At 34.1% G+C, this 57,671-nt stretch carries 59 protein-coding genes and 1 tRNA gene (1 of these 60 running past the window's edge); 31 read left to right on the forward strand and 29 right to left on the reverse strand.

The window, feature by feature from the left end:
* Together tnpA and MVE07_RS03830 are read left to right on the forward strand one after the other, a co-directional pair.
* A partial coding sequence (gene tnpA / locus MVE07_RS03825) for an IS200/IS605 family transposase (protein WP_297454213.1) occupies positions 1-304 on the forward strand: 304 nt, incomplete at its 5' end.
* Positions 305-331: 27 nt separating this feature from the next.
* The gene (locus tag MVE07_RS03830; RefSeq protein WP_297454218.1) at positions 332-1,738 is read left to right on the forward strand and encodes a transposase; all 1,407 of its coding nucleotides are present in this window, start codon (positions 332-334) and stop codon (positions 1,736-1,738) included.
* On the opposite strand, the gene MVE07_RS03835 is transcribed toward MVE07_RS03830, so the two are convergent.
* Positions 1,690-1,986: a hypothetical protein gene (locus MVE07_RS03835; protein ID WP_297454221.1), complete on the reverse strand. Its 297-nt coding sequence runs from the start codon at positions 1,984-1,986 to the stop codon at positions 1,690-1,692. The two genes, MVE07_RS03830 and MVE07_RS03835, sit on opposite strands and share 49 nt — an antisense overlap.
* Before the next feature lie 242 nt (positions 1,987-2,228).
* Here MVE07_RS03835 and MVE07_RS03840 point away from each other — a divergent pair, with 242 nt between their 5' ends.
* The 3 genes from MVE07_RS03840 to MVE07_RS03850 are packed head-to-tail and all read left to right on the forward strand — an operon-like array spanning position 2,229 to position 3,829.
* Complete coding sequence (locus MVE07_RS03840; protein ID WP_297454224.1) at positions 2,229-2,993, forward strand: TIGR01458 family HAD-type hydrolase; 765 nt, start codon at positions 2,229-2,231, stop codon at positions 2,991-2,993.
* A complete protein-coding gene (locus tag MVE07_RS03845) occupies positions 2,994-3,530 on the forward strand; it encodes a DUF6036 family nucleotidyltransferase (protein WP_297454227.1) in 537 nt (178 codons plus the stop codon). It abuts the gene before it with no gap.
* Positions 3,527-3,829: a hypothetical protein gene (locus tag MVE07_RS03850; protein WP_297454230.1), complete on the forward strand. Its 303-nt coding sequence runs from the start codon at positions 3,527-3,529 to the stop codon at positions 3,827-3,829. Before MVE07_RS03845 ends, MVE07_RS03850 begins: the two co-directional genes overlap by 4 nt.
* A gap of 61 nt (positions 3,830-3,890) precedes the next feature.
* Here MVE07_RS03850 and MVE07_RS03855 read toward each other — a convergent pair whose 3' ends face one another.
* The gene (locus MVE07_RS03855) at positions 3,891-4,325 is read right to left on the reverse strand and encodes a putative metalloprotease CJM1_0395 family protein (protein WP_297454233.1); all 435 of its coding nucleotides are present in this window, start codon (positions 4,323-4,325) and stop codon (positions 3,891-3,893) included.
* Positions 4,326-4,338: 13 nt separating this feature from the next.
* Positions 4,339-5,343, reverse strand: coding sequence for a hypothetical protein (locus tag MVE07_RS03860; RefSeq protein WP_297454236.1), 1,005 nt, complete (start codon positions 5,341-5,343; stop codon positions 4,339-4,341).
* A 24-nt stretch (positions 5,344-5,367) separates the two neighbouring features.
* On the opposite strand from MVE07_RS03860, the gene MVE07_RS03865 reads away from it, so the two are divergent.
* The 10 genes from MVE07_RS03865 (at position 5,368) to MVE07_RS03910 (ending at position 19,004) form a co-directional block, all read left to right on the forward strand.
* On the forward strand, positions 5,368-7,410 hold the full coding sequence (locus MVE07_RS03865) for a hypothetical protein (RefSeq protein ID WP_297454239.1): 2,043 nt from the start codon (positions 5,368-5,370) through the stop codon (positions 7,408-7,410).
* 69 nt (positions 7,411-7,479) lie between these two features.
* Positions 7,480-11,154, forward strand: coding sequence for a nitrate reductase subunit alpha (locus tag MVE07_RS03870; RefSeq protein ID WP_297454242.1), 3,675 nt, complete (start codon positions 7,480-7,482; stop codon positions 11,152-11,154).
* A gap of 18 nt (positions 11,155-11,172) precedes the next feature.
* Positions 11,173-12,630: a nitrate reductase subunit beta gene (narH, locus tag MVE07_RS03875; protein ID WP_297454245.1), complete on the forward strand. Its 1,458-nt coding sequence runs from the start codon at positions 11,173-11,175 to the stop codon at positions 12,628-12,630.
* Positions 12,631-12,640: 10 nt separating this feature from the next.
* Entirely contained in the window at positions 12,641-13,150 is a 510-nt protein-coding gene (gene narJ / locus MVE07_RS03880) for a nitrate reductase molybdenum cofactor assembly chaperone (protein WP_297454248.1), read from the forward strand.
* Positions 13,143-13,835, forward strand: a complete 693-nt coding sequence (gene narI / locus MVE07_RS03885; RefSeq protein WP_297454251.1) for a respiratory nitrate reductase subunit gamma — start codon at positions 13,143-13,145, stop codon at positions 13,833-13,835. Before narJ ends, narI begins: the two co-directional genes overlap by 8 nt.
* A gap of 26 nt (positions 13,836-13,861) precedes the next feature.
* Positions 13,862-15,196: an MFS transporter gene (locus tag MVE07_RS03890; protein WP_297454254.1), complete on the forward strand. Its 1,335-nt coding sequence runs from the start codon at positions 13,862-13,864 to the stop codon at positions 15,194-15,196.
* A gap of 10 nt (positions 15,197-15,206) precedes the next feature.
* Positions 15,207-17,444, forward strand: coding sequence for a molybdopterin-dependent oxidoreductase (locus MVE07_RS03895; protein ID WP_297454258.1), 2,238 nt, complete (start codon positions 15,207-15,209; stop codon positions 17,442-17,444).
* A gap of 75 nt (positions 17,445-17,519) precedes the next feature.
* Positions 17,520-17,690 (forward strand): hypothetical protein, encoded by a 171-nt coding sequence (locus tag MVE07_RS03900; RefSeq protein WP_297454260.1) that lies wholly within the window; start codon positions 17,520-17,522, stop codon positions 17,688-17,690.
* A 37-nt stretch (positions 17,691-17,727) separates the two neighbouring features.
* Positions 17,728-18,666, forward strand: coding sequence for a biotin--[acetyl-CoA-carboxylase] ligase (locus MVE07_RS03905; RefSeq protein ID WP_297454263.1), 939 nt, complete (start codon positions 17,728-17,730; stop codon positions 18,664-18,666).
* The gene (locus MVE07_RS03910; RefSeq protein WP_297454265.1) at positions 18,663-19,004 is read left to right on the forward strand and encodes an iron-sulfur cluster assembly scaffold protein; all 342 of its coding nucleotides are present in this window, start codon (positions 18,663-18,665) and stop codon (positions 19,002-19,004) included. The genes MVE07_RS03905 and MVE07_RS03910 overlap by 4 nt, the downstream gene beginning before the upstream one ends.
* Here MVE07_RS03910 and MVE07_RS03915 read toward each other — a convergent pair.
* On the reverse strand, positions 18,995-19,186 hold the full coding sequence (locus MVE07_RS03915; protein WP_008289384.1) for a hypothetical protein: 192 nt from the start codon (positions 19,184-19,186) through the stop codon (positions 18,995-18,997). The two genes, MVE07_RS03910 and MVE07_RS03915, sit on opposite strands and share 10 nt — an antisense overlap.
* 57 nt (positions 19,187-19,243) lie before the next feature.
* Between MVE07_RS03915 and MVE07_RS03920 the strand changes: the two genes are divergently transcribed.
* Both MVE07_RS03920 and MVE07_RS03925 read left to right on the forward strand, forming a co-directional pair.
* Positions 19,244-20,080 (forward strand): endo alpha-1,4 polygalactosaminidase, encoded by an 837-nt coding sequence (locus tag MVE07_RS03920; protein WP_008289386.1) that lies wholly within the window; start codon positions 19,244-19,246, stop codon positions 20,078-20,080.
* A complete protein-coding gene (locus MVE07_RS03925) occupies positions 20,080-20,826 on the forward strand; it encodes a PP2C family serine/threonine-protein phosphatase (protein ID WP_297454270.1) in 747 nt (248 codons plus the stop codon). The genes MVE07_RS03920 and MVE07_RS03925 overlap by 1 nt, the downstream gene beginning before the upstream one ends.
* On the opposite strand, the gene MVE07_RS03930 is transcribed toward MVE07_RS03925, so the two are convergent.
* The 11 genes from MVE07_RS03930 to MVE07_RS03980 are packed head-to-tail and all read right to left on the reverse strand — an operon-like array spanning position 20,827 to position 32,209.
* Complete coding sequence (locus MVE07_RS03930) at positions 20,827-21,792, reverse strand: D-2-hydroxyacid dehydrogenase (protein WP_297454273.1); 966 nt, start codon at positions 21,790-21,792, stop codon at positions 20,827-20,829. It abuts the gene before it with no gap.
* Positions 21,793-21,804: 12 nt separating this feature from the next.
* Positions 21,805-23,700 (reverse strand): bifunctional diguanylate cyclase/phosphodiesterase, encoded by a 1,896-nt coding sequence (locus MVE07_RS03935; RefSeq protein WP_297454276.1) that lies wholly within the window; start codon positions 23,698-23,700, stop codon positions 21,805-21,807.
* Positions 23,694-24,131: a hypothetical protein gene (locus tag MVE07_RS03940; RefSeq protein ID WP_297454279.1), complete on the reverse strand. Its 438-nt coding sequence runs from the start codon at positions 24,129-24,131 to the stop codon at positions 23,694-23,696. The genes MVE07_RS03935 and MVE07_RS03940 overlap by 7 nt, the downstream gene beginning before the upstream one ends.
* 3 nt (positions 24,132-24,134) lie before the next feature.
* On the reverse strand, positions 24,135-25,988 hold the full coding sequence (locus MVE07_RS03945) for a TonB-dependent receptor plug domain-containing protein (protein ID WP_297454281.1): 1,854 nt from the start codon (positions 25,986-25,988) through the stop codon (positions 24,135-24,137).
* Positions 25,967-26,602: a molybdenum cofactor guanylyltransferase gene (locus MVE07_RS03950; RefSeq protein WP_297454284.1), complete on the reverse strand. Its 636-nt coding sequence runs from the start codon at positions 26,600-26,602 to the stop codon at positions 25,967-25,969. Before MVE07_RS03950 ends, MVE07_RS03945 begins: the two co-directional genes overlap by 22 nt.
* Positions 26,581-27,021 carry a Fur family transcriptional regulator gene (locus MVE07_RS03955; RefSeq protein ID WP_297454287.1) on the reverse strand — a complete coding sequence of 147 codons (441 nt, stop codon included), beginning with the start codon at positions 27,019-27,021 and terminating at the stop codon, positions 26,581-26,583. Before MVE07_RS03955 ends, MVE07_RS03950 begins: the two co-directional genes overlap by 22 nt.
* 3 nt (positions 27,022-27,024) lie before the next feature.
* On the reverse strand, positions 27,025-27,633 hold the full coding sequence (locus tag MVE07_RS03960) for a flavin reductase family protein (protein ID WP_297454290.1): 609 nt from the start codon (positions 27,631-27,633) through the stop codon (positions 27,025-27,027).
* A 14-nt stretch (positions 27,634-27,647) separates the two neighbouring features.
* Positions 27,648-28,508: a sensor domain-containing diguanylate cyclase gene (locus MVE07_RS03965; RefSeq protein WP_297454293.1), complete on the reverse strand. Its 861-nt coding sequence runs from the start codon at positions 28,506-28,508 to the stop codon at positions 27,648-27,650.
* Positions 28,509-28,555: 47 nt separating this feature from the next.
* Positions 28,556-29,323, reverse strand: coding sequence for a twin-arginine translocase subunit TatC (gene tatC, locus MVE07_RS03970; protein ID WP_008289504.1), 768 nt, complete (start codon positions 29,321-29,323; stop codon positions 28,556-28,558).
* Positions 29,298-29,633, reverse strand: a complete 336-nt coding sequence (gene tatB / locus MVE07_RS03975; protein ID WP_008289503.1) for a Sec-independent protein translocase protein TatB — start codon at positions 29,631-29,633, stop codon at positions 29,298-29,300. The genes tatC and tatB overlap by 26 nt, the downstream gene beginning before the upstream one ends.
* A gap of 38 nt (positions 29,634-29,671) precedes the next feature.
* Positions 29,672-32,209, reverse strand: coding sequence for a POTRA domain-containing protein (locus MVE07_RS03980; protein WP_297454302.1), 2,538 nt, complete (start codon positions 32,207-32,209; stop codon positions 29,672-29,674).
* Positions 32,210-32,268: 59 nt separating this feature from the next.
* On the opposite strand from MVE07_RS03980, the gene thiD reads away from it, so the two are divergent.
* On the forward strand, positions 32,269-33,054 hold the full coding sequence (gene thiD / locus MVE07_RS03985; RefSeq protein WP_297454305.1) for a bifunctional hydroxymethylpyrimidine kinase/phosphomethylpyrimidine kinase: 786 nt from the start codon (positions 32,269-32,271) through the stop codon (positions 33,052-33,054).
* On the forward strand, positions 33,051-33,716 hold the full coding sequence (locus tag MVE07_RS03990) for a phosphoribosyltransferase family protein (protein ID WP_297454308.1): 666 nt from the start codon (positions 33,051-33,053) through the stop codon (positions 33,714-33,716). The genes thiD and MVE07_RS03990 overlap by 4 nt, the downstream gene beginning before the upstream one ends.
* On the opposite strand, the gene MVE07_RS03995 is transcribed toward MVE07_RS03990, so the two are convergent.
* The 6 genes from MVE07_RS03995 to MVE07_RS04020 all read right to left on the reverse strand — a co-directional run bounded on the left by MVE07_RS03995 (position 33,717) and on the right by MVE07_RS04020 (position 39,004).
* A complete protein-coding gene (locus MVE07_RS03995) occupies positions 33,717-34,739 on the reverse strand; it encodes an AI-2E family transporter (protein WP_297454311.1) in 1,023 nt (340 codons plus the stop codon).
* A gap of 56 nt (positions 34,740-34,795) precedes the next feature.
* A complete protein-coding gene (locus tag MVE07_RS04000; protein WP_297454313.1) occupies positions 34,796-35,491 on the reverse strand; it encodes a zinc-ribbon domain-containing protein in 696 nt (231 codons plus the stop codon).
* A gap of 43 nt (positions 35,492-35,534) precedes the next feature.
* Positions 35,535-36,452 (reverse strand): PrsW family glutamic-type intramembrane protease, encoded by a 918-nt coding sequence (locus MVE07_RS04005; RefSeq protein ID WP_297454315.1) that lies wholly within the window; start codon positions 36,450-36,452, stop codon positions 35,535-35,537.
* Positions 36,453-36,548: 96 nt separating this feature from the next.
* Positions 36,549-36,641, reverse strand: a tRNA-Ser gene (locus tag MVE07_RS04010).
* 47 nt (positions 36,642-36,688) lie between these two features.
* Positions 36,689-37,456: an undecaprenyl-diphosphate phosphatase gene (locus tag MVE07_RS04015; protein ID WP_297454317.1), complete on the reverse strand. Its 768-nt coding sequence runs from the start codon at positions 37,454-37,456 to the stop codon at positions 36,689-36,691.
* A 27-nt stretch (positions 37,457-37,483) separates the two neighbouring features.
* A complete protein-coding gene (locus MVE07_RS04020; RefSeq protein ID WP_297454319.1) occupies positions 37,484-39,004 on the reverse strand; it encodes a YifB family Mg chelatase-like AAA ATPase in 1,521 nt (506 codons plus the stop codon).
* A gap of 112 nt (positions 39,005-39,116) precedes the next feature.
* Between MVE07_RS04020 and MVE07_RS04025 the strand changes: the two genes are divergently transcribed.
* The gene (locus MVE07_RS04025; protein WP_297454322.1) at positions 39,117-41,156 is read left to right on the forward strand and encodes a thioredoxin domain-containing protein; all 2,040 of its coding nucleotides are present in this window, start codon (positions 39,117-39,119) and stop codon (positions 41,154-41,156) included.
* Between the two features lie 59 nt (positions 41,157-41,215).
* Complete coding sequence (ccsA, locus tag MVE07_RS04030) at positions 41,216-42,016, forward strand: cytochrome c biogenesis protein CcsA (RefSeq protein ID WP_297454325.1); 801 nt, start codon at positions 41,216-41,218, stop codon at positions 42,014-42,016.
* Here ccsA and pyrE read toward each other — a convergent pair.
* The 3 genes from pyrE to MVE07_RS04045 are packed head-to-tail and all read right to left on the reverse strand — an operon-like array spanning position 42,006 to position 43,716.
* Positions 42,006-42,563, reverse strand: a complete 558-nt coding sequence (gene pyrE / locus MVE07_RS04035; protein WP_297454328.1) for an orotate phosphoribosyltransferase — start codon at positions 42,561-42,563, stop codon at positions 42,006-42,008. The genes ccsA and pyrE overlap by 11 nt on opposite strands.
* Positions 42,564-42,580: 17 nt before the next feature.
* Positions 42,581-42,973 (reverse strand): DUF202 domain-containing protein, encoded by a 393-nt coding sequence (locus MVE07_RS04040; protein ID WP_297454331.1) that lies wholly within the window; start codon positions 42,971-42,973, stop codon positions 42,581-42,583.
* 2 nt (positions 42,974-42,975) lie between these two features.
* Positions 42,976-43,716, reverse strand: a complete 741-nt coding sequence (locus MVE07_RS04045; protein WP_297454333.1) for a nitrilase-related carbon-nitrogen hydrolase — start codon at positions 43,714-43,716, stop codon at positions 42,976-42,978.
* 464 nt (positions 43,717-44,180) lie between these two features.
* On the opposite strand from MVE07_RS04045, the gene MVE07_RS04050 reads away from it, so the two are divergent.
* The 4 genes from MVE07_RS04050 (at position 44,181) to MVE07_RS04065 (ending at position 45,513) form a co-directional block, all read left to right on the forward strand.
* Positions 44,181-44,423: a hypothetical protein gene (locus tag MVE07_RS04050; protein ID WP_297454335.1), complete on the forward strand. Its 243-nt coding sequence runs from the start codon at positions 44,181-44,183 to the stop codon at positions 44,421-44,423.
* Complete coding sequence (locus MVE07_RS04055) at positions 44,377-44,847, forward strand: hypothetical protein (protein ID WP_297454338.1); 471 nt, start codon at positions 44,377-44,379, stop codon at positions 44,845-44,847. Before MVE07_RS04050 ends, MVE07_RS04055 begins: the two co-directional genes overlap by 47 nt.
* A gap of 65 nt (positions 44,848-44,912) precedes the next feature.
* Positions 44,913-45,155, forward strand: a complete 243-nt coding sequence (locus tag MVE07_RS04060) for a ribbon-helix-helix protein, CopG family (protein ID WP_297454341.1) — start codon at positions 44,913-44,915, stop codon at positions 45,153-45,155.
* The gene (locus MVE07_RS04065) at positions 45,142-45,513 is read left to right on the forward strand and encodes a type II toxin-antitoxin system VapC family toxin (protein ID WP_297454344.1); all 372 of its coding nucleotides are present in this window, start codon (positions 45,142-45,144) and stop codon (positions 45,511-45,513) included. Before MVE07_RS04060 ends, MVE07_RS04065 begins: the two co-directional genes overlap by 14 nt.
* 8 nt (positions 45,514-45,521) lie before the next feature.
* Here the strand turns inward: MVE07_RS04065 and MVE07_RS04070 are convergent, their stop codons facing one another.
* Together MVE07_RS04070 and MVE07_RS04075 are read right to left on the reverse strand one after the other, a co-directional pair.
* The gene (locus tag MVE07_RS04070) at positions 45,522-45,818 is read right to left on the reverse strand and encodes a nucleotidyltransferase domain-containing protein (protein WP_297454347.1); all 297 of its coding nucleotides are present in this window, start codon (positions 45,816-45,818) and stop codon (positions 45,522-45,524) included.
* A gap of 84 nt (positions 45,819-45,902) precedes the next feature.
* Positions 45,903-47,855 (reverse strand): DUF505 domain-containing protein, encoded by a 1,953-nt coding sequence (locus MVE07_RS04075; RefSeq protein WP_297454351.1) that lies wholly within the window; start codon positions 47,853-47,855, stop codon positions 45,903-45,905.
* A gap of 174 nt (positions 47,856-48,029) precedes the next feature.
* Here MVE07_RS04075 and purL point away from each other — a divergent pair, with 174 nt between their 5' ends.
* The gene (gene purL / locus MVE07_RS04080) at positions 48,030-50,282 is read left to right on the forward strand and encodes a phosphoribosylformylglycinamidine synthase subunit PurL (RefSeq protein WP_297454354.1); all 2,253 of its coding nucleotides are present in this window, start codon (positions 48,030-48,032) and stop codon (positions 50,280-50,282) included.
* A 24-nt stretch (positions 50,283-50,306) separates the two neighbouring features.
* Here the strand turns inward: purL and MVE07_RS04085 are convergent, their stop codons facing one another.
* Entirely contained in the window at positions 50,307-51,371 is a 1,065-nt protein-coding gene (locus MVE07_RS04085; RefSeq protein WP_297454356.1) for a hypothetical protein, read from the reverse strand.
* Positions 51,372-51,544: 173 nt separating this feature from the next.
* On the opposite strand from MVE07_RS04085, the gene MVE07_RS04090 reads away from it, so the two are divergent.
* The 5 genes from MVE07_RS04090 (at position 51,545) to MVE07_RS04110 (ending at position 54,988) form a co-directional block, all read left to right on the forward strand.
* Complete coding sequence (locus MVE07_RS04090; protein WP_297454361.1) at positions 51,545-52,174, forward strand: class I SAM-dependent methyltransferase; 630 nt, start codon at positions 51,545-51,547, stop codon at positions 52,172-52,174.
* Positions 52,152-53,012: a M28 family peptidase gene (locus tag MVE07_RS04095; RefSeq protein ID WP_297454365.1), complete on the forward strand. Its 861-nt coding sequence runs from the start codon at positions 52,152-52,154 to the stop codon at positions 53,010-53,012. The genes MVE07_RS04090 and MVE07_RS04095 overlap by 23 nt, the downstream gene beginning before the upstream one ends.
* Before the next feature lie 10 nt (positions 53,013-53,022).
* Positions 53,023-54,006, forward strand: coding sequence for a ribonuclease Z (locus tag MVE07_RS04100; RefSeq protein ID WP_297454366.1), 984 nt, complete (start codon positions 53,023-53,025; stop codon positions 54,004-54,006).
* A 186-nt stretch (positions 54,007-54,192) separates the two neighbouring features.
* Entirely contained in the window at positions 54,193-54,543 is a 351-nt protein-coding gene (locus MVE07_RS04105; RefSeq protein ID WP_297454368.1) for a hypothetical protein, read from the forward strand.
* Positions 54,533-54,988, forward strand: coding sequence for a PIN domain-containing protein (locus MVE07_RS04110; protein WP_297454371.1), 456 nt, complete (start codon positions 54,533-54,535; stop codon positions 54,986-54,988). The genes MVE07_RS04105 and MVE07_RS04110 overlap by 11 nt, the downstream gene beginning before the upstream one ends.
* A 41-nt stretch (positions 54,989-55,029) precedes the next feature.
* On the opposite strand, the gene ligA is transcribed toward MVE07_RS04110, so the two are convergent.
* Together ligA and deoC are read right to left on the reverse strand one after the other, a co-directional pair.
* Positions 55,030-57,174 (reverse strand): NAD-dependent DNA ligase LigA, encoded by a 2,145-nt coding sequence (gene ligA, locus MVE07_RS04115; RefSeq protein WP_297454374.1) that lies wholly within the window; start codon positions 57,172-57,174, stop codon positions 55,030-55,032.
* A protein-coding gene (gene deoC / locus MVE07_RS04120) for a deoxyribose-phosphate aldolase (RefSeq protein ID WP_297454377.1) crosses the window boundary here: on the reverse strand, positions 57,174-57,671 show its 3' portion. It continues 162 nt past the right edge of the window; 498 of the gene's 660 nt are visible here — the last part of the coding sequence; its start codon lies off the right edge, out of view; its stop codon occupies positions 57,174-57,176. Before deoC ends, ligA begins: the two co-directional genes overlap by 1 nt.

Genomic DNA, 57,671 nt, shown 5'->3' on the forward strand with positions numbered 1-57,671 from the left:
AGGTAAGATTGAGGAAAGATTGAAAGAACTGATTTTTGAAATAGCTGATGAATATGGATTTGACATATTAGCTTTAGAAATAATGCAAGACCATATACATTTGTTTGTATCAGCTCCACCTAAATATGCACCTGCAACTTTAGTTAAGTTGTTTAAAGGAATAACTGCAAAGAAACTGTTTAAAGAGTTCCCAGAACTCAAAAAGCAGTTTAGGAAAGGTCATCTATGGACACCATCTTACTATTTAGGGACTGCTGGTAATGTATCAGCAGATACGATTAAAAGGTATATAGACAATTTTTAAATTGAGTGAGCCGAAAGGCGAACAGGAATGTCAAGGAAAGTAAAAAGAAGCTTAAAAATAGAGTTAAATAATACAGACCCAACCACAAACATAGTATTAGGATATTTAACCTACCACGCAGGAAAACTCTGGAATGAAGCAAACTACCTTGTAAAAAACAAACTGGCAAAACCAAACAAGTTTGACCTATACAACAAACTCAAAGATACTTCCATACATAAAAAATCCCTACAAAGCAGAACAGCACAAATCATATTAGATGAGCTGTCAAGAGGCTGGCATAATTTCTTTAAATACTTACAGAAACCAGAAAAATACCCATCACCAGTAAAACCACCAAAATACAACAAGAAAAAATCACCACACAGACCAGTAATTTACGATAAAACAGGGTTTACAGTTGAAGGAAACACAATAAGACTGTCATTGTCTAAAGAATTAAAGCAACATCTAAAAGAAAAACACGGAATAGACATAGACTACCTAAGAATAGAAACAGGATTAGACTTAAGCCAGTTAAATATACTAAACATACAAATCACACCATACAAAGCATATGGAAACATTACTTACAGGTTAAACATAGTATACGAAAAAGAAATAGAAGAACTTAAACCAAAAACAAATAAAGCACTTGCAATAGACTACGGAGTATCAAACTTTGCAACGATTGTGATAGAGAACCAGCCAATAAGCTATATAGTAGATGGGAAAGGAATACAGTCAATATTAAGAAAATACCTAAAGAAATTAGCCAAATGGCAAAAGAAAAGAGATAATCTGTTAAATAAAGGACTTTCAACAAATAGAGTAGATAAGATACTCCACAGAATACAAAGAAGGATAAATAACCTGATACGAGACTTTAGTCATAAAGTTTCAAATCTAATAGTAGAGATAGCAAAGAAATACAATGTTTCAACAATTGTGATAGGCAAACTACAAGAAAGTAAAAACAAGGAAAGCAAGCTAACAAGTATAGTAGACCAGATGTTAAGTTTACTACCACACGGTAGAGTGTCAAAGCAAATAGAATACAAAGCAAGTGAATATGGAATAAAGACAATACTTGTAGATGAAAGCTATACTTCAGGTGTGGACAGCTTAAAAAATGTAGCTGTCAGCAAAGAAAATTACACACCTGAAGCAAGGAAACACAGGGGACTATTTAAAAGCATATTAGGATTAGTAAACGCAGATGTAAACGGAGCAAGAAACATACTTAAAAAGTTTAAAAAGAGATTTCACGATTACATTACAGGCTTAAAGAAAGTAATAAGAATTAGAGTATTTGGAAAGTTAGCAAGTAGCCCCAAGTCTGTCCAAGTATATAGGCAGATAGGGGTAGCAAGGTGTGGTGACCACCTGTCAGGGATAAGGCTATCCTACGATAGCAAACTTCCTGAGAAGCCACCGACTTTAGTCGGTGTGTAGTTCACTTCTACTTGTTTTAGCTTTTCTGTTTTGGAGTTTAACCTGTTTTGTATATCTGCGATAGTGTAGTTGTATAACCATTTTGCTTCTAAGAACACTCTTTCAAGCCAGTGTTTTTGCCCTTTGTTTAGATTAGAGTATGAGATTTTAAGCTGATAGACTTTAGGGATTTGGTTTTTGCGTTTTTCTTTTGTCCTTTTCAGACTTTCTTTTATTTTTTGTTTTTTATCTAAAACTGTTGTAGTCATTTTGAAAACTTCTATAATATTATAGCAAATTAACGATTAAAGGGTTTTGAGAGTTTCTGACGAAACTCTCTGCCATTCATCCCAGTTTTAAAAAACTGGGCTTTCTGGCAATTTTTCTGTAAAAGAGGTTATAGCTTTCAGCCTGAGAAATAATATCCCTTTTGAAAATTTAAAAAATTATTATTTTAAATATATAAAGAACATAGGATTTAAAAACCCAGAATTAGAAAGGATGTTTAAAAATGATTGATTTTAAGAAAATTAAGGGCTTTTTACTTGATTTAGATGGTGTTTTATACATCATTGATAAACCGATAGAAGGTGCACAGGAAACCCTAAAAAAGCTAAAAGAAAAATATCCAGTCAGGTTTATCACAAATACAACCACAAAACCCCGTAAAGTCGTTTATGAAAAGCTAATCAAAATGGGCTTTGATGTTAAAGAAGAAGAAATTTTTTCCGCCCTTGAGGCCACAAAACAGTTTTTAAAGGAAAGAGATGCCGGTGCATTCCTAATCCTTACAGACCTTGCCCTTGAAGACATGAAAGATATAAAAAGGGAACCTGTTGAGTATGTAGTTATTGGGGATGCACGGGATAATTTTACTTATGAGAATATGAATAAAGCCTTTAGATATCTAATGGATGGGGCTGAGCTACTGGCAGCTGCTAAAAACAAATATTTCAGGGATAAAGATGGCAAATTATCTTTAGATTGCGGAGCATATATAACAGGACTGGAATTTGCAACAGGTAAAAAAGCAAAGCTTATAGGTAAACCTAATAAAGACTTTTTCCTACTTGCTGTTAAATCAATGGGATTAAAGCCGGAAGAAGTGGCAGTTATAGGTGATGATATAGAGGCAGATGTTAAAGGAGCAATGGACGCCGGATTAAAAGGAATACTGGTAAAAACAGGCAAATTTACCCCTCAAGATTTAGAAAAAGGTATAAAACCAGACCTGATAATAGAGAATATAAATCAGATTTTGGAGTATATAGATTAAATGAAAAATTTAGAAATAGAAACTATTAAAAAGATTTTAGAAGAATTTGTTAAAGATACTGGTGAACAACTTGAATTAATTTTAATCGGTGGTCTTGCTTTGCAGCTTTACGGATTAGAAGATAGAGCCACCATAGACATAGACGCTGAAGTAGAAAAAGGAGATTTATTTAAGCTTTTCCATTTTCTAAAAGAAAAAGGAATTCCAGCAGATTTAAGTGAAAATATTGCTGGATGGTCTGTTGTTTCGATGCCTGAAGGATATAGAGAAAGGGCAAAGATTATATTACAGGATACAAATTTAGTCATAAAAATATTAGACCCCTATGATTTTGTGATTGCAAAATTAAGAAGAGGAACCCAAGAAGATTTTGAAGATGCATTATTTGTGGCAAAAAGGTTCAACCTTAATCCTGAGAAGATTTTAGAGTATGGAGAACTTGCAATAAAAAACTCTATAAAAGATACAGCTTTGCTTAATTTTAAAAATAGATTGGATATATTTGTTAAAAAACTAAAAGAGGAAAAGAAAAGTTGAAATTAAAAATAATTCCTGCTTTTACAGGAAGGGAATATAAATCTATAGATGAAATTTTAAAGGATACAAAAGCAAAAAAACTCCTCTGGGCTGAGATTTTGTTTAATGATGAGATAGACTGGGAAAAATTTAAAGACAAAATAAAAGAAGATTACAAAAAAGCAGCTGTTTTTTATACAAATTTTAGATATTTGTTTAAAAGCAGAAAACCACTACCAGAAATGAAAGAAAAAGTAGATGAAAAAGAAATTAGAAGATTTGAAGAGGTTTATAGATTTTTGAATATAGAACAAAGCTAAAGTCTATATTTCTTTCTTCCAACTTAAAAAGATTTGCTGACTTTGTATATAAAGTGTAGTGTTAAACAAATATATCTATTTTCTCGTGTTGATTATTGTTTTCCTGTTGTTGTTTTTGCAGTTCTATTCTTGCTTTCATTTCAAGCATAGCTGCTCTGGCAGCTACGGCTCTATCTTGTGGAGAAGGGTCTGCAGGTGCAAGGGCTGCTCTTTTTATTTTCTGGGCTATCTCTATAGTTTCCTGTGGAGTTCTACCTTCTTTTATTTTTATTGGAACTTCTCCACCAACTATGTATAACTTTCCATCGGGGCCCTTTTTATACTCATAATGAACAGATCCTGCCAGTTCCCCACCGGCAACTTTATGCGCCATTTCGTGCGCTTTTACTTTTTGTTCAATCATCCGAAGTTGCTGAATAATCTGCTGTTGCTTTATGTCATCAATGGTTTTATACTCCTGATAATAAGCCCCTGAATTCCCAACTCCCTCAATCATTTCAATTTAAAAATTAATGATACTCATTTGTAATTTCAACATACCTTTTAAACCTTTCATAAGCCTTGCCGAATTTTAGGGATTCTTTGGCCATTTGTTTTGCAATTTCTAAATCATCGGTCAAGCCATAAGCCATAATTAGAATGGCAGCTGTTAGTATGGCAAAAGGTGTGTTATTTTGGTCTTCATTTTTCAGTATATCAAGGCAGATTTTTGCATTTTCTTCAGGAGATATTTTTCTGAGGATAAACTCTTTATTAATACCTTCAGGGTAAATTTTAATTTCTTTGCCATTCAAATGTAAGATAGTTTCATGGTTAGGAAATGGTTCTACGCCACCTTCAAGGGCTTTGAATACGGTTATTTTTTCAAATCTTACATATTTTGCCAGTTCTGTATATTTTTGAATATACGGAGGATGGGATACTCCTGTAATTACTTTGTCTGTTCCAAATGGGTTCAGCATACGCTCCATTGTGTTGTGGTATGTTCTCAGTCCAAATTCTTTTCTTTTTGGTAATAAATTGAACAATTTTTGTGCAAACAATCTCTGATGTGCAAATCCAAATCCTATTTCTTCAAGTGTTCTAATAACAGTATTTAGATTATCAGGAGTTTTGGCTCCCATATATTCAAGTATCTGATGATAGATAATTCCATATTTAGAAGGTATACCTTCAGCTCCATGTCCTGCCAGATAAATTCCTGAAGCTACTGCAATAAATATCGCCGCCGGAAGAACATGAACAGACCTATTTTTCCCATCATAATTTATAGCTATATCCAGAGGTTTTGTATCAGTTTTTATTCTTGTCATATATTCTCTATGTGCATCTATGAAGCCTTTGAGTTCCTCTATTGATGCATACTTTATTCTTTCAGCTGCCCAGAAGGCTCCAATCTGCAAGTCTGTAGCTTTTCCATCTTTGATTAATTTCTCAGCATTATAAGCTTCTTCTTGCGTAAGGTCTTTTAATCTTTTTTTACCGGTGCCTACTACTTTTAGGTATTCAATCATTATGCCTTCTCCTGCACAAATTTTGTGAAAATAGTTCCTTTGATTTTACTACAAAAAATCTGGAAAAGCTTTATTTTCAAGCCCTATCTGGCAAATCTGATTTTTGGCACACTTCTTGAAAAATATCTGATTAAAAAGATTCCAAAAGGGCTAAAAATGGAAAAACTTATAAAAGTTTCTCAGGAAAGAAACAAAAGAATAAATAAGATAGAAAAGTTGAAACAGGAGCATACTCCTCAGGAAGCATGGGAAAAACTTGAATATTATGCACAGCATGGATTTTCTTCTATCCCTGAGCACGATTTGACCTATTTCTTTAAATGCTTTGGGATTTTTTACAGACCTGCAACTCCAGAAAGATTTATGCTAAGGGTAAGAATCCCCGGTGGAAAGCTAAATTACCAGCAGGCGAAAAAATTAGGAGAAATAGCAAAACAATACGGAAATGATTATATAGACCTCACAACCAGAATGCAGGTTGAACTCCGTTATCTAAGGATTGAGGATATTCCCACAGTTTTAAAAGAGCTGGAAAGCGTTGGAATAACAACTTTCCAAACAGGAGTAGATAACTTCAGGAATATAGTTCAAGACCCATTAGACGGTGTTGCTTTTGATAATGTTATAGAAACATGGGATATTCTTCTTAATATCCAAAAGATTTTCCTTAAAAATCCAGAATGGATATGCCAGCTTCCAAGGAAGTTTAATATAGGAATATCAGGTTCTTACTCAAACAGATGTAATATCTACGGGCATGACGCCTGTTTTATCCTGGCAGAAAAAGATGGAATATACGGCTTCAATGTGTATCTGGGAGGGAAAGTTGGGGCTGTTGCTAGGCCTGCAGGGGTGTTTTTGACTGGGGGGGAAGTCCCCCTCTTTTTTGAAGCATTAGCCAAAGTTTTCAAAAAATACGGTTTTAAAGACAGCAGAAACAAAAACAGACTCAAATATATGATTGATGCAGTAGGAATGGAAGAAATTATAGACGCTGTCAAACATGAAGCCGGTAGAGATTTTGAAGAAGCAGGAAGAACCCTTACAGAAATGGAGGGAGGAGAAAAAACAGGAAAAGTTCAGCTAAAAGACGGGACATTTGCAATGCATATGGTTGTCCCTTCTGGAATCTTTTCAGGAACAGCAATGATTGAAGCTGCAGAAGCTTCAAAAGAGTTTGGAAATGGAGAAATAAGACTCACTGTTACACAAAATCTTTATATACTTGATGTTCCAAAGGAAAACATTTCTAAACTTTTATCCCTTCCTATTTACCAAAAATATAAAAATATAAACTCTCCTTACTTTAACGACGTTATAGCCTGTGCAGGAACAGAGCATTGTCCATTTGGAGTTATTCCTAATAAACCTGACGCAATAGAGGTAGCAGAATATCTAACCCAAAACTATCCTGTTGATCCTTCAGATGCAAAAGTCAGGATGTATTGGTCTGCCTGTCAAAAAGGCTGTGGTATCCATGGAAATGGAGATATTGGTTTCGTTGGGGTAAAGTTCAAAAAAGATGGAGAAACTACCGTTGGTGTTGATATGTATTATGGGGGAACAATGACCGGGGAGCAGGAGGAGGGGAAACTTCTTATTAAATCTATTCCTTTACCAGAAGTTAAGTATTATGTGGAAGAGCTTATAAAAGAATATCTTCGTCTTAAAAAACCAAAAGAAAGCTTTGAAAGGTTCTACAAAAGAGTTTTATCAAAAATATCAAAAGAAGCCCTTAGATTTCTCATTGTCTTTAACAATCTCATGAAAAATCAGAATATCAGACTGGAGATAAACGAGCTTCTCTTAAATAAGTCCAGTGAGGAGGAAGAAATTTTTGCCTTTGGATACCAGCTTTATAGAAAACTAACAGGAAAATCCCCATATACAAGGCCGGATTTACTCCAGATTTATGACGAGCCTGAACCGGAAAAACCATCAAAACTCAATCCTGAAATCCCCAAAGGCCTCAGTGAAATCATTTCAAAAATGATTACAAAAAAACCTGAAAAACGATACAAGGTTTTCACAGAAATTGAAGAAGACTTGAAAAAAATCTTTACTTAGATCAATGAAAAAAAAAACTTATAAATCTAAAATTAGCCAAAAACTCATTTAAAAGCGGAGGAATATAAAATGAAACGACGGGTTTCCTATTTGCTCAAAAAATTTACATCCTTTGCTCCTAAAGAAACATATTCAAATGGACATTCTGCTCTCACAGAGCAGGACAGGACGTGGGAAGACTTTTATAGAAAGAGATGGCAATATGACAAAAAAGTTAGAACAACACATGGAGTGAACTGCACAGGTTCCTGTAGTTGGTGGGTTCATGTAAAAAATGGACTTGTGACATGGGAAACCCAGGCTCTTGATTATCCAACTACCGGCCCAGATTTTCCAGAATATGAACCAAGAGGATGCCAGAGAGGAGCTTCATTTTCGTGGTATGTCTACAGTCCTTTAAGAGTTAAATATCCTTATGTAAGAAGCGTTCTATTAGAAGCCTGGAGAAAAGCCAAAGAAAGAAATAATGGAAATCCTGTCAAAGCCTGGGAAGAAATATTAAACGATCCTAAGAAAACAAAAGAATACAAAACTGCAAGAGGCAGAGGAGGTTTTGTAAGAGCAAATTGGGAAGAAGTAAAGGAATTAATTGCTTCTCAACTTATATATACAATCAAGAAATATGGTCCTGACAGAATCGCTGGATTTACTCCAATTCCGGCTATGTCAATGTTAAGTTATGCAGCCGGAGCCAGATTTATATCTCTCTTAGGTGGAACTATGCTTAGCTTTTATGATTGGTATGCAGACTTACCTCCTGCTTCCCCACAAGTATGGGGAGAACAAACAGATGTTCCAGAAAGTGGAGATTGGTATAACTCAACTTACATTATTGTTTGGGGTTCAAACATCCCAATGACAAGGACTCCTGATGCCCACTTCTTTTCAGAGGTTAGATATAGAGGAGCAAAAGTTGTTTCTGTTAGTCCAGATTATGCCGAATATGTAAAATTTGCAGATGAATGGATGCAACTAAATCCTGGAACAGATGCTGCTATAGCCCAAGCAATGACCCATGTAATACTAAAGGAGTTTTATGTAGAAAATCCTGAAGAATACTTTATTAGCTATGCCAAGCAGTTTACAGATTTACCATTTTTAGTAATACTGAACAAAGAAGAAGATGGATTTATAGTTAATAGATTTTTAAGAGCTTCCGATATTGGTAAAAATGTATCAAATGCAGAATGGAAACTCATTGTTTTAGATGAAGATACAAATCAGTTAGTAATTCCTAATGGAAGTATAGGCTACAGGTGGGAAGATACAGGAAAATGGAATTTAAAAGTTGAAGATGAAAACGGAAATAAAATAAACCCTACATTAACAATTCTTGGAAGAGAAGATGAAAAAGGATTTGTTAAACTTCCATATTTTGAAGATGATAAAAAAGGGATTTTAAAAAGAGAAATTCCTGTTAAGAAGATTGAAATAGATGGAAAGGAATATTATCTAACCACAGTTTTTGATCTATTTCTTGCAAATTATGGGGTCAAAAGGGAAGGATTAGAAGGATATCCATTCTCTTACAATGAAGATGCTCCATATACACCAAAATGGCAGGAAAAAATAACAGGAACTCCTGCTCATCAAGTAGAAAGAATTGCAAGAGAATTTGCCCAAAATGCTGCAGAATCAAAAGGTCGTTCTATGATAATAATGGGTGCCGGTATTAATCACTGGTATAATGCCGATTTAATATACCGTGCTATTCTTAATCTTGTTATTTTAACTGGTTCTCAAGGTAAAAATGGTGGTGGATGGGCTCACTACGTAGGACAAGAAAAAGTAAGACCTTTTGAAGGTTGGGCTACCCTTGCATTTGCAAGAGACTGGCAAGCACCACCGAGACTCCAAAATGCAACATCATTCTGGTATTTCACAACAGAGCAATTCAGATACGAGGATAATAATATAGAAAAATTAGCCTCTCCATTAAAAGAGAAAACAAAATATAAACATCCAGCAGATTATATACTTTTAGCTGTAAGATTAGGATGGTTACCCTTTTATCCTCAATTCAATAAAAATAGTTTAGAACTTGCAGAAGAAGCTAAAAAAGCAAACAAAAATCCAAAAGAATACATTGTAGAAAAACTAAAAAATGGAGAACTTGAATTTTCTATACAGGATCCAGAAAATCCAGTAAATTTCCCGAGAAGTCTATTTGTATGGAGATCAAATCTTATCTCAAGCTCTGCAAAAGGACATGAATATTTCCTAAAGCATATGCTGGGAGTAGAAAATACTGGAGTAATGGCAGAATATTCACCATTAAAACCTGAAGAAATAAAACTCAGAGAAGATGCACCGGTAGGAAAGCTTGATTTATTCGTTGTTTTAGATTTTAGGATGACAGGTTCTGCATTGTATGCAGACGTTGTTTTGCCAACTGCTACATGGTATGAAAAAACAGATCTAAACTCAACAGATATGCATCCATTCATACACCCATTGAACAAAGCAGTAGATCCTCTATGGGAATCAAAATCTGACTGGCAAATATATAAAGAAATTGCAAAGACATTTTCTCAACTTGCAGAAAAATATTTAAAAGGGGAGTATGAAGATATAGTAACAGTTCCTTTAATGCATGATTCTCCAGCAGAAATCTCGCAGCCTTACGGAAAAGTTTTAGATTGGTCAAAAGGAGAAATTGAACCCATTCCCGGAAAAACAATGCCGAATATAGCTGTAGTAAAAAGAGATTATACAAAAATTTATGATAAATACATTGCTCTTGGACCAAATGTCTATGAAAAACCTGTGGGAGCTCATGGTTGGAGCTTTGATGCGAAAGAGGAATATGAATTTTTAAAAACTATGATAGGAACACATAAAGAAGGCATCAATAAAGGAATGCCAAATATAGAAGAAGATGAAAAAGCCGTAGAGGCTATTCTTACATTATCAACCTGCACAAATGGAAAACCTGCAAATAAAGCGTGGAAATTCGCAGCTAAAAAAACAGGCTTACCAGAAATTGCAAACATAGCAAAAGATAGAGAAAGTGAACACTTTACACTCAAAGAAATCACCGTTCAGCCAAGAGTATCTATATCTACACCAATATTTACAGGAACTACTCATTTTGACAGAAGATTTACAGCATTTTCAAACTCAATAGAATACAAAATGCCATTTAGAACACTATCTGGAAGACAAGAACTATTTATAGACCACGAACTATTTACAGAAGTAGGGGAAAATTTACCCGTCTATAAACCACCTTTAGTAACAGATCCTTTTGAAAACTGGGAAACTCCTCCAGACGTAAAAGAAAAAACCATAAAAGCACGATGGATTACTCCTCATGGAAAATGGCAAATACACTCTACATACTATGACAATCTGATAATGCTAACTTTATTCAGAGGTGGACAGGTAGTATGGATAAGTGATGAAGATGCTAAAGAAGCAGGTATACAGGATAATGATTGGGTAGAAGTTTACAATAGAAATGGTGTAGTAGTTGCAAGAGCTGCAGTAAGTCACAGAATCCCTAAAGGGACTGTTCTAATGTATCATGTTCAAGATAGGAATATACATGTTCCTTTATCTGAAATAACAAATGAAACAGGTGGTAGCCATAATGCTCCAACAAAAATCCATATTAAACCAACTTACGCAGTAGGAGGATACGCACAATTAAGTTACTCCTTTAACTACTATGGTCCTACCGGAACACAAAGTGATTCTGTTGTTTTAATCAAGAAAAAGAAAAAAGTTGAATGGCCTAACTAAAAAACGGAGGAGTATAAAATGAGAGTAAAAGCACAGATAACAATGGTTTTAAATTTAGATAAATGTATAGGTTGTCACACATGTAGTGTTACCTGCAAAAATACGTGGACTAAAAGAGAAGGTGTTGAATATGTATGGTTTAACAACGTAGAAACAAAGCCAGGTGTTGGTTATCCAGTTCAGTGGGAAAATCAAGAAAAATATAAAGGAGGATGGGAATTAAAACCAAATGGGAAATTACAACTAAAACAAGGTGGTAGACTATTTGAATTCTTAAATATTTTTCATAATCCAAATCTTCCCACTATAGATGATTATTACGAACCCTGGGCATATGATTATGAACATTTGATGAACGCACCCAAACAGAAACATCAGCCAGTGGCAAGGGCAAAATCTTTACTGACAGGAAAGAAAATAGATATAAAATGGGGACCTAACTGGGAAGATGATTTAGCAGGGGCTCCGGAACATGCAATAAATGATCCCAATATCCAAAAAATGGCCAAAGAAGTTAAGATGAAATTTGAAGAAACCTTCTTTTTCTATTTGCCAAGACTTTGTGAGCATTGTTTAAATCCGGCCTGCGTGGCCGCATGTCCCTCAGGGGCTATATATAAGAGAAACGAAGATGGAATTGTTTTAGTAGATCAAGATAGTTGCAGAGGTTGGAGATATTGTATATCTGCATGCCCTTACAAAAAAGTTTACTTTAATTGGGCTACACAAAAAGCAGAAAAATGCACTTTTTGTTTTCCCAGAATAGAAGCAGGATTACCAACCATATGTTCTGAAACATGTGTTGGGAAAATAAGATACATTGGAGTAATTCTTTATGATCCTGATAAACTTACAGAACTTTTAAATGAAAAAGATGATAAGAAACTTTACGAGAAACAACTTGAAATATTTTTAGATCCAAATGATCCAAAAGTAATAGAACAGGCTAAAAAAGAAGGAATTCCTGAAAACTATATTGAATATGCTCAAAAATCTCCAGTTTATAAATTAATGGTAAAATACAAAGTTGCTTTATCTTTACATCCAGAATTTAGAACATTCCCAATGGTTTGGTATGTCCCTCCTATTAGTCCAATTCTCCAGCTTTTTGAGGATAAAAGCTATGATGAATTATTTTCATCCATAGATGAAATGAGAATCCCTTTAGAGTATCTAGCAAATCTATTAACAGGTGGAAATGTAAAGGCAATAAAAGGAGCAATAAACAGACTTGTTGCAGTTAGATACTACATGAGAGCAAAAGAACTTGGAAAAGAAATAGACACTAAGAAACTTGAAGAAGTAGGATTAACTCCTGAAGGAGCAGAAGAACTCTATAGGATGCTCGCTATTGCCAAATTTGAAGAAAGATTCGTAATTCCAACAACCAAAAAAGAATTTGAAAGGGACGTTTATAAAGAACAAGGTTTAACGGGCTTTGATTACACACCAGATTGCGATTTCTGTCTTCCATAGGAGAGATAAAATGGATTTTAAAGAAAAAATTGGAACTATTTCTTTACTACTTAGATATCCTGAAAAAGATATTAAAAAAATTGTTGAAGAAATAGATTTATTAGAACTTGAAGATGAAAACATTGCCAAAGTTATAAACTTCTATAAAACAAATGATTTATTTACAATTCAGCAAGAATATGTAAAAAGCTTTGATTTAAATGAAAAGGCAAGTTTATATCTTACTTATCATAAATTTAGAGATGATCCTAAAAGAGGAAATTATCTGGCCAGACTAATCAGTTATTACAGAGAAAAAGGATTTGAATTTATTGATAATGAGCTTCCAGATTTTCTCCCTGTAGTTTTAGAGTTTATTTCTTATATAGACGAAAATACAGGTTTAAAAGTATTAAAAGCCTTTTCGAAAGAATTAAAGCAAATATATAAAGGGCTTTTAGATATAGATTCAAAATTTACCCCTTTAATTGAATTCCTCTTAAAAATCACAGAAAATATGGAGGTTAACCAAAATGATTGATTTAGCCAAATACGGATATGATGCAGTCAATCTATTTTTCTGGGTAATTTTTCCATATATATCCATCACTATATTTTTCATAGGAAATGCATACAGATTTATTACAGATTCTTTTAGCTGGACTTCAAAATCAAGTGAAATTCTTGAAAAGAAAACTCTTCGGCCTGCAAGTTTATTATTCCATTATGGAATAATATTTGCCTTTTTCGGACATATCATAGGTATCGTCATCCCAAAATCATGGACTGAAGAGATGGGCATTTCTGAACACACTTATCATTTAATCGCCCTTTCTGCAGGAAGTATTGCTGGAATAATGGTAGTGATAGGTCTCATTCTATTTATTTACCGAAGATTAACAAACCCAAGACTTTCAGCAATAACAACTACAATGGATTGGATAACTTTGCTACTTTTACTTGTCATTACATCATTAGGCCTAATAAATACTATTTTCGTCCAATACGACTACAGAGACACTGTTGCACCATGGTTTAGAGGACTATGGATATTTACCCCTGACTATACTCTTATGGCTGATGTTCCATTTTTACTTAAACTCCATATATTTCTTGTATTTGTATTAACCGCAATTTTCCCATTCACTAGATTAGTCCATCTTTTAAGTATTCCCTTCAGCTATATATTTAGAAAACCTGTTATTTATAGGCAAAGATGTCCGTAAAACATAAATAAAGGAGGGCTTAGAGAATGGAGAAAAAAATAGAGTATAACGGAAAAGTAATTGAGATTACAGGAAGTCCCCAAATAGGACTAATAATGGCCACCTGGGGATTTTTCATCGGGTTTGCAGCTGTTTCCCTTTATGGCCCTGTTGCAAAAAATCTTAAAGAGATTTTAGGTTTATCCGGTTTTTTAATGGGACTGCTTGTCGCTGCCCCAAATCTGACAGGTTCATTACTTCGGATACCATTTGCAGCATGGGTTGATAAAGTAGGAGGCAAAATTCCTCTCGCAACCCTTTTAATACTTGCTGTTATTGGAATGGGAGGATTATCAACCCTTTTATATTTATATTATCCCCATCTCCAACCATGGATGTATTGGTTAATACTATTATTTGGATTTTTAAGCGGATGTGGAATTGCTACTTTTTCTGTTGGTATTGCCCAAACAGCATACTGGTTTCCTGAAAGTAAGCAAGGTTCAGCTTTAGGAATATATGCAGGTGTTGGAAATCTTGCTCCCGGATTATTTGGAATGATACTTCCGTTTGCCCTTAAAACAATAGGATTGACATGGTCATATATAGCATGGTTTGGATTTTTACTTGTTGGAACTGTGATATACATCTTACTGGCTAAAGATGCCCCATACTTTCAGCTTATAAAAGCTGGTGTTCCACATAACAAAGCCGTTGAACTGGCTAAACAGCTTGGGCAGGAATTAATCCCAACAGGTAGTTTAATAGATTCTCTTAAAAACTCAGCAAGACATATACAAACTTGGGCACTGGTTGCTTTGTATTTTGTTTCTTTCGGTGGATTTCTAGCATTAACAGGCTGGTTTATAGTTTTCTGGGTTCAAAGCTATAATATAGAACTTAGAAAAGCAGGACTTTTAATGGCATTTGGATTTTCACTGCTGGCTTCGGTGATTAGAATTTTTGGAGGATGGCTTTCTGACAAAATAGGTGGAGAACTTGTTTCTATAATGTCTTTTACCCTAACCCTTATAGGTGCAATTGTTATTATGATAGCAGGTAATCATAGCTTTGGTTTATCTCTTACCGGAGAGATTCTTATGGGATCAGGCATGGGAATTGCAAACGGCGCAGTATTTAAACTGGTTCCCAAATATGTTCCCCATGCTACAGGTGGAGCTGCCGGATGGGTGGGTGGACTTGGGGCTTTCGGTGGATTTGTAGTTCCTCCAATACTTGGGATATTTGTCCAAAATTACGGAGTTATTGGTTACTCTAAAGGTTTTATTGTATACGTTATTTTGGCATTAATTGCAATTATAATTTCTATTATGTTATGGAAATCCTATGGTAAAAAAATAAACAAACCTATTGAAGATTAAAGAGGCACTTATGGAGAAAATAACGGCTCAATGTCCATACTGTGGAGTAGGCTGTGGGCTTGAGATATTTGAGGATAAAAAAGGCAGGATAAAAATAAAAGGAGATAAAGAGCACCCTGCCACAAAAGGAGATTTATGTCTTAAACCAATTCCACTTCCAAAAGTAATGGATATTGGCCGTGTCCCTGCACCTTTATACAGGGAAAATAAAAGGGACAAATTCAGGGAAATAACATGGGAAGAAGCAATAAAAATAATTGCGCAAAAGCTAAAGGAAAATCAGCCTGACGAAAATTATTTTTACATCTCCGGACAGTTAACAACAGAAGATAGTTATGTAATAAACAAATTTGTAAAAGGATTCATAGGCACAAACAATATAGATGCAAATTCAAGGCTTTGTATGGCTTCTGCAGTTATGGGATATAAAATGGCCTTTGGCTCAGATGGCCCTCCTGGAAGCTATGAGGATATAGATGATGCGGATGCTTTTGTGTTTGCCGGTTCAAATGCAGCATGGACTCATCCGGTTCTATTCAAAAGGGTTTTAAACAGAAGAAAAGAATATCCAGAAGCAAAAATTATAGTTATTGACCCTGTTTATACTGCAACAGCAGAAAAAGCTGATATATGGATTGATATTAAGCCAGGAACTGACACAGTTCTGTTTAACAGTATTCTTTATCTTTTGAATAAAAAAGGCTGGCTTGATTATGAGTTTATTGGCAAGCATACAGAGGGATTTTCACAGGCTATAAAAGAAGCAGAAAAGTATCCACCGGAAATAGCTGCCAAGATATGTGAAATAAAACCAAGCCTGATTTATAAACTGGCAGAAATATATGCCTTTAGTAAAAAGGTTATTTCTTTCTGGACAATGGGATTTAATCAGTCCTCTAATGGAACAATGAAAAATCTGGCATTAATAAATGTTCATCTTGCAACTGGAAGAATAAATGAAAAAGGTTGCCCTTTTTCCCTTACAGGTCAGCCAAACGCAATGGGCGGCAGGGAAGTCGGTTATCTGGTAAATGGTCTTCCCGGATACAGAGATGTTAGGAATCCAGAAGACAAAGCATTTATGGAAAAATTCTGGGGTTTACCAGAAGGCAGCATAAAAGATAAGCCAGGAATAACAATAGTGGAAGCTATGGACAGTATGATAAACGGAGATATAAAACTCCTGTGGATTGTCTGCACAAACCCCGCTGTTACAATGCCAAATCTGAATAAGTTCTGGAGAGCTTTAAGAAATACATTTGTAATTGTTCAGGATGCATATTTAACTGACTCTGTTGATTATGCAAATCTGGTTTTACCGGCTTCCCAATGGGGAGAAAAAGAAGGAGTTATGACCAGCTCAGATAGGACAATTACCTACAACAAACCTTTCAGACAACCACCTCAGCAATGCAAACATGACTGGCAGATATTCTGTGAAGTAGCAAAAGAAATGGGCTGGGAAAAACAGTTTTCCTATGAAAATTCCAGAGAAATATTTGATGAATATAAACAAACCACAAAAGGAAGATTATGTGATATTTCTGACTGGAGCTATGAAGACCTGCCAAAACAATGGGGTGGAAAATGGCTTTACAAGGATAAGAAATTCCCTACACCAACAGGAAGAGCAAAATTTAATCCTGCAGTTTACTCAGGAGCTTCTGATAACACAGAATATCCTTATTCCTTTGTTTTGACAACAGGAAGAACCAAAAAACAATGGCACACAATGACCAGAACAGGTAAGGCAATGGAACTGGTAAGAGGAGAAGAAGAGCCATTTGTTATGCTCAATGAAGAAGATGCACTGGAACTGGGAATATTTGACAACGACTATATAAATATCAAATCAACAAGGGGACAGATTTATATAAAAGCAAAAACAGGAAAAATAAAAAGGGGAGTTGTATTTGCACCATTTGGTTATGGAAAAATCTATCACTTCCCTACAAATATAACAGTAAGTGATGCAATAGACCCTATATCAAAAGAGCCGGAGCTAAAATTCTCAGCAGTGTTTATAAAACCAAGAAAGAAAAGAATATACAAGCTATCAGATGAGGTTTATCAAAAGGTAAAAGAAACATACCCGGAAGTAGAAAGATTTTTAGATGATGTTTTGGAAAATAGTTTTACTTCGCTATCAGAAGCAGATATAAAAAATATAAAACCTGACTTTCTAAAGCAGCTTTCACAGGGAATTAAAGAACTAATGGATATTTTTATAAACAGACCTGCCGACTGAGACAGGGCAAATCTACTTAATGAAAAAGTAGCAAATGATTATATAAAGCTTAAAATTCAACCTAAACATCAAAGCTTGTTAACAAGCTCATTCAGGAAAGAATTTGTAAAAATATTTGATTTACCGGAAGATACAGCTCAAGCTTGGGAGTTTGCATTTGATTTTATATCACACCGAATTTTTGAATTAGTTAAAAAATACTATGAAGATAAAGCATTTAAAAATAATCAAAAGGAATTAGTTTAATAGATTTAAAGCTATTTAATGATTTAAAATTAAGTTTATGGACGAAATAGATAGATATATCCTTGAGAAAATAAGTAAAAATAGAGTTTCCGGAGAAGAGCTTTCTAAACTTTTAGGAATTTCCAGAACTGCCATCTGGAAAAGAATAAAAAAACTTGAAAGTCTCGGATACAAAATATCCCATGATAAGAAAGGATATTTTCTTGAAGAAAGAACCGAGTTTTTATTGCCTTATGAACTCAATCTGAAAACACAATGGCTAGGGGAAAACTACATCTTTTTCCATACTGTAAACTCAACTAATACCTATGCAAAGGAAAATAACCTGCCAGATGGCACGGTTATTCTGGCAGAAAACCAGACAGCAGGCAGAGGCAGAAAAGGAAGAAAATGGATTTCCACCGAAGGAAAAGGATTATATTTTTCAATAGTTTTGAAAAAGGATATCTCTCCGGCAGATTTGCTTATCTACTCTCTGTTATTCCCTGTTGCTGTCCGAAAAGCCATCGTCCAGAAAATAGACCTACCTATTAAAATAAAATGGCCTAATGATTTGTATCTAAATGGTAAAAAGCTTGCAGGATTTTTGATTGAAACTGAGATAGAAGGGAACACCGCCACAAAGCTCATAGCAGGAATAGGTATAAATATCAATCAGACAGAAAAAGATTTAGGAGAAATAAAGGATATAGCCACTTCATTAAAACTGGAGTATGGAAAAAATATAAACAGAAAAGAACTTTTTATATATATACTCCAGAGCATTGAAGAAGAGATTGATAATCTCGATAAAAACAAGATTATTAAAGAGGTAGAGAAAAATCTACTATGGAAAGGAGAAAAAATAAAACTGATTGATGAAAATATTGAAGGCACTTTGATTGGTCTTAATGAACTTGGAGGAATTCGTATTCTTACCGATAAAGGATTAAAGGATTTTTATTCAGGAGATATTACAGTAAGGAGGGTAGAATGAAGGTATCAGAGTATCATAAACAGGGTTTAAAAAATTTTGTTGACCAAAAACCTGAAGGATATGAAGTCTTGGGTTCTGCAAAGGAAGGAGTTCATAAAGTTGAGTTTTATATAAAAACGGATGGAGACAAGATAGCTGATGTGAAATTTAATTCCTCAAAAAGATGTAAAAAATTGATGGCTATAGCAGATTTAGTCGCAGAAAAGTTAAAAGGGCAGAATGTAAAGAATATAAAAATTAACCCTCAAGAGATATTAGATTTCTTCAAAGAAGAAAAAGAAAAGGACAAAATGGAAAACAGACTGTCAATAGTCCTTAAAGCCATAGGTCATACATAAATAGAAACTTTTGTTCCTTCTATAATATTTTCACGGGCAGTTTTGGTAGCTTCCTCAACCTGAGGCTGCTGTGATGCCAGATTTTGCCCTAAATTCTGTTGTATAAGCATTTCCATAAGTTTTTTCTGTAGTTCCAGAGCATCTTTATAAACTGAAACTGCAACTTCATTTCTTACTTCCATTTTAATAACCTCCGATTATAATTTAAGTGTAAAAAATTCAAATATCAAGGATATAAGATGAAAAAGCTAATAACACTGTTTGTTTTTGCTACTGTGATGAGTTCCTGTTTACAAATCACCATAGGCGATAATGACGAAAACAATAATGAAAAACCAAATCCAAGAGTTTTAACAGTTAATACAACATGGTATTGGCAGTTAAACGGTAGCCTCAGAACAGATATACCTGCTGACTTATATGATGTTGACCTGTTTGATACACCTTCCGAGACTATAGCTAAGCTTAAAAAGCAGGGGAAAATAGTCATCTGTTATTTCAGTGCAGGCAGTTATGAGGAATGGCGACCTGATGCATACAAATTTCCGCCAGAAGCAATAGGTAATTCTCTTGATGACTGGGCTGGTGAATACTGGATAGATATAAGAAATCCCGAAATCTGGAATATTATGAGAGACAGACTTGACCTTGCCGTTGCAAAAGGATGCGATGGAGTTGAGCCGGATAATGTAGATGGATACACAAATGATACAGGTTTTAATTTAAGCTACAATGACCAGCTGAGATACAACAGATTTCTTGCAAATGAAGCTAAAAGTAGAGGCCTTTTAATTGGGCTAAAAAATGACCTTGAACAGATACCTGACCTTATTAATTATTTTGATTTTGCTTTAAATGAAGAATGCCATAAATATAATGAGTGTGATTTATTAGAACCGTTTATAAGACAGGGTAAGCCTGTTTTCAATGCCGAGTATGATGATATATATATTTATGATGAAAGAGCCTTCAGAAATTTATGTAATGACGCTAAAAAAAGAAATTTCAGGACAAATGTCTATCCTGTTGAGCTTGATGGTAGTTTTGTAAAAAGCTGTGATTACGGGGAGTATTGATGATAAAAGTGGCATTCTGTATGAACAGGGGATTAAGAGGATATCAGCAGGATTGCATTTATATAGATGGAGAGATTTATCAAGTAGATTTTATGAAATGTCCCCGGGAAAAAATGTTAGATAAAGATGAGGGAATATTTGCTGTATGCGATGGTATGGGAGGACTTGCTGAAGGGGATAAGGCAAGCAAATTTGTGTGTGAAAAGTTAAAGAAGATTAATATAGATTTTTCCGTTAACGCAGTTGAAGAAGCCCTTTTTCAGATACAAAAAAAGTTTGAAAAAACAGACATAAAATGGAGCGGAACTACCGTTGCCGGAGTTTATTTAAAAGGAAATAAATCCATAGTATTTAATGCAGGAGACAGCAGGGTTTATAAGTATACTTCTGAAGGGCTTGTTTATCTATCCCATGACCACAGTTATGTTCAGGAGCTTGTGGATGAGGGAATTATCTCTTATAAAGAGGCTTTTTATCATCCGGAAAGATATGTAGTTACCTTTGGAATTGGTGATGTGTTTTCTGAAGAGTGGAAAAGTGGTAAAAAACCATATATAGTTGAGGATGAACTAAAAGAAAATGAGCTTTATATAATATGTTCAGATGGTCTGTCAGATTATTTAACAGATGAGGAGATATACTATCACCTGTATCCTGAACCTTTTGAAAATTTTCCTATACTAATTGAAATGCTTGAAAAGGTAAAGAGTGATAACTACTCAATAATTCTTGTAAAATCAGAATAGCTAAACTTTCAGATCCACCCTGTTTCTAACTGCCCCGTTTAAAAATGCCCTTATATTTTCGACTATTTCATTAACAAGTCTTTTTCTTGCTTCTATACTGGTCCATGCAATATGTGGAGTTATAAGAAGTTTTTCTTTATTTTTTATTTTGAGAAGTGGATTTTCAGGGTCAACAGGCTCTTTTTCAAGAACATCAAGTCCTGCACCACCTATCATATCGCTGTCAAGGGCAATTGCAAGGTCTTTTTCGTTAACAATGCCACCTCTACCAAGATTAAGGAGTATTGCATTTTCTTTCATGAGTCTGAGTTCATTAATTGTTATAAGATTTTTTGTTTTCTCATTAAGGGGTGCATGTATAGAAACTATATCCGAAGTTTTTAAAAGCTCATCAAGGGGATATCTGGGATATTTTTCTTGTCTTTCAACACCTGAGGTGGAGTAATAAATCACATCACAACCGAAACTTTCTGCCACCTCTGCAACTCTTCTTCCAATTGTTCCAAGTCCTATAATACCCCATCTCTTTCCATGGATTTCCCAGAAAGGTCTGCCTAAATGTGTGAAGATATCACTTTTGGCATATTCTCCGGATTTTACATAGTCATCATAGTATCTAAGGTGCATCAGTAAATAAAAAAGCATTCCAAAGGTAGTCTGAACAACACTTTCGGTAGAATATCCTGCGACATTTGTAACAGCTATACCTTTTTCTTTAGCGTATAAAACATCAATATTGTTGTAGCCTGTGGCAGCTTCACATATAAGCTTTAGGTTCTTTGCAGCATTTATCGCATCTTTATCAATCACCACCTTGTTAGTTATTATAATATCTGCATTTTCTATTCTTTCGTATAGTTCTACTGGTGAGGTTGTAGGGTATATTTCCACATCTCCAAACTGGGAAAATATTTCAAGGTCTATGTCATCACCAAGGGTTTTTGCATCTAATATAACGATTTTCATATTATTTCTCCTTCAAGCTATTTTTCTTTTTTTTATAGGTTGCGGTTTTTTAAGATAATATCCCTGTCCATAAATTATACCCAGTTCTAAAACCTTTCTTAAAACAGATTCAGAATGAATATACTCAGCTATTACCTTTATACCAATATCATCAGCAAATGATTTTATTGCTTTAACTATAGCAAGAGAGCGAGAATTTGTGTCTATATCCTTGATAATGCTACCGTCAATCTTAAGGTAGTCAGGTGCAAGTTCTACAAGATGTGAAAAATTAGAATAACCGCTTCCAAAATCGTCTATGGAGATCTTACATCCTATTTCTTTGATATGCTCAATTTTTGTCTTAAATGATTGATAGTCATCAATATCTTCAGATTCTAAAAGTTCAATTGTAAGTCTACCGGCAAGATCTTTATCAAGAACATTTTCAAGATGTTCTATTATGTTATCATCATAAACATCAAGGGCAGACAAATTCATTGATATCCTCATCCATGGGTTTTCTCTAAGAACTTTTGCATTATACTCAATAACTTTCTTGGTAAGGTCAATATGAACATATGTTCGGCGTATTGTGTTTAGAAACTGATATGGATATATAACTTTTCCATCACTGGATATTAACCTGACCAGAGCTTCATACTTGAGAACTTCTCCTGTTTTAAGATTTACTATAGGCTGATACCAGCAAACAATATTATTATTGTCAATGGCTTCTTTTATAACGTAAATCTCCTCATGACTTACTTCCAGAGGCCCTGAATAAATTTCTATTTTGTTTCTACCGTTTTTCTTTGCTCTGTAAAGAGCCATATCAGCCATTTTTATAGCTTCTTCTATACTTCCTTTTTCAACATAAGGTGCTATCCCAATAGACACAGTAACTTTCATACTTATATTTTCATACGTAATAACTTTTTTACAGATTCCGGTTTTTATTCTGGTTGCAAGGCAAAGAACATTATATCTGTAATTCTCAGAATAGGGATTAATTTTGGCAAATAATAAAAATTCCTCTCCACCATATCTTATGAGGATATCCTCTTCTCTAATACAATTTTTAATTCTTTCTGTAACTTCTTTTAGAACATAATCCCCTGCCTCATGACCAAAGCTATCGTTTATCTTTTTGAAATGGTCTATATCAATTACAAATGTGGTATAAAATCCTTTTTTTAGTTTTTCAAGGTTTTCATAGAGATATAGTCTGTTATACGCCCCAGTTAACGGATCTATATACATTTTTTTGACATTTTCCCTGTATTTTACAAACTGAATTAAGGATATGATTATGGATATTACGATAAAGAGGGATATTATCAGGACAAATTCCTGTATTTTGCTTATTATTGCCTGTATTTCCTTAAGTTTTTTTACTGAAAATTCTATAACAGCAATTCCGGCAACCTGATGTTTTATTTTTATGGGTTTTAAAAGAGTTATCCATAAGCCTGTATAATCCGATTGTTTTATAACAACGCTTTTACCATCTTTTAGAATTTTATCCCAGTAGTCACCGTATATATTAAATCCTTCTCTAAATCTGGCTCTATCTTCTTTTGAAAGGTCTATAAGATATCTGAGCTTACCATCTTTGTCTTTATAAAGGAGATAAGCATATTTTACGTCGTCTGTGACTATTACAGAAAACAGCTCTCTTATTCTTTCTCTAAATTTAGGATCAGAGAAAAGTGTTTCAAGGTCTTTATCTTTGGCATTAATCTGGATTGTTCTAATTATTTTATCAAGACTCTGGGCTACTCCTGGAACAACTGCCTCTTTTATTATGCTGTTTTCTATAGTTTTCTTAATCTTAGGTGCTAATATATATATAGACACAAGCAACCCTAGCAATGTTATAAAGAACGGCATATAATCAAATAGTAGCTTTTTGTCCTTCTTTACCACAGGTTCTTTTCCCTCTCCAGATATTTTCTGTATCTGTCCGGTAATCTAATCTTAAACATCTCAAGTCTGTCTTTGACGAAAACTACATTTGGCCGGCCTTTCTTCCAGTAAATAGCCCCTATGGCGTTTTTATATTTCTTTAAGAGATAATATCGCGTTACAATTGCAGGTTTATTACATCGCTTCAACAGTTTTTCGTCTCCGGTAATTAGAATTTGAGCTTTTTTACAGTTATTTACCTGAGAAAGTATTTTAGAATATTTGATGATGTATTTTAAATCTGGAGAAGTAGCTACTTTGACTTTTTTACTTTTTTTTGCAAGGATATGTGCCATTTCAGAAAGGATTTTTGCTTCTACTTTGTGGATTTCTTCTTCATATCCAAAAGCCAATGAAAAAACAAGAAGAAGAAAAAATACACTTCTAAACATTTATTAAAAATCCCTTTCCAGTGTGATTAAAACCCTTCTATCTTCTTGATAAATCTGCACATTTTTGTCATTTAACAAAGGTGTTTTAATTCCTTTACCTAAAAGATTATAACCTTTAATTGCCACTTTCGTATTATCAAGTAGATCTACCTTAAGTCCTGCATTTAGTTCAAACCCTGATTTAATCCACTTTCCATAAAAACCATAACCTTTTCTGTATATGTTTTCCACAAAAGCCGAATAATTTTTTTGTTGCACTCCTATCCTAAATAAACCCCCTTCAGAAGATGCTGTTTTATATTCCCTTTTTTCAGGATAAACTTTAAAATATCCGGCATTTATATAAACTCCATTATTAAAAGCTTTCTGACATTCAACTGACCAGAAGTAGTATCTGAGTTTTTTATTGATATTCACATAGGAATATGTAGAGGGAGAAATCATAATATTATCTTTAATAATAAATGTTCCCCCTGTTATTGTGATTTTACCTACCGGATATATACCTGAATATTCAAATGTAAGCCCCTTGTTTTTCTGTTTTTTTAAGGCTGGATTTGAGCGCACCTCAACAAAAAATGGAGGTGTGTAATATTTAGACAAAAACAGTTTTATGTAATCAGATTTATTTAAGAAATACACAGTTCCAACACGCCATATTAAACCTTCAACATCCCGACCGTATCCCCTTTCTGTATTCTCATATTTAAGACCTGCTATAAATCCAAACTGTGGTTTTAGGTTGTATATATCTTCAATGTAAAATGAGCGATAGCTTTCCCAGTTTTTGTCTTTCAGACTACCGGGGAATAATTGCTGGGTTAATTTGTATCTGGAATACTGAATCTTAATACCGTAAAAAAGTTTATTCCTTTTAGCTCTATTTTCTCCAACAATCTCCGTTCCTGTTTTCATTGAATTTATATGTTGTAAATATGAAACGACAGGTATACGAGGATATCTAATCACAACAGGATTTGCAGGATTCCCCCTTTCGTATTTGTCTACACTCATTTTATCAGCATAAAGCCTAAATTTAAGGTTTAAATCCTGTGAAAGTATTTTTGATATTGAAACATAGCCATGTGAAGCCTGATGATTAGAGTAATCCGGTTTACTCCTTAATGTATCTCCCCTGAAATCCCCTGAGTCCTTTACAACCAGTCCCGTTTCTAAAGACCATTCGTCAAAATAAAATCCTCCGTTTATGTAATAGAACCTATCATCAATTTTTAAATTTTCCGGATATTTCTGGGATTTATAAGTTGTCCGGTTTATAAGTAAAAATGCAGAACTTTCAGAACTCGTTTCCCCTGCAAGATACACAGAAAAAGAATAATCCTTTCTTGTGGAGGTTGATAATCTTACCGTTTTGACATTTTCTAATTCAGGTTTTTTAGTATAAACCTTTATAATCATTCCGGCTGCTTCATTATTAAACTTAAGGGCACTTTCCCCTTGATAAATCTCTATATGGTCTATATGGTCAAGAGGCATATCAGCCCACAAAGAGAGGGGGGTTTTTCTGTAAACACCGCTAATCTCATGATCATTTATAAATAATCTTATTGTTGAGTTTTCAAGGGGATATATAGAAGCATAAGAGAGGGCATTTTCACTATATTGATTTCTTAGTAGAGTAAAATATCTTACATATCTAAGAATATCTGAAAGTTTATAGCCTTGAAGTTTTTGTATATCCTCTCGGGTAAATAGGATCAAATGACCTTCTGTTTCCTGAACTGTTTTTCTGTATAACTGATTAAGTTCCCTGTATTTTTCCAGTAGTTTTTCCAGATTTTCTCCATAAGATACATAACTAAAAATAAAAAAAATTAGCAGTGCTCTTTTTGCCATATATTCAGCAACCTCTCATAATCTTCCGGTCTGTTAATACTCCAGTAAGACCACAGGGAGCCATCCACCTGTTTTAGCTCTTCTTCAGGAACTTCATTTATATTTAGTTCATTTATCCATGCATAAAGGGAATTCTTGCCCTCCTTATATACCTTATCGGCAATATTAAGGGCATCTTTTGTATATAAGGTGTTTAAAAACTGCTTTTTGTTGTTTACCACAGGAATAACAGCATCATATCCTTTTATTTTCTTTGATAAAAAAGGAATTAGTCTCGGGTTAAGCAGTGGAGTGTCACAGGTTGCTATAAAAACAAGCTGGTTTTTGATATACGGTATACAGCTAACAATTCCATTTAATGGGCCTGCATAGGAGTCTTTATCTTTTACAAAAACAGGGTTTATATCCGTGTCTTCCAATTGGGAGATATACAAGCTTTTATCTTTGTTAATGGAAACAATTATCTGTTCAGAGTATATGGCAAGTTTCTCTATTATTATTCTGAAAAAAGTTTTGTCTCCCAGCTTCAAAAATGCTTTATCCCTTCCCATACGTTTGCTCTGGCCACCTGACAAGAGGATAGCCGATATTTTTAATTTTTCTTTTTCTGGCATCTTTCACACAGACCAAAAATTTCTAATCTATGGAATTCAGGCTGGAATTTATATTTTTTGCAAATCTTGTCTTGCAACTCTTCTATTTTGTCTGAATGGAATTCTATTATTTTTCCACAACTTCTACATATCAGGTGGTCATGGTGTTCCTTGAGATTAACTTCATAAATAGTTTTATTTTTGAATTTTATTACTTCTCTCACATAGCCAAGTTCCTTTAATATATCAAGAGTTCTGTATACTGTAGCTCTTGAAACATTTATATTTTTTGACTGTATTTTATGCACTAATTGTTCAATCTCAAAATGACCTTTTGTGTTAAGAATGGCTCTAAAAACTTTTTCCCTCTGGGGAGTATATTTAAGTCCCAGATTTTTTATTGTTTGCTTAAACTCTTTTAAAGCCTGTCTTTTATTCATAATTTACCTCTTATCTGGCCTTCTAAGTTCAAATGTGTTTTCTTTACTTACAAGGCAATAATTTGCCCCTCCAAGTCTACCTATTATCTCTAACTTAGTAGTATCCACATAACCTTTTTCATTTAGTATATCTTCTTTTACATGAACTTTTAATACCTCCCCAAGAATTATTCCCATTTTTCCTATCTGTATAATTTCAAATCTTTTGCATTCAATATTTACAGGAGATTCTTTTACTCTTGGGGCTTTTACAATTGATGATGGGACAGGGGTCAAACCTGCTTTTTCAAACTCATCAACTTCTTTATCAAATGGCAGTGCCGTTATGTTCATTTTCTCCAGAGTATCTTTTGTAACTATGTTAACTACAAATTCTCCTGTATCCTCTATATTCTGCCAGGTATCCTTTTTTTCTTTTGTTTCTTTGCTACCGACAGATATAAGCAGGAGTGGAGGGTCAGATGAAATACCGGCAAAATAACTGAAAGGTGCAAGATTATAAATTCCATCTCTGCTAACCGTAGATACCCATGCTATTGGACGGGGAACTATTATGCTGGTCATTAGTTTGTATATCTGTTTAGGTTCCAAACTTTTTATATCTATTTCCATTTTTATCCTCCTTTTCAGGCTGTAACAACTTTATTTTTACCTGATTTTTTAGCCATATAAAGTGCCGTATCAACCCTTCTTATTATAGATTTTAAGGTATCACTTTTTCTATACATTGTAACTCCTGCACTTATTGTTACCTTTTTAACTTTCGGGAATTTATGTTCTTCTATCTTTTTTCTCAGTTTTTCTGCAACTTTGAAAGCCTCCTCAATACTTTTTACAGGAAGAATTATCATAAATTCTTCACCTCCCCATCTACCGAAAATATCTGATTTTCTTATATTTTCTTTAACTAATCTGGTTATTTTCCTTAAAACCATATCTCCTGTCTGGTGACCATAGGTATCATTTATCTTTTTAAAATTATCAATATCAAACATGATTAGGGCAAAATCTGTTCCGTATCTTTCTGCCCTGCTTATCTCTTCTTCAAGAAATTTTTCAAATGCATATCTATTGTAAATACCGGTAAGTCTGTCTATTGTTGCCAGTTTTCTCAGTTGTCTTTCCAAATTCTTTTTATCTGTTATATCAATAAGACCGCTGATACTGCATCTTTTTCCATCAAGATTAATTTCTTCTGTAATTACTTCAACCCAGAGGATTTTACCTGAAAGGGTTTTTATTCTTAATTCCCTTTTATCACTGTGATTTTTCAATATAGTTCTGTAAATCTGTAGCAGCTCTTTTCGGCTTTCTGGGGGAATAATATCCCTGAGCTGTAAACTATGTAAACTTGTAATCCCAAGCATTTCTTTTAGGGTTTTGTTTATAAAAACCACTTTTCCATCACACTGAACCAGAATTCCTATAGGAACTTTTTCAATAAACTGCTGGAATAAATCTTTTTCAATATTCATAACTATTTTCAATTAGTTTTTGAGAAATAAATATACAGCCCAAATAGGAAAAAGGCCAGTTATACCTGATTTTCCTTGCTTCTTTCGCTTCGGGGATAAAGGATTTTTGCCATTATAATAGAAATCTCATAAAACACAATAAGAGGCATTGCAAGGAATACCTGACTGACCACATCAGGAGGAGTTAAAAGTGCTGCAAGGGTAAAAGCAGCAACAACAAAATATGGGCGGAATTTTGATAATGCTTCAGGAGTAACAAGACCGAGTCTTGCAAGTAGCGAGAGGATAACAGGAAGTTCAAAAGTAATACCAAAAGCCAGAATAAGCCGGACTACAAAAGATATATATGAGCTTACAGATATCATTGCTTCAACATCAAGCTGAGTATAACCGAATGTCAGCAAAAACTTAATTGCCAGCGGTAAAACACCAAAATATGCAAATAATGCTCCTGAAATAAAGAAAACCGTTGTAAAAAATACAAATGGAACAACAAGCTTTTTCTCTTCTTCATAAAGGGCAGGTTCAATAAATTTCCATATCTGATAAAAGACAAAAGGAGAAGCAACCACAAAACCAACGAGGAGCGCTATTTTAAAAGCAGTAAAAAATGATTCTGTAGGTGTAAGGGCAACAAGCTTCAGGTCAGGGAAAACCTTTCTAAGAGGTTCCTTAAACAGTTCAAAGAATATATCAACCTTAACAAATACAACTAATGTTGCTATGATAACTGCTACTAAACTTCTAAACAGCCTTATTCTTAGTTCTGCCAGATGTTCTGTAATAGGTGCTTCAAATTCTTCAGGATTCTTTACTTTCTGGCTCATTTATTTCATTCTCCTGTTTTTTCTTGAATGAGATTTTTTCTCCTTTTAGGCTCTCTTTCAGTTTTTCCTTTTTATCTTCTTCAGTTTCAACCTCAACTTCCTCATTTACACTTGGTGGAATATAATGATGGCTATGTTTTGGTTTTTGAGGTTCTTCAACAATTACTTCCTTTACCTCATCAACTGTAGACCTGATTTCCCTATAAAATCTTCCCAGTGTTTTTGCTACTTCTGGAAGTCTTTTAGGTCCCAGAACAAGTAATGCAACAATAAAAATCAATACAAGCTCAGAAAATCCTATACCAAACATGGTTAGTCTCCGTTCTGATAAATAAATTCAATTATATCTTAAAATAAGGTATTAATACTAAATTCTATTCTGTAAAGACTTTCTCCGGATTTCCTGTCCAGTTTAAATGCCACATCAAGCAGAAATGAACCAACAGGGGTAGGCATATAAACCCCTGTTCCTGCCGTTTTTCTAAATCTACTACCTATCTGGTCAAAATCCTCATAAACATTTCCAACATCAACGAATGTAAATCCAAACAGATTAAAGGAAGGGAATATAGGATATCTAACCTCGTTATTTATAAGGAGTAATGTGTTTCCACCCTGACCGTTCTTACCTGCAATATCCTCGTAACCAAATCCTCTAAAACTGGAAACTCCACCTAAGAAAAATCTCTCTGAAGGTGGAAGCTGGTTATTCTTTTTGAATACATGTCCAAAACTTATTTTTTGAGTCCAGGTTAAAAATGAGTAAGACAGGTAATATCTGCCTGTTGTGTATATCTTGAAGTAATTTATATCTCTGAATTCCTTAGTCAAAGCACCTGTCAGGAAATAGCCCTGACGGGGATTTGTATCAGGTCTTTTATGGTCATCTGTGAAAGCAAACATTATTTTTAATGTTTTAAAGGAATCATCAGGGTAGATATTTTGATTTTTCAGTTTATTTCTCATGTATTGAAGGGATATAGTCTGCTCTACCCATCTATTTGGTTTTCTTTGAGCTTTAAGTTCAAAACCTTGTGTTTCAAGGTCAAATATGCTGTGATACTCGTAGTTTTTCAGATAAGAAAGGAATAGCCCTGTTCTTTTGGGAAGAAGTCTGTTTCCGAAAGTAAATCTGTAATACCAGCCAAGGTCGTTTCTTTCAACATAGGCTGAGGTCTCAAATCCATATTTAAATAGATTTTTTAGGTTAAGGGCAGCCGTTAGCTTAAGCTTTTGCTCAGAGTTATAACCAAAGCTACCCTGAAAAGAGCCCCTTTTATCCTCATGAAGTATATATGCCTTATCCACCTCTTTCCTTTTTTTATCCACCCTTAAGTAAGGATTTATTGCATCAAATAAAGATGTGTAATACATAAAGTCCAGTTCATTATCAAAATCTTTTTTAGAGTAATACTCATCATGGGAAAGATTGTTCATAAGCATTTTAGGGTATAAATGGCGGGTTCCATAGATAAAAGTAATTCCTTGTTTATATCTAACCCCTTTTTTCACATTTATTATCACAGTTGATTCAATAAAACCATCAGACGGTTTCATTTTTACATCAAGAAATGCATCCCCATCAAAGTAACCTTCATCTTTGAGTTTACTTTTTACTTTGTCAAGGAGCACCAGAATTTTATGGGGATCATAGGGCATAGGGAGTTTTATCCTTGGTTTGTAAGAGAAATTCTTAACCTGGATACTTTTAATTACAAATTTTTTACCTTTGTTAAAAGTTATATTTAATAATACGGTCTTGTTTTCTTTTTTGACTTGTTCTTTGATTGAATAATGGACATTCAGATAACCTTCTTTGTAATACTTTTCCTTAAGTTGTTTAAGGAAATCTAAAATTTTCTCTTTTTTATAAAACTGGCCTTTAATTTTTTCAAAGAAATTACTTAATCCTTCTGTATCAGAGTTTATTTTTATTTCGGCAACCTTGTATCTATCCCCTTCATAAATTGAAAAGAATATATCCGTTCTGTTTTCCTCAAAATATTCTTTATACGAAGGAATTACCATAACATCAAGGAAACCATTTTCCCTGTATAGATTTTCAATATTTTTTGTAGATTGGACTATCTGATAATAATTAAAACCATTTTGAGCAAAGGTGAGCTGCTTTTTCAGTTGTTTTTCATTAAAAAATTTATTACCTGAAAAATGTATGTTATATTTCATTCCAAGGTCTGCAAATAAAATAATATCAACTTTATTTCTACCTGAAGGTCTAAAATTTACAAGATTTACAAAAGAGTCATAATAATCATTTTCATAAAGGAATTTTTGGAGTCTATCTAAACCTGCTGTTATGGCAGACAGATTAAACATATCTCCCTTTTCAATACCTATAGCTTTTATCATCTTCTTTTTAAATTCTTCAGAAACAGGCACAGATGTGTATATACGGAAACTGTTTATATCTTTTTCTCCTCCCTCATCTATATCCAGCGTAATATAAACATTTCCCTCCTCATCTATATCTGCTTTTACAGAAACCTGTGCAAATGGAAATCCATTATCCATATAAAACTTTTTTAGCCTTATGTAGATATTATGTAAAATTTTAGGGTCTATAGAGGAACCCTCAATTAAACCAGTGATTGCAAGAATTTCCCTCCGCCAGAATGACCTGTTCCCATGGATTGTTACATCCTTTACATATAGCTTCCTTTTTAGATATACAGTATTACCCTTTACATATATTTTTAAGAAATCATCTGTTTTTTTAAGCAGTTCAACAATTAGATTAATGTCTTTAGTTTTGTTATATATTTCCTGCAGATTGTTATAAGGAAGCGGATAATCAGATACTATTTTCAGCCCCTCCCCATAAGCATATAAGAAAGTTAAAAGGAAAAATATAAAAATCTTCCTCATTAAATCCCCATTTATAGTAGTATCATAAAATTATATACTCGGATAGAGCAGGTTAAGTTATGAAAAAAGCTTTAACAATAGCAGGTTCAGATAATAGTGGTGGTGCAGGAATTCAGGCTGATTTAAAAGTTTTTTCAGCCTTTGGTGTTTATGGAATGTCAGCCATAACAGCTATTACTGTTCAAAATAGTCTTGGTGTGATTAGCACTTATCCTGTTGAACCGGAAATCCTTTATTCCCAAATATCATCTGTAGCTGAAGATATCGGGATTGATGCTGCAAAAACAGGGATGTTAATGAACAAAGAAAATGTTGAGGTTGTTTACAAAACCCAGCAAAAATATAAATTTCCTCTAATCGTTGACACTGTAATAAAATCCAAAAATGGCCGATTTCTCCTTGAAGAAGATGCTATAGAAATGCTCATTAAAAAAATAATACCCATAAGCCTGATAATCACACCTAACAAAGATGAAGCAGAAGTAATAACCGGAAAAGAAATATCCTCTATAGAAGATATGAAAAGGGCAGCTATAGAAATTAAAAAAATGGGAGTAGATATAGTCATAATAAAAGGTGGACATCTTCCACAGGATAAGACAGTTACAGATGTTGTTTTACATGAAGATGAGTTTATTTTCCTTACCTATCCTTTTGTTGATACAAAAAACACCCATGGAACAGGTTGCACTTTTTCAGCAGCAATAACGGCTTTAATAGCAAAAGGTGTAAAGCCTCTAAAAGCCATACGAATAGCCAGAGCCTATGTGCAGGGAGCTATAGAGAACTCCCTGAAAACAGGCCAAGGCACAGGTAGTTTAAACCATTTCTGGACAGTGATGTGAATATATTAAATGCTATATTCCCTGCAAAATGTGTTCTGTGTAATGAATTGTTTGTTTATAAAACTCAAAATCTTTTTTGTGAAAATTGTTTAAAACGAATTAAAAAAGAAGACCTTAAATACTGCCACAGCTGCGGTAAAAAAACAGAAAACTGTCAGGAATGCTTCAAACAAAGGAAATTTAATGATATTCAGGTTTTCAAATCAAAAGACAAAGCAATAACAGAAATTATTTATCAGTTAAAAATAAATGGCTACAGGAATTTAGCTTTAGAAATTGCAGAAATTATAAAGGAAGATATCACAAGCTATGTAAAAACAAATAAAATAGATATTATTACCTATGTGCCTGTTGACAAAGAAACTCAAAAAGAAAGGGAGTTTAATCATCTTGAGGAAATCCTGAGATATATATTCCCAAAATATCTAATTGTTCCCCTCATTGAAAAAATAAGAAAGACACCACTGCAAATGGAACTTACAGCAGAGGAAAGATGGAAAAATCTAAAAGGTGTATTTAAACTGAAAAACCATGATATAAAAGACAAAAATATTCTTATTTTTGATGATATCCTGACAACAGGAGCAACTATGTTGAATATGTATAGAGCTATTAAAAAAGGACGTCCCAAAAGAATTTATGGTTATGTAATTGCAAGATAGTTAACTTTTTTCTCTAACCTCGCTGTCCATCAGAACAGCAATCCATCTGGTTTCCTCTTTAAGTTCAAAAGCCATTTTTGCTATTATGGTGAGAGGAATTGATAAAAACATTCCAACTGTTCCCAGAACCCATCCCCAAAATACCAAAGAAAGAAGAACAATCAATGGGGAAAGTCCTACACCTTTACCCATAAGCTTAGGTTCAATAATATTTCCTATAACCATATTTATCATGATATACCAGATAGCAACCACTACAGCCTGCCATACACCACAATCTATAAGAGCAATAATAACAGGTGGAATTGCCGCAATAATAGAACCAATTGTAGGTATATAGTTTAATAAAAATGTAAGTATCCCCCAAAGAAGCGCAAAATCAACACCTAAAACCGCAAGAACAATCCATGCCAGAAATCCTGTTAAAAACGACATTATGGTTTTTATTTTCATATACTCAATAACACTATCAAAAAACTGGTCAACAAGTTTATGTGTATCTTTCCCTTTTGCTATTACCTTCAGTTTTCTTGAAAAAATATCACTTTCAAGCAAAATAAATGCCGCCAGAATAAGAATAAATGCTGCATTTGCCAGAATATTCCCAAAGCTAAGTAAAGAATTGGAAATAAACTGGAATATAAAAGAAGGATTCAAAAATTTGAGCTTTATAGAAGGGGGATTTGGAATCCCTGCTTTTTCAAAAATTACGCTTCCATATTCTATATAGTGGCTTAGCTTTTGCTGATACAGTCCCAAATTTTCTTTGAACTCATTTACAGAACTAACCACCGTCAAAGCAAGAATATAAACAAAAAATAGATTTATAAGTAGAACAAGGGTGAGGGATAGCCATTCGGGGAATTTTTTATTAAAAAACTTAAAAAGGGGCAAAAACATAATAGCAAAGAAAAAAGCCAGAAGAAACTGGACGACCATATCTTGAGCCGCTTTTAGCCCGGCTATGATAATAACTATAGAAGCAAGGGATACTAAAGCAATAGGTATTTTGTATTTTTCCATAAAATCCTTTTTTCTTAAATAATAACAATTTAAAAGAATTATAAGCAAGTATTATTTCAGTAACCACCTTCAATAGCAGCCATAAACACCGCATAAATAATGCTAATAATTATTGCTATACCAAATAAAATGAAAAGATTAGCAATGCTGGTGCCCCCTTTACCTGCTAATATAATTCTCGGATCAGTATTTAGGTATTTACTCTGGACAATAGCCTTTTGAACTTCTTCATTCACTTTTTTGTAATATATATAGTTTCCATATATACCGGATAAAATTGATACTATCAATCCAACAAGAGGAATAATACTAAGAACCATTACCAGAACACCATATCCAAGCATTTTTCTGTATGCAAACCATAATGGAGTAAAGAAAAAAGCAGGCCAATTCCAGCTGGCCTTTTTATCAAGAGTTCTAAATTCAACAAATTTTGGTATGTAATAATCTAATTTTGTTTGGACATAAGCACTCCATAACTCTATGTCTTGTGCCAACTGTGGACTTGTTTCTATTAAGTTTTTTAATATATAGTTTTGTTGAAAATTTACAGGTATATTCTGATAATTACTTGAAACTTGCTGATTTTTAGAATTATCTATTTCCTCTGATTGATTTTGGTGAATATCTTGATTTTGTGGATTTTCCATCCCTGAATTCCTAACTTCTCCTAAATTAAAACCACAATTTAGGCAAAATTTCGCATTTTCAGGATTTTCTGTTTTACATTGAGGACAGATTATATTCGCCATAAAGAGAAATCCCTCCATTTTTCATTTTTTATATTTTACACAATTATTTCCAGTGTATTTTCATTCCACAACTGGTGCAGTAATTTTGTCCGAAATTTAATCTACTTTTACAATTTCCACAAAAATATTTCAATTGAATTTTATTTTCTTTTTCTACCCAATATGTAGATTTCCCACAGTTTATACAATACTGTGCTTTAGCAGGAAATAAACCATTACAATATTTACAGCTTATAAAGTAATTCAAATTATTAAATGGAGATATTCTCAACAGAAAACTAACTTTTTTCATAAGTAAAATTATAGTAACTAATATCACAGCCGCTGCCCCTATAGAACCTATTTCTCCAAGAAAAGCAAAAAAATCATAAAGCCCATGTAAAAAGGCAGCCACAAAAAATCCTTTTATGACATCACTTTTTCTTGCAGGATTCTGCTTGTAAAGCCCAAGAGCAATTCCCCAATAAGATGCGAATAATATATGAACAGGAGAAGTTAAAATCCTAACCCATGTTATAAATATCCCTTCTACAAATCCAGCTTTAAACCCATAATAGATATAAAGTAAATCCTCTACAAAAGCAAAACCAGCAGCTGTTGCTGAAGCATAAATTAAACCATCAATAGGTTCATTAATCTGTTTAAAAGCATAAAATCTAACTGGAATAAGCTTTACAAACTCTTCTACAATCCCTACTACTACCACAAGATAAAGAAAAAATAAAAGCAAATTACTATTAAAGGGATTTTGTATAACATCATCTATAGATAAACCAAAAAACTCCAGTCCTAATTCTTCAAAAAAACTTGCAATTAAAGTAAGAAAAGCACCAAATACGAATGTAATTAAAAGTAGATGAAACGGTTCCTGTTCATATTTATCTAATTTCCAAAAGTAATAAACCCACCCTAAGCAAGCAAGCATAGAGATAAAAAATGAAATTACGATAAATAAGTTCATAAAAATCCTCAAAATGTTACCAGAAATCTACAGAATATAATAACTTACAAATATGGATTTTGTTTGAAATTTAATGAGGCTAAAAAATCTTTTTCATGGCGGAGAGGGAGGGATTTGAACCCTCGGAGCGGGGAAAACCCGCTCAACTCCTTAGCAGGGAGCCGCCTTCGACCGCTCGGCCACCTCTCCTTCCGAGGAGATTATATTATATCTCAGTAGACTTTTTTTTCAAATTTTTATCTTAGAAAAATCAGGAAATAAAGAATTCCAATTATTATTCTGTAAATCCCAAATGGAATAAATGTATGATTTTTAATAAATCCAAGTAATAGTTTTATGGAAATCACTGCAAATATAAAAGCCGTTATAAAACCTGTTATCAACGTTATCCAGTTATTCAGTTGAAATACCTGATAGTTTTTATACACATCATATCCTGTTGCCACAAACATTGTAGGAACAGCCAGCAAAAATGAAAATTCTGCTGCAACTTTACGATCTAAGCCAAGAAGTAAACCTCCTATAATAGAAGCTCCCGACCTTGAAGTTCCCGGTATCATAGCAAAAGATTGGAAAACTCCGATTAAAAAAGCCTTTGGATATGACACATCCTCAAGGGATTTTATTGGATAGTCCTTATTTCTGTGTAGATACTCAATAATAATGAATATAATCCCTCCAATAACAAGCATCACAGAAACTATATACGGGCTAAAAAGGGATTTTATCAGTTTATAAAGTAAAAATCCCAGAGCACCTGTCGGTATAAATGCTACTATCAGCTTTTTCCACAGCTCTATATCCCTAAAAAGTCTGTCCTTATACAAAAACACAACCGCAAGGATTGATCCAAGCTGAATAGCCACTTCAAATGTCTTATGGGCTGCTGTTTGCTTTATGCCAAGTAGATGAGATACCAGTATCAAATGTCCTGTGGAGGAAATTGGAAGAAATTCTGTAAGACCTTCAACAATACCTAAGATAATACTTTCTACAACAGTCAATCTATTCTCCTTTTTTCTTTTATTTTATCAAGACAGCATTTCCTCTGTTAATCTGTAGTTTAAAGCTTCTACTATATGTTTAGTTTTTACATTTTTTGAAGCCTCAAGGTCAGCAATGGTTCGGCTAACCTTTAGTATCCTGTGGAAGCCCCTTGCAGTTATTCCGTATTTTTTGGCAGCAAGTCTAAGGGTATTTTCTGCCTCATCTTCTAAAATAACAAATTTTTCAATCATAGATGGGCTCATCTCACTGTTAAAGTTTACAGGCAGCTCTTTAAATCTTTTTTTCTGTATATCAACAGCCTTTAAAACCCTTTCTCTGATTTGCTGCGAACTTTCTCCTGCTGACATTTTAGATAATTCTTCAGGCGGAACTGAATTGACCCAGGTTATCATATCAATCCTGTCAACGATGGGCCCCGATAGCTTATTCCTGTATCTTCTTATCTCTGCAGGCGTGCATCTGCACTCTCTAATAGGGTCATTTTTATATCCACAGGGGCAAGGATTAGCAGCTGCAAGAAGCTGGAATTTTGCAGGGAATTTGTATCTGCCGCTGGCACGGGATATGACGACTTCCCTGTCCTCCATAGGTTGACGGAGAACTTCAAGGGAAGAGCGTTTAAATTCTGGAAATTCATCTAAAAATAAAACACCATTATGGGCAAGGGATACCTCTCCAGGCTTTGGAATACTTCCTCCACCTATTAATGCCACATCAGAAATTGTATGATGGGGGTTCCTATAGGGCCTGTTTTTGACTATATATCCATCAAGTATTCCGGCCACGCTGTGTATCTTTGTTGTTTCTATTGCCTCCTCAAAGCTCATAGGGGGCAGTATAGAAGGAAAAGCTTTTGCCATCATAGATTTTCCAGAACCGGGAGAACCAATCATAAGAAGGTTATGAAATCCTGCAGCTGCAATTTCCAGTGCCCTTTTTACAGCATACTGTCCCTTGATTTCTGAAAAATCCGGATATCCTGAATAATCTGTGAACGTTCCCTCAATATCCGGTTTCACAGGCTTTTTATTAATATCCCCTGTTAAAAATCCAATTATCTCCTTTAGATGTTGAAACCCATAAACCTCAAGCTCTGATATCAGTGATGCTTCAGGGGCATTTTCCTCAGGAAGTATCAGTTTTTTGACACCTATCTGTTTAAGCCCATAAGCTATAGGTAGAACTCCTTTTATTTTCCTGATTGAACCATCAAGGGCAAGTTCTCCAATAAAAGCTGTATTTTCAATTGAATTTGGAGAAAAAATCCCTGCAAGATTTAATATTCCAATTGCAACAGGCAGGTCATAAAGTGTTCCCTGCTTTTGAATATCAGCAGGAGCCAGATTAACCGTTATTTTCCTTAAAGGAAAAGAAAATCCGCTGTTTATTATTGCTGATTTTACCCTTTCTTTACTTTCCTTAACAGCTGTATCAGGAAGACCTACAATTATAAATTGTGGAAGTCCCTGGGATATATTTACTTCTACTTCCACCTTAAATCCATCAATACCAATAAATCCCCCGCTCGTTATATTTGTAAGCATAATCCCTCCCTGAATTTATATTCCTATAAATTTTAGCAGATATGATTTTGGTTCTAATCGGCAAAGGCAAAATGGAATAAACTTTCAAAAAAGCTTAAAAGGAGAGATAACAATGCCAAATAGACTAATAAACGAAAAAAGCCCATATCTCAGGCAGCATGCATATAACCCTGTGGACTGGTATCCATGGGGAGAAGAAGCCTTTGAAAAGGCCAAAAAAGAGGACAAACCCATATTCCTGTCAATAGGCTATTCCACATGCCACTGGTGTCATGTTATGGAAAAGGAAAGTTTTGAGGATGAAGAAATAGCAGAAATCCTTAACAAATATTTTGTTTCTATAAAGGTTGACAGAGAAGAACGCCCAGATGTTGATAGTATCTATATGAATGTCTGTATGATGATGACAGGTAGAGGCGGCTGGCCTTTAACAATTTTTATGACCCCTGATAAAAAACCTTTTTATGCAGGAACATATTTTCCAAAAGAAGGTTCTCATACAAGAATAGGACTAAAAGAACTACTGCTAAATATTGCAAAGCTATGGCAAGAAGACAGAACAAAACTACTGGAAAGGGCTGACAAAATCTTAAATCATCTAAAAGAATATTCTAAAACTACTTCCGAAGACATAGTTCCACCAAATATATCAGAAATCTTATATGAAACCTTGAAAGATATGTTTGACCCATACTACGGTGGATTTGGAAGAAGACCTAAATTCCCTGTTCCCCATAATCTTATGTTTTTAATGAGATACTACTCCAAAACAAAGCTACAAAGTGCCATTGATATGATAAAGCATACCCTTACAGAAATGAGACTTGGAGGAATTTATGACCATATCGGTTATGGCTTACATAGATACTCAACAGATGAAAGGTGGTTTCTGCCCCATTTTGAAAAAATGTTATACGACCAGGCAATGCTTATGATTGCATATACAGAAGCTTTCCAGATAACAGGAGAAAAGCTATATAAAGAAACTGTCCAGCAGATAGCAGAATATCTCCAGAGGGATATGCTTTCACCAGAAGGCGGCTTTTACTCAGCTGAGGATGCAGACAGTGAAGGAGAAGAAGGAAAATTTTATGTTTGGAGTTATGAGGAAATAGAAAAAATAATCGGAAAAGAGGATATAAAACTGTTTGAAAAAGTTTTTAATATCACACCTGAGGGAAACTACCGTGAGGAGCACACAGGAAGATTAACAGGGAAGAATATTCTTTATTTGAAAAAAACTATTCCAGAACTGGCTAAGGAGTTAGGAATATCTGAAAATCAGCTTAAGGAAAAAATTATCATATGGAGGGAAAAATTATTTACCGAAAGGGAAAAAAGGGTTCATCCATTAAAGGATACCAAAATACTGACTGACTGGAATGGTCTTATTATTGCGGCACTTTCAAAGGCGTCTGTTATAGACCCTGAATATGCACAGCTGGCCAAAAATGTAGCAGATTTTGTTTTAAAAACAATGAAAAAATCAGATGGAACACTTCTCCACAGATATAAGGATGGCGAAGCTGAGATTGATGGCTTTTTATCTGATTATGCCTTTTTGGTATGGGGATTAATAGAGCTTTATCAGGCTACAGCTGAAGAAAAATATCTAATAGAAGCTATAAACCTGACAGAAACAATGATTAAGCATTTCTGGGATGAAAAAGGCGGATTTTTTGACACTCCTGACTTTGGGGAAAATCTGATTGTCAAGCCAAAGGAAAGTTATGATGGGGCAATTCCGTCCGGAAACTCAGTTGCAGTTTATAACCTGTATAGGCTGTTTAGAATGACAGGGGATTTCAGATACAGGGATTATGCAGACAAAACCATAGAAGCCTTTTCTTCAAAAATAAAATCAATTCCGGCAGGATACAGTATGATGATACTGGGATATGACTTTGGAAATAATAAAGGCAAGGATATCGTTATTGCAGGAAAGGATTATAAAGAGGTTTTAGAAAAAATAAATCAAAAATTCATGCCTTACAGCTCTGTCCTTGTGAAAAAAGGAGATATTTTAGATGAAAAGATACCATTTTTAAAACAGCTGCCTGTAGATGATAAACCTGCTGTTTATATATGTGAGGACTTTACCTGTGGACTACCTATCACAGATATATCCCAGTTAGACGAAAAATTAGGGTAGTTAAATCGGTTAATAAAGACTTATAATAAAGAAATAAAAACCTATTCACAGGTGGAAATTTGCTTAAGATACTGCTGATTGTTATTTTGATGTCTTATTTTGTGTCGTCTATAGGTTTTTGGGTTTATTTATTTACCAAAAAAGATACTGGAAAAAAGTTTGGGTTTAGTTTTTATGGAATAGCATTTTTATTGCAGCTGCTATACATAGGAATAAAAGATATACAGGCAAAAAGTTTTGCACTGGCAACCCAGCAGGAACTTCCATTTTTTCTCGCATTTTTAATCGGTGCTGTTTTTCTGGGACTTTCTTTTAAATACAAAACACAGCTAAGGGATTTTGGTTCATTGTTTGCACCTATAAATGTTTTCTTAGTGGCTCTTACTCTACCTCATTATGAAAAAGTAGAAATTGGCTACAAAAATATATGGTTCTATGCCCATGTGATTTTTTCAATGGTTGCTTATGCTTTAATCATAGCCGGTGCAGTGGTTGCAGCGGTTTATATTCTTACCCAAAGAGATTTAAAAAGGAAAAAACTGGATTCATTTCTGGTTTCCAAATTTTCTTCATCTCTGGTTTTACTTCAGGATATTGAATACAAAACAAATGTTGCTGCATTTATAATGCTGTCCCTTGCCTTAATTGCCTCTTCTGTCTGGTCAAGTGTGTATTTGGGAAAACACTGGATTTGGGATATTAAGCAGATAGCACTATCTTTATTATGGGTTTATTATGGATTTTTAATTCATATTATGGTTATAAAACATGAAAAAGGGAAAAAAGCCTCCTATCTGACTGTTGCAGGAGGCATTATGGCATTTATTATCTACTGGTTCATAAAACACCCTAACTATTAGTTTTTAAGAATTCTGATACTTTAAAAATAGGGAAAAACTCAAAACCTTCCTTTTTAATATTTTCTGCTCCACCTTCTTCTCTATCAACAATAGCTATAATACCCATTATCTCCAGACCAAAGTCCCTTGCAACTTTTGCTGCTTTAAGTGAAGAACCTGCTGTTGTTACAACATCTTCCACTATAAAAACCTTTTCTCCCGGTTGAACATTTCCCTCAATCTGTTTTCCTGTTCCGTGTCCTTTAGGCTCTTTTCTAACGACAAATGGTTTTATAGGCTGTTTATTCAGATAAGAAACAAGTGCCGTTGCATAAGATATAGGGTCAGCCCCAAGTGTCAGTCCTCCTATTGCATCAGGGGATTTATCCTTTATCATTTCAAAAATCAGATTTCCTATTATGTATCCGCCTTCAGGATCAAGGGTTATTGTCCTTAAGTCCATATAATATGTGCTCATTTTACCTGAAGAGAGTTTAAATATTGGCTTATCTGCAACCTTTAATGCCCTTTCTAATATCATCTGTTTAAGCTTCTCCCTGTAATCCAATTTCTAATCCTCCGGTTTCATATTGTAGTCATTGTTAAAATTAGTAAGATACCTATTATAGATATAAATATTGATAATGCTAAATAAATTTGTTTGTCTTTTTCAATCTGACCTTTTTCCAAATTTGATATCCATCTTGTATAATAAAAGTATGTATAAATAGCCAAAAAAACTCCTGCCAGTATAATTACAATCCCCAGATATGCATAAAAATTAAGGTAACTTTCATGAATAAGTTTTACTTTAAAATTATTTTTAACTTCTATTGAAACCAAATGAAGGAATAGTTCAAATTTCTCAACAACGAAACCCAGCACAATCAAAGAGATAGATGTGCTAAATAATGCAGTAGTTGCTCTCTCAACCGCCATTAAATCTTTAGGATCTATCTTTGGTTTTTTCTCCTCCATTTTTATATATCCATTTTTATTTTTTTCCTGACTCTGTAAACGTCATTCAGATTTATGTCTGCCTGTATTAAGCCTTCTTCTTCGTCTATAAATGCCAGCGTTTCTCCCCATGGGTCGTAAATCCCTGAACTTCCTGCATACTCAATATTTCCAATTTTACCTGTGGTATTACTGACTATAACAAAAGACTGGTCTTCAATTGCCCTTGCTTTTGAAAGCACTTCAAGATGGTATTTTCTCGGCTTTCCCCATTGGGCAGGAACAAGGATTATTTCTGCACCTTTTTTTCTTAAAGTGTATGAGATATTAGGAAATCTAAGTTCAAAGCAAATCATTATCCCAAGATTTCCATTTGAGCTTTCTGCCACATCAAAATTTTTTCCAGCTTTGAAATATTTGTGTTCCCCTGTTGGTCTAAATAGTTTAACTTTTGCCTGTTTGTAAACAATTTCCCCGTTATCTATAACAAATGCCTTGTTATAAATGGCATTTCTGGATTTTTCCGGAAGTGTGCCTGCAATAACCAAGTGCTTTTTATGGGACATTTCTTTTAAATATTTATGTATAGCAGGAGTTTCTTTTGCATGCCTTTCAAGATTTTCATTATCAAAACCACAGCTAAACATTTCAGGAAGTAGCACAAGGGAGTTTTTTTCAACTTTGTCTATATAGGAAAATATTTTCTCCAGATTTTTTTCTGTATTTCCCAGCTCCAGATTAACCTGCAAAGAATAAACAAGCATTATATACCTCTTAGTTTGGTTTGCAGATAAAGAATTTTATCATAAGATATTCTGTATGAGATTTTTACTGATAGGACTTTTGGTATATTTTCGAGGTTCTTGTGAATAATATTTATAAAAAGAAATCTTTAGAAAGGTTAGAAACGGCAAAATGGCAAATAGAAACAAAAATTACATCAACTTTGGGTTCTACACTATACTTTGCATTATTTAATTTTATGCAATCAGTTCTCGGAAAGCCTCCTGAAAATAAATGGAAACATATAGGAATAAACAAACACTTTTCTAAATATTGCAAAGATAATAACTTAACAGATAATCTATACTTTGAGGAACATATACAAAACATATGAAAGACTATATATTTATAGAATAAAATCAGATTATACCAACGAAGTTTATACCAATGAAGAAATAAAAGAGTTAAAAATTATTTTTGAGTTTTTGAACGAGGTAATAAGAAAATGGCAAAGTTAAAAGAAATAGAAACAATAGCTAATTATCTGTCCCAAATAAAAAATATTGAAGGTATAGAAAATATAGAAATAACAAATATTCCTGAGGATGTAGACGCAGATATAGGCATAAAAATAAGATTAGAAAAAGGATACTCATGGCAAGAAGTCTTAAATCAGTTAAATGACATAGAATGGGAGCTGTATGAAAGAGAAGGAGAACTTTTATCAGTATATAAAGAATTTACTTAATAAAGACTTGTTTTGTATTAAGCTCTTACTAATTATTGGATTTTTTATTTTTATTACTGGTTGTGAGAATTTTTATTCAAAGGTTTATGACAAAAGCATAAAAGAAAAAAATATCCATTGCGTAAGAATTTCTTATCAAAACCCTTTTATAAAAACCAAAATCATAAAAGCATTTAAAGAAGAAGGAATAAAAGTTCAGGATAACTGTCCTTATACTATAAATGTAAAAGCCAAATTCCTCTCACAATGCACATCTCCACAGGCAAAATCCATCGGTGCTGATTTTGATGGCTTTATGAGATTTGACCTTTTAGAAAAAGGAAAACTGGTTTATAGATGCCAGATGGACTGGAAAGGAAAGTTTTCAGAAGACAGGGTCAAAGATTTAATCAAAAAGATGAAAGAAGATATCGGGTTTAAATAAGTAGTTGTCTTGCAAAATTTCCCTTTAAGAAGTAATGTATATATACATCATAAGCGAGGTAAAGTATGAAAAGAACTCAAATTTATTTAGATGAAGAAATTTATAAATATTTAAAGGCAGAAAGTAAAAGAACAGGTAAAAGTTTATCTGAAATAATAAGAGAAAAATTAAGAACAGATCTAAAAAAATCAAAAGAAAATCTATTGAAAGCAATAGAAGAAACTGCAGGTATCTGGCAATATAAAACTGATAATGTTGAGGAAGCCCTCAGGAATCTAAGGAAAGGTAAAAGAATTGATAGTATTTGATACGGATGTTTTAATCTGGATTTTGAGGGGAAATCCAGAAGTTATTGAAAAAGCTAAACAAATCATAGAAGATACCAATGGATACGTGTATATAACACCTGTTCAAATTGCAGAAATATATGCCGGTGCAAGAAAAAAAGAAATTCCAAAAATACAAAAGCTTTTAAATAGTTTTAAACTTATAGAAATAAATAGTGAGATAGGAAAAGTAGCAGGAGAATTTATGAATAAATATAGGAAATCTCACAATGTTGAGCTTGCAGATAGTTTAATAGCTGCCTGTTGCACAGTCTATAATTTTAAACTTTGGACTTTCAATAAAAAGCATTATCCTATGATTAAAAACAATTTAATTTAACTTTTTATTTAAAGCCATCTTTTACCTTTTTCCTTTATTACCTGTTTCAGGTATGGAGCACTCTTTAAATCTACTATATCTACCTTATAAGGAAGGTTACTTTCCTCTAGAATATACCTTAGTTGAGACAATTTTCCACTTATATCCTTATCTAAATCAAAGGCTAAGTCTATATCTGAATACTGGGTATTTCTTCCTTCTGCCCGTGAACCAAAAAGATATACCTTTACATTTTCCCCTTTAAAAAATTGCTGCAAAAACTCTTTTAAATCTTCAATGGTTTTTACTTTTTGTGCTTTAAACATGCCGAAAGTTTCCAGTTTTAAGAATTATTTCACAGCATCAAAGTAATAATGTCAACAAAAAAAGGGGCAAAAGCCCCTTCAGAATTATTTATTCATCAGTTCAACAGCTTCCAGAACCTCAAGTCCAGATTCATGGATAGAAGTTTTACCGATAAATCCTGCAAGTCTTGCAACAGCTATCTCTTTTTCAAATGTTTCTTTATCAAGTCCGGACAGCTTAATTGCTTCTTCCCAGTTTTTAGGAAGTATTCTTACTCTTTTTTCTTTAACATACAGATTTCCAACCTGTTTTATAGCCTGTAGAATTCTAACTATAACAGGGTTTATTGGGTTTGCTATTCCTTCTGGGACTCCGGAGAGAGCTTTCTTAAGCAGTTTTCCCGCTTCTGTAAGTCTAATTCCATTGTTTGGAAGAACATCAAGGATATATCTTGCTTCTAATTTGTTAACAGCATATTGAACTTCTTCTTTGAGGGTTTCATCAAATTCTTTGAATAGCTCATCAAGGAACATTCCGTATTCTGGAATTTTATGGAGAACCATAAGCTCAAATCTTGTAAGGTTTGGTAGTCTTCTTACTGTGTAAGCAAGTTCTTCATAAAGTTGACCGGATTTTGTTGGGTATCCACCACCAACCAGATGTTCATTGACAGCCTCTTCATACCAGTGGTAGTTTGGTGCTCCAAATTCTGTTTTGGTAATAGATATAGCTTTTACACCTGTTGAGGTTATTTCTCTAACACCTTTTTCTTTTATATCCTGAAGAACTCTTTTTCCGTGGTTTGTCAGTTTATAAACAGTTTTTCCTGTTTTTTCATCTATTTCAGATTTAACAAGTTCAAAAGCTTCGAGGGAGTAAAGACTTTCTTTTACCGTGTCATAAAGCTTTTCATACCATTGGTTTCCTTTTTCCCAGAAATGTTTGAACAGGTCTTCTATCGTAAACAGTTCAGCCCATTTTTTCTTAAGCTCTTCTTTTTTCTGATATCCCATAGCCTGATTAATCATTCTGCCGTAAAACTCAATCAGGTGTTTATACTCTTTAAGAGGCTTTTCCATGAGATAGTGGACTATCTCTTCTGCTGTTGGAACAACTTCAGGGTTAGTTTTGTTTTTTTCCCATACTTTTTCAATTCCGATTAATAGTTCTTCGTCTAATGTCTCAAGGTTAAATGTTTTAACAGGTCTGTATTCCCTTTCACTCCAGAGTTTATAAACCTCAAGTAAAGCTTCTCCAGCCGGAAGAATATTTCCTTCTGCATCAATAAATGCCAGTTCTTCCAGAACTTCAGCTTCCTGTGGAGTTAAGGCTTCCATCCCACTATCAAGGACTTTTAGCAGTGCATACATATAATCTTCATTTATTATTGTTTCAAGGGATGGTGCCATTGTTTGAACTACCTTCTGGACAGCCTGTCCAAGTCCTGAAAGTGTATAAACATCAGAGTTTGGAACTGAGAATGAGATAAGTCTCATACTTTCAAGAACAAGTGGAAATCTACTATGTTCAGGAAGCATTTTTGTTTCTGCTGGACCTGTTGGCATAGAAGCAATATAGTTTCCAAGTTCTTTTGAAATCACAAGTCTTGGTTTTGCTTTTGTGTAAATGTCATAAACAGCTTTTGCATACTCATTTATTTCTTTGAACCAGCCTTTTTTCTCTTCATGAACTTCCTGCGCAAAACCTCTTTCTCTAAGTGGTTCAAATGTTTCTTCTCCTGTTAATCCACCACTTAAGATAGCAGCTTCTATCATTGCAATAACTTCAGAACCTATCCATCTAAATCTATCGTCCCACTCAGAAGGATGTTTGATAAGACCCTTTTTAATCATTTCTTCAAGGATATAAACAAGATTTCTTCCCCAATATGTCAGTGTATATTCAATTGGGGAATTGCCCTGTTCCAGCAGATTTTGAAGTTCCAGTTCAACATAAGGGTCTTCTTCTGCTTTGATTGTAATCTGGCAGGCAAGACCTTTTTCTTCCTGTGATTTTGCGTTTAAAAGTGCAAGTGCATGCTCTTTTCTAATAACCATAATAGCCCTCCTATTATTTTTTTCTTCATTATTTAAGATAATCCTTTATTAAAATTTTGTCAAATAATTTTAGTGAAACTTTTATAAATTTTCAGTTTGGCAACAAATACGGGATAAGTCATTTAATAATAAGATAAAATATTTGTTAAACATTTTAAGCCATAGGAGATATAAATGGACGAAAAAATCCTTTCTGCCCATGGATTAACTGTTGAGGAATACAAAAAAATTGTTGAACTTATAGGTAGAGAGCCTAACGAGGTTGAACTTGGAATATTTGGGGCTTTATGGAGTGAACACTGTTCTTATAAATCATCTAAACCTTTTTTGAAGGTTTTTCCAACAGATGCACCATGGGTTTTGCAGGGCCCCGGTGAAAATGCCGGAATTGTTGAGATAGATGATAAATATGCTGTTGCATTCAAAATAGAAAGTCATAACCACCCCTCATATATAGAACCGTTTCATGGGGCAGCAACAGGAGTCGGTGGAATTATCAGAGATATTCTCTCAATGGGAGCAAGACCTGTCTGTGCTTTTGATAGCCTTAGATTTGGCGATCCAAGAAAAGATGGAACAAGAAAAAATATAAAAGATGCAAAGCCTATTGTTCATGGAGTTGTTGAAGGAATTGGGTTTTATGGAAACTGTATAGGTGTTCCAACAATAGGTGGTGAAATTGTATTTGATGAGGTTTACGCAGGAAACCCTCTTGTAAATGCCTTCTGCCTTGGAATACTTGAAAAAGACAAAATTTTCAGAGCAAGAGCCACAAAAGTGGGTCAAAAAATGGTTATGGTAGGCTCTGCCACAGGTAGAGATGGAATACATGGAGCCACAATGGCGTCTGCAGAATTCTCTGAAGAGTCTGAAAGCAAAAGACCAAATGTCCAGATAGGTGACCCATTTTTTGGAAAAAGACTTGTTGAATGCACCCTTGAGGTAATGCAAAAAGACCTGATTGTCGGCTGTCAGGACTTTGGAGCTGCAGGGTTGGCAGGTTCAACATCAGAGTTTGGTTCAAAGTCAGGAATGGGTGTTCGGGTTTATCTTGAAAATGTTCCCCTCAGGGAAGAAGGAATGACCCCTTATGAGATACTCCTCTCCGAATCTCAAGAGAGAATGCTTTATGCTGTAGATGAGGAAAATGTTGATGAAATTATAAAAATTGCAAAATCTTACGGACTTGAGGCGGCAGTAATAGGAGAAACAACAGACACAAAAAGAATGGAAGTCTTCTATAAAGGCGAAAAGGTTGCAGACTTGCCTATCTCTGCAATAGTTGATGATGCCCCTGTTTACAACAGACCAAGAAAAGAGCCTGAATATCTAAAAGAAACAAGAGCCTTTGACCAGAATAATCTTCCGGAAATTGATATAAAAGAAGCCATAGAAAAAGTTTTATCTTCCCCAACCATTGCCAAAAAAGAATGGGTTTACAGACAATATGACCACGAGGTTGGTATAAATACCGTTGTAAAACCTGGAAGTGATGCAGCTGTTTTAAGGGTTAAATGGGCTGTAAAACCTGAAATCAATAGTGAAAAAGCAGTGGCAATATCCTCAGACGGAAACGGTAGATGGGTTTATCTTGACCCTTATGAAGGTGGTAAAAGGGTTGTCATTGAAGCTGTTAGAAATGTTTATATCTCAGGTGCAAAACCACTTGCAATAACAGACTGTCTCAACTGGGGAAATCCTGAAAACCCAGAAATTATGTGGCAGTTTGAACAGGCAACAAAAGGAATGGCAGATGCCTGTAGACAGCTAAATACACCTGTTATTAGTGGTAATGTGTCCCTGTATAATGAAACGGTTCTACCAGACAAAAGAATAAATGTTTATCCTACTCCTACTGTAGTTGCTGTTGGAGTATTAGATAGACCTGAAGATGCGATTCCATCTTTTTATCAAGAAGAAGGAGATGTTATTGTCCTGATTGGAGAAGTAAATAAACAGCCTACAGTAAGCGGCAGCGAATATCTCAAAGAAGTCCACGGAATAGTATCAGGGGCAATTTCACCTGTTGATATAGAAATAGAAAAGAAACTTATGGAGTTTATTCATTCAAACAGGGAAAAGATAAAATCTGCCCATGATGTATCAGACGGTGGACTTATTACAGCTATTTTAGAGCCTGCATTTGCAGAAGAAAAAACATTTGGACTTGATATTGAGATAAATACAGAACATAGACCAGATTTTGAACTATTCGATGAGATGAGAAGTATTATTGTGATAAGTGCTGCTGAAGAAGATATTCCTCAGCTTGAGGCGAAAGCAAAAGAATTAGGCATAGGATTTAAAGTTGTTGGAAAAGTCAAAAATGAACCTGAATTAAATCTAAAAATTGGAAATGTTTCCATAACAGAAGATATAAACAATCTCAGAACTCTATGGGAAAACAGCCTGCCTAAGATTTTATAAAAAGGGGGATACTCCCCCTTTTTTTCAACAACGATTAATTTCTACATAAAGAGCCGGAACTGTTACGATAGAGGAAGGGGCATTAGGAGGAGCAGCTACAGAATTACTTCCGTTATCAAAATAAAGATAAAATGGAATTTCTGTCATAAATACCTTTGTTTTAGCACCTGAATTACATGCACCCTCCCAAAATGCAGTTCCCATCAAACTTGTTCCATTGTTATGATAGACATCCTCCGAACCACCATCAGCAAAAAATATAGTAGATGTTGAAAAATCCCCATAAGCAGCAACTTTATTAGGGTCAGTGCTAAAATCCGTAAGACCTGTAATATTCACCTGACGGCTGTTATAAGATGTATCAAGGCCTATGTAATAGGGAGGATTATACAAGTTATCGTCATTTACATACCAGTAAACACCTTTATCTCCGGAAGAGATATCAATTATACTTGCTACGGTATATTCTTTATGATTAACATTATCTCTAACTTCCCAGATACATATCCACCAATCATTATATGTAGTTCCGTTTATCTTCACATCAACAAAAGGAACCATTGTGATAAATGAAGCCAGAATTTTCCCTGCAGAATCACCAGGATTATCAGCTATAGCTCTACTCAAATTACGGGCAAAAGCATCAACCAGATTTTTATCAGCCCAGTTACAGCTACTTTTTGATGTTTTCCTTACATCCAGATCAAAATTTGAGCTATTTTTTGTAAGTATTCCGGTCATCCTATTGGCTACAACATTTGCATTGATATTTACATCTACATGATTATTAAATGTATCATTTCCGCTTAGAGACATATCCACAGAATTTCCGGATATACTACCTGTTATATCCTCTTTCCATAAACTACCTCCTATCCAGCCTTTGCCGGATAGGGAACCGCCGGACTGGTTTATCTCCAAACATACAGGATACTTAACCACACCAGAATAAGTAGAAACCTGATAGCTACCTTCCCATACACCGCTTACACCTGAAGAACCACTACTGCCACCTCCGCCTCCACCACAGGAAACGAAAAAGGCAACAGCAAAGGAGAAAAATGTTCTGAAAACTACCCTGCCAAACATTTTGACCACCTCCTTATATACATATGGCAGGAGAAAAAGCAGATCTCATTCATTAAGTTGATGATTTTTATAGCCTAAAGCAATATTTTTATAAATATTGGGAATAAACATTTATATAAGCATATATGTGGAACATTGTTTTAAAATAATTAGAAAAAGCAGCGGGTAGAGTAATGGAATGTAATTGTAAGAGCAAATTTAACGCAGTTTTTATGAAAAATCTGGAATGGTATCTAAACTATGTTTATGACGGGTATAAAAAGGGTTTGTTCTCAAAAGCAGGGAAAGATGTTCTTGAAATTGGAGCAGGAACAGGTATAAATCTCAAATACTATAAACCGGGGACAAATCTGACAGTTATTGAACCTTCCAGAGAAATGCTTGATTATTTTTTAGAAAAAGCAAAAAAATATCCGTTGAATATACATGTAAAGCAAGGTTTCGCAGAAGAATTACCTTTTGAGGATGAAAGTTTTGATACTGTAGTTTCTACTCTTGTTTTATGTAGTGTCAAATCTCCAAGAAAGGCTATAGAGGAAATAAAAAGGGTTCTTAAAAAAGATGGATATTTTATTTTTATTGAGCATGTAAAAGCCCCTAAAAACACAATCACTCATAAAGTCCAGAAATTTGTCCAGCCTGTATGGAAATGGACATTTGAAGGCTGCGATGTCCAGAGAGATACAGGAAAGCTAATAGAAGCCTATTTTCCGGAAGTTCAATACAAAACACTCAGATTTAACAGTCCATTTATACCGGTAAATTACCATATAATAGGGTATGCTAAAAAAAGCCAGTCCTGAAAATCTTTATAAACATGTTGAGTTTCTCACATCAATAAAGCCTTTTAGGAATTATTTACTTCCAGAATCTTTGGACAAAGCGGCAGAATACATAAAAAATCAGTTTTCTATTTATACCTCTCATATAACAGAACAAAAATTTCGTGTGGAACACAATGAATACAAAAATATAATAGCCTCAATAAACACAGATAAAAAAGAAAGAATAATAATTGGAGCCCATTATGATGTAGCTGGAGATACTCCGGGGGCAGATGATAATGCCAGTGGAATAGCAGGTTTAATTGAATTACTTAGATTACTGTATCAGGAAGAACTCCCTTATAGAATAGACTTTGCAGCATATTCTCTGGAAGAACCGCCATTTTTTGAAACAGAATATATGGGCAGTTATATCCATGCCCATTCCCTTCACAAAAAAAATGCAAAAATCAAAGTTATGATATGCCTTGAGATGATAGGATATTTCTCTGACCAAAAAGGTTCACAACAATTCCCATTGCCATTTTTTAAACTGCTTTATCCAGATACAGGAAATTTTATAGGTGTCGTTGGCAAAATAGGACAAAAAAAGATAACAATAAAAATAAGAGAACTTATGAAAAAAGGCGGTAAAATTCCTGTTTACTCAATAAATGCTCCTTCAATAATCCCCGGGGTTGACCTCTCAGACCACAAAAATTTCTGGAAATTCGGATATCAGGCTGTTATGATTACAGACACAGCATTTTATAGAAATCCGAATTATCATAAAAGAACAGACACAGTTAACACACTGGATTATAAAAGAATGGCAGAAGTGATAAACGGTCTTTACTACGCACTAAAAAATATATAAAGGCTTTAAGATGGCTAAACCAAGGGTTAAACACTATTTAATAAATGAAAAGCACGAAGATCCAGGAATAGTAATAGAGATTGATTCTATCGGAGAGTATATTCTGTTTGATGTTGGGAATATTAGAAGACTGGACAGACATCTGATTAAAAAAATAAACAAGATTTTTATAACCCATACCCATATGGATCATTTTATCGGCTTTGATAATCTTCTGAGAAATAAAATTGGGAAAGAACAAACAGTTGAAATATTTGGGATAGCTCCTCTTGCTGATAATGTTTATTGCAAACTACAGGGATACACATGGAATTTGGTGGAAACAGAACCACAACTTATTTTCAGACTAAAACAGTATAACGACGGCCTTTTTGAAACATTCCAGTATGATATAAAAAGAAAATTTGCAAAAGATTTTATACGTGAAGAAAAGGCAAAAACAGATGTAATTTATGAAAATCAGTATTACCGCGTTAGATTTGCTGTTTTAGACCATAAAATTCCTGTTATGGGATACAGTTTTGAGTATAAGGATAGATTTTTGTTAAAAAAAGAAAAAATAAATGAGCTCCCGCTAAAAGGTAGAGAAATAGGAGAGTTTAAAGAGTTTTTACAAAATCAAGAAAACAAAGGCAAAAAATTCAAAATTGGGAATAAAGAGTTTGACTGGGAGTATCTAAGGGAAGAATACGGTTATATCCAGAAGGGAATAAAAATCTCATATATAACAGACGTTGTTTTTTCTGAGGAAAATGTTGAGAAAATAGTCCAGCTTATAAAGGGTTCTGATGTTTTATATTGCGAATCAGTTTTTCTATCAGAAGACAAAGAACAGGCAAGAAAGGTTTATCACCTAACCACAGACCAAACGGCATACATAGCAGAAAAAGCAAATGTTAAGAAACTAATCGTTTTCCACTTCTCCCGCCGCTATGGAAACAATAAGGAAAAAATCCTAAACGAAATCAAACAACTATTTCCAGAGGTAGAGTAAAAATCCTTTGCTACTTACAGACCGTATATTAAAATTTGATTATAATATGTGTCAGAAAAGGTCTTTGACTTATTGCACAAACATTCTTAGTTTTATTTCAGGATTATCCAAAAATAGTCTATTACTTGAAAGTTTATTATTTTTAGACTAACTTAATACTATAAGGAAAGAATTGTAGGTGCTTACATGAAAACCATAAAGTCTATGAATGCTTTTAAAACAAGCTACATAGCAGATATTAAGGAAAGGTTGGGTTTTAAAGTAAGGGTTTCTCCCCGAAGAAAAAACTCTGAAAGAAAAATAAAATGCCCAGATTTTCATGCAAAATTTATCAGTGAAGCCATAAAAATTCTGCAAAAAGAAGGGAAACCATTAACATACAGGAACATACAGGAAAAAGCATTCAAACTGTATCAAAAAGCACAATCAGAGAATAAAGTAAAAAAATATTTTAACTCTATCAAAGTAAGCAAATCATTATCTAAAGAGGACATAAAAGATATATTAGACTCAGAGGTTTTTGAACTTGAAAGTTAAAGTAATGGTCGACACAAACGTTTTAATTTACTTTTTAACAGACATAGAGACTGAACACAAAGAAAAAATAAAAAAGCTTTTTGAACAAGAAAACAAATACCAGTTTGTAATAACTACACGGATATTAGATGAGCTTATTTTCAAACTAATTATCATTCAGAGCGGGAAAAATTTCAAATATTTAAAAGATAACAAAGACGTTTTGAAAAAATACAGTTCTACAATAGACATTGTAAAAAACTTTTTCAAAGAGTTTAGTTTTAAAATCTACGAGATAAAAGAAAAACACTACTGGAAATTAAAGAATGTTATTGACAAATATGGATTGATAGGTAATGATGCCCTGACTTTTATTGTAATGAAGGAGAATAACCTGAAATACATTGCGACTACAGATAAAGATTTTGAACACATTCCCGCAGTAAACGTCCTAACTAATCTTTAAACCTTGTCATCCAGATTTACCTATAATAATCAGTTTTTTTTCTATACATTCACCTTGTCTCTTAAATCCTCTGGGATGTGGTCTTTTATCATTTCAAGGAATTGTTGTTCATCTATGGTTGGAACTCCAAGTTGCTGGGCTTTTCTCAGTTTTGAGCCGGGATTTTCTCCAACTACGACAAAGCTGGTTTTCCTACTTACAGAACTTGTAGCCTTACCTCCCAGTCTCTCAACTATTTCTTGTGCTATCTCTCTTGAACAGCAGTGCAAACCACCTGTGAAGACAAATGTCTTTCCATCAAAAATATGTTCAATTTTTTCCTCTTCTTCTTTGCAGGTCTGGACTCCAAGTTTTTTGAGCTCATAAATTGTATTTAAATTTTGTTCGTTGTGGAAAAAGTCGTATATACTTCTTGCAACCACATAACCTATATCCGGTAGCTGCTCTAACTTTTCTATTGACCAGTCTTTCAGGTCTTCTACGCATTTTATATACTCTGCAAGGGTTTTAGCTGTAACTTTACCTACGTATCTTATACTTAGACCTGTTATTAGTCTGTGGATTGGCCTGTGTTTTGATTCTTCAATGGATTTTCTGAGATTTTCAACAGATTTTTCTCCGAAGCCCTCAAGCTGTTTTATTTTGTCATAGGGAAGTCTGTAAATATCCGGAATACTTCTTAAAAATCCAAGTTTATAAAATCTTCTGACAATCGCTTCTCCAAGGCCTCTAATATCCATTGCATCTTTAGAGGCAAAATATATAATTCTTTCAACAACCTGTGCAGGACAGTTTATGTTGATACATCTCCAGACTGCCTCTCCAGGTGGTTTTACCAGTGGTGAACCGCAGGATGGGCAGTTTTTAGGGAATACTATAGGTTTTTCTTCTCCAGTCCTTGCCTCTTTTATTACTTTAACCACATAAGGTATAACATCACCGGCTCTTTCTATAAGGACTGTATCACCAATTCTTATATCTTTTTCTCTTATAAAATCTTCATTGATTAGAGAAACAGAAGAAACAATTACACCTCCTATCTCCACAGGTTCAAGTTTTGCAACAGGAGTTACTGCCCCTGTTCTTCCTACCTGAAAAACTACTTTTATTATTTTGGTTGTTGCCTGTCTTGCCTTGAATTTAAAGGCTATAGCCCATCTTGGATGATGTGATGTAACTCCTAATTTGTCATAAAGGGATATATCGTTTACCTTAACAACCATTCCATCTATTTCATAAGGGTATTCATCCCGTTTTTCCTGCCATTCCTCGCAATACTGGATTACTTCATCTATGCCTTTGCAGACCTTTATTTCTTTGTATGGACTTTTAAAGCCCAGTTCATAAAGCATTTTTATAGCTTCATGATGTTTTTTGATTTTTGTCCCAAGTAGATTATTTCCCTCTTTATCAACTGCATAGGTAATCTGGTAAACAAAGGCCTCAAGACCTCTTTTTGCTACTTCTTTAGGGTCTTGAAGCCTAAGAGATCCTGCTGCCGCATTTCTTGGGTTTGCAAAAGGCGGAAGACCTTCTTCCAACCTTTCCTGATTTATTTTTTTGAATAAATCCTTTCTTATCAAAACTTCCCCTCTTATTTCTACTTTGTGTATTCCGTATTTTTCAAAATCTGCAGATAAAGGAATGGTTTTTATTGTCCTAAGATTAGGTGTTATATCCTCACCTACTATTCCATCTCCTCTTGTTGCTCCTCTGACAAAAATATTATTTTCATAAACAAGTGCTATTCCTGCCCCATCAAATTTTGGCTCAACAGAGTATTCAACAACATCAAGTCCTGTAATTTCACGAACCCGTCTATCAAAATCCCTCAAATCATCTTCGTTATATGAGTTGTCAAGGGATAACATTGGTGCTAAATGTTTTACTTCTGGAAACTCTTTTGTAAGTCCTGAGGCTACCCTTTGGGTTGGAGAGTCTGGAGTAACAAGCTCAGGATATTTTTTTTCTATATCTTTTAGAAGATGAAACAGTTTGTCATATTCATAGTCTGATATTACTGGATTTGCAAGGACATAGTATCGCCAGTCGTGGTATCTGATAACTTCTCTAAGTTCTTCTGCTATTTTTTTTGCTTCTTCAATATTTTTTATATCATCTATTGAAATTTTAAGAAGTTCCTTTGTTTTTTGTATAAGCTCTTTTTCTTTTTCAGGTGTATACATCAGTGCTGCCCCTTTATAATTTCTACTCCATGGCTTGTTCCTATTCTGTTTGCTCCTGCTTTAATCATTTCGACAGCTGTTTTGTAGTCCCTTATACCGCCTGCAGCTTTTATTTTTATTTTTCCTTGAGATAATTCTTTCCATATTTTTATATCCTCTAGTCTGGCTCCCTCAGGTGCAAAACCTGTTGAAGTCTTTATAAACTCTGCACCGCTGTTTATAACAATTTCCAGTGCTTTTTTCTTTTCTTCCTCGGTTAGATAGGCTGTTTCTACTATTACTTTATGGACTACTCCCTGTGTATATGAGATTATTGTTTTCAGCTCACTTTCCACAAAACTATAATCCCCTGATTTAAAAGCTCCTATATTCCATACTATATCAAGTTCTTCTGCTCCATCGGAAATTGCAGTTGAGGCTTCAACCAGTTTTGTTTTTGGTTGATTTGCACCAAGAGGAAATCCTACAACACTGCAAACTTTTATGTCTGTTCCTTG

Source organism: Persephonella sp. (genome assembly GCF_027023985.1).
In the GTDB taxonomy this organism is placed as follows: Bacteria; Aquificota; Aquificia; order Aquificales; family Hydrogenothermaceae; genus Persephonella_A.

Bases quoted from the DNA above. Each gene is read 5' to 3' on its own strand.
- MVE07_RS03830 (WP_297454218.1), top strand. From the start codon at position 332: ATGTCAAGGAAAGTAAAAAGAAGCTTAAAAATAGAGTTAAATAATACA.
- MVE07_RS03835 (WP_297454221.1), bottom strand. From the start codon at position 1,986: ATGACTACAACAGTTTTAGATAAAAAACAAAAAATAAAAGAAAGTCTG.
- MVE07_RS03840 (WP_297454224.1), top strand. From the start codon at position 2,229: ATGATTGATTTTAAGAAAATTAAGGGCTTTTTACTTGATTTAGATGGT.
- MVE07_RS03845 (WP_297454227.1), top strand. From the start codon at position 2,994: ATGAAAAATTTAGAAATAGAAACTATTAAAAAGATTTTAGAAGAATTT.
- MVE07_RS03855 (WP_297454233.1), bottom strand. From the start codon at position 4,325: ATGATTGAGGGAGTTGGGAATTCAGGGGCTTATTATCAGGAGTATAAA.
- MVE07_RS03860 (WP_297454236.1), bottom strand. From the start codon at position 5,343: ATGATTGAATACCTAAAAGTAGTAGGCACCGGTAAAAAAAGATTAAAA.
- MVE07_RS03870 (WP_297454242.1), top strand. From the start codon at position 7,480: ATGAAACGACGGGTTTCCTATTTGCTCAAAAAATTTACATCCTTTGCT.
- narH (WP_297454245.1), top strand. From the start codon at position 11,173: ATGAGAGTAAAAGCACAGATAACAATGGTTTTAAATTTAGATAAATGT.
- narJ (WP_297454248.1), top strand. From the start codon at position 12,641: ATGGATTTTAAAGAAAAAATTGGAACTATTTCTTTACTACTTAGATAT.
- narI (WP_297454251.1), top strand. From the start codon at position 13,143: ATGATTGATTTAGCCAAATACGGATATGATGCAGTCAATCTATTTTTC.
- MVE07_RS03890 (WP_297454254.1), top strand. From the start codon at position 13,862: ATGGAGAAAAAAATAGAGTATAACGGAAAAGTAATTGAGATTACAGGA.
- MVE07_RS03895 (WP_297454258.1), top strand. From the start codon at position 15,207: ATGGAGAAAATAACGGCTCAATGTCCATACTGTGGAGTAGGCTGTGGG.
- MVE07_RS03905 (WP_297454263.1), top strand. From the start codon at position 17,728: ATGGACGAAATAGATAGATATATCCTTGAGAAAATAAGTAAAAATAGA.
- MVE07_RS03910 (WP_297454265.1), top strand. From the start codon at position 18,663: ATGAAGGTATCAGAGTATCATAAACAGGGTTTAAAAAATTTTGTTGAC.
- MVE07_RS03915 (WP_008289384.1), bottom strand. From the start codon at position 19,186: ATGGAAGTAAGAAATGAAGTTGCAGTTTCAGTTTATAAAGATGCTCTG.
- MVE07_RS03920 (WP_008289386.1), top strand. From the start codon at position 19,244: ATGAAAAAGCTAATAACACTGTTTGTTTTTGCTACTGTGATGAGTTCC.
- MVE07_RS03925 (WP_297454270.1), top strand. From the start codon at position 20,080: ATGATAAAAGTGGCATTCTGTATGAACAGGGGATTAAGAGGATATCAG.
- MVE07_RS03930 (WP_297454273.1), bottom strand. From the start codon at position 21,792: ATGAAAATCGTTATATTAGATGCAAAAACCCTTGGTGATGACATAGAC.
- MVE07_RS03940 (WP_297454279.1), bottom strand. From the start codon at position 24,131: ATGTTTAGAAGTGTATTTTTTCTTCTTCTTGTTTTTTCATTGGCTTTT.
- MVE07_RS03945 (WP_297454281.1), bottom strand. From the start codon at position 25,988: ATGGCAAAAAGAGCACTGCTAATTTTTTTTATTTTTAGTTATGTATCT.
- MVE07_RS03950 (WP_297454284.1), bottom strand. From the start codon at position 26,602: ATGCCAGAAAAAGAAAAATTAAAAATATCGGCTATCCTCTTGTCAGGT.
- MVE07_RS03955 (WP_297454287.1), bottom strand. From the start codon at position 27,021: ATGAATAAAAGACAGGCTTTAAAAGAGTTTAAGCAAACAATAAAAAAT.
- MVE07_RS03960 (WP_297454290.1), bottom strand. From the start codon at position 27,633: ATGGAAATAGATATAAAAAGTTTGGAACCTAAACAGATATACAAACTA.
- tatC (WP_008289504.1), bottom strand. From the start codon at position 29,323: ATGAGCCAGAAAGTAAAGAATCCTGAAGAATTTGAAGCACCTATTACA.
- tatB (WP_008289503.1), bottom strand. From the start codon at position 29,633: ATGTTTGGTATAGGATTTTCTGAGCTTGTATTGATTTTTATTGTTGCA.
- MVE07_RS03980 (WP_297454302.1), bottom strand. From the start codon at position 32,209: ATGAGGAAGATTTTTATATTTTTCCTTTTAACTTTCTTATATGCTTAT.
- thiD (WP_297454305.1), top strand. From the start codon at position 32,269: ATGAAAAAAGCTTTAACAATAGCAGGTTCAGATAATAGTGGTGGTGCA.
- MVE07_RS03995 (WP_297454311.1), bottom strand. From the start codon at position 34,739: ATGGAAAAATACAAAATACCTATTGCTTTAGTATCCCTTGCTTCTATA.
- MVE07_RS04000 (WP_297454313.1), bottom strand. From the start codon at position 35,491: ATGGCGAATATAATCTGTCCTCAATGTAAAACAGAAAATCCTGAAAAT.
- MVE07_RS04005 (WP_297454315.1), bottom strand. From the start codon at position 36,452: ATGAACTTATTTATCGTAATTTCATTTTTTATCTCTATGCTTGCTTGC.
- MVE07_RS04020 (WP_297454319.1), bottom strand. From the start codon at position 39,004: ATGCTTACAAATATAACGAGCGGGGGATTTATTGGTATTGATGGATTT.
- MVE07_RS04025 (WP_297454322.1), top strand. From the start codon at position 39,117: ATGCCAAATAGACTAATAAACGAAAAAAGCCCATATCTCAGGCAGCAT.
- MVE07_RS04040 (WP_297454331.1), bottom strand. From the start codon at position 42,973: ATGGAGGAGAAAAAACCAAAGATAGATCCTAAAGATTTAATGGCGGTT.
- MVE07_RS04045 (WP_297454333.1), bottom strand. From the start codon at position 43,716: ATGCTTGTTTATTCTTTGCAGGTTAATCTGGAGCTGGGAAATACAGAA.
- MVE07_RS04050 (WP_297454335.1), top strand. From the start codon at position 44,181: ATGGCAAAGTTAAAAGAAATAGAAACAATAGCTAATTATCTGTCCCAA.
- MVE07_RS04055 (WP_297454338.1), top strand. From the start codon at position 44,377: ATGAAAGAGAAGGAGAACTTTTATCAGTATATAAAGAATTTACTTAAT.
- MVE07_RS04060 (WP_297454341.1), top strand. From the start codon at position 44,913: ATGAAAAGAACTCAAATTTATTTAGATGAAGAAATTTATAAATATTTA.
- MVE07_RS04070 (WP_297454347.1), bottom strand. From the start codon at position 45,818: ATGTTTAAAGCACAAAAAGTAAAAACCATTGAAGATTTAAAAGAGTTT.
- MVE07_RS04075 (WP_297454351.1), bottom strand. From the start codon at position 47,855: ATGGTTATTAGAAAAGAGCATGCACTTGCACTTTTAAACGCAAAATCA.
- purL (WP_297454354.1), top strand. From the start codon at position 48,030: ATGGACGAAAAAATCCTTTCTGCCCATGGATTAACTGTTGAGGAATAC.
- MVE07_RS04085 (WP_297454356.1), bottom strand. From the start codon at position 51,371: ATGTTTGGCAGGGTAGTTTTCAGAACATTTTTCTCCTTTGCTGTTGCC.
- MVE07_RS04090 (WP_297454361.1), top strand. From the start codon at position 51,545: ATGGAATGTAATTGTAAGAGCAAATTTAACGCAGTTTTTATGAAAAAT.
- MVE07_RS04095 (WP_297454365.1), top strand. From the start codon at position 52,152: ATGCTAAAAAAAGCCAGTCCTGAAAATCTTTATAAACATGTTGAGTTT.
- MVE07_RS04100 (WP_297454366.1), top strand. From the start codon at position 53,023: ATGGCTAAACCAAGGGTTAAACACTATTTAATAAATGAAAAGCACGAA.
- MVE07_RS04105 (WP_297454368.1), top strand. From the start codon at position 54,193: ATGAAAACCATAAAGTCTATGAATGCTTTTAAAACAAGCTACATAGCA.
- ligA (WP_297454374.1), bottom strand. From the start codon at position 57,174: ATGTATACACCTGAAAAAGAAAAAGAGCTTATACAAAAAACAAAGGAA.